Origin of the sequence: Reyranella sp. (assembly GCF_052439685.1) — a bacterium.
Lineage (GTDB): Bacteria > Pseudomonadota > Alphaproteobacteria > Reyranellales > Reyranellaceae > Reyranella.
Map to the genome: position 1 here is coordinate 5,001 of NZ_JBQVQG010000004.1, position 55,561 is coordinate 60,561.

A 55,561-nucleotide genomic window follows, 5' to 3' on the forward strand; every position below is an offset into this window, starting at 1 on the left:
CGACTTGCATGTGTTAAGCCTGCCGCCAGCGTTCGTTCTGAGCCAGGATCAAACTCTCAAGTTTAACGTGCTCTTCATCGTTCCGAAGAACTAGAAGAGCATAGATCCCGTCACTAATTACTCTATCCAACTTACGTCGAATTTCCGAACTAGCGACGACGAAAACAATCCATGCCGAAGCACGTCATGTTCGCCGCCGCCGGCGTATCCCTTTCCTAACAAACAATGCATAGAACACACGACCCAGAGGTCGGGACCTTCTTCAAGCGGCGCTTCCGGTGGGTCTCTCGACCCCGCCACCTCAGCGTCTGAGGCGGTTCCGGCGGCCCCGCTCGTCGTCGGGAGCCGGGCTTATATGGGTACCCCCGATGACCGTCAACGGGAAATTTACGAATCCGTAACGTTGACTCGGAATCGCCGAAACGCCCGTCGAACCTATTGTATTGTTGTGCCCAAGAAGCGTTTCCGGCATCAATATGTAGCGACCCGCCGGCGAGCATAGATTTTCCGGACCGGCACCATCCCTAACCCGAGGCCTGGACCTACCGGGCCCGCAATAGGTCAGCGGTCATGACGGATTTCCCCTCTCCGTCGGACCGGCCGAAGAGCCCCCGAACACGGGCTTTTGGGCTGTTCCGGCCTGTCCTCTTCGCAATCGGCGTCATGGGCCTCGCGATGGGAGGGCTCATCCTCAGCCAGCGATCCACCCCCCAGATCGCTTCCTTGCCGCCCACGGCCGAGCCTCCCGCACCCGCCGCCTTGCAACAGGCACAGGCTCCCTCCGTTCCCATGATCCTCGCGGATTCCCAACCCGCGCCCCCCGTGACTGCGGCCGATTTCGGCAGATCGGCCCCGCTCGATCTCCGCGGCTTCCAGATGAAGCCGCCGGAATCGCCCACTGCCGATGCCGAGCCCCCGGCCAGCGACATCTACGAACTCACCTTGCGGCTGGAGAAGGGCGACACGGTCGAGAAGATGCTGGCCGACATCGACGTGGCGGAGGCCGAGCGCAAGCAGGTCGCGGAGAAGCTCCGCTCTCTTCTGAAGAAGCGGCGGCTCGCGGTCGGGGAGACGATCGAGCTCACGATGCAGACGATTCCCGAGCAGCCCGATACACCCCGGGTGCTGGCATTGTCCGTCCGGCCTCAACCCGAGCGGGAGTATATCGTCAGCCGCAAGGACGACGGCACCTACGAGGCCGAGGAGAAAATCTACAAGGTCAGCCCGCGCATCGTGAGGGTCGAGGGCGAGCGCGAGGGCTCACTGCAGCAAAGCGGCATCAAGGCCGGTGCCCCCTCCGCCGCCATGGTCGAGTTCGTACGCGCGCTCTCCTACGACGTCGATTTCCAGCGTGAGTTGAAGCAGGGGCAGAAGTTCACGGTGCTGCTGGAACAGCTGGTGACGAGCGACGGCAAGGTCACCCATCCCGGACGCCTGCTGGCGGGCGAGCTTCGTCTGATGAAGCGCACGGTCGTCGTCATGCGCTATCGCCCGCAGGGTGGCGCCGATGGCTTCTTCAACCCGAAAGGCGAGAGCGTCGTGCGGTCGTTCCTGCGCACGCCGATGGATGCCTCGCGCATCACCTCGCGCTTCGGCATGCGTGAGCATCCGATCCTGGGCTTCAGCGCATTGCATGCCGGCGTGGATTTTGCCGCTCCCCCGGGCACGCCGATCCTTGCCGCCGGCAACGGCAAGGTCGTTTCGGCCGGACCCAACGGCGGCTACGGTCTCTACGTGAAGTTGCAGCACACCCAGGATGTGGCGACCGCCTATGCCCATATGTCGCGCGTCGGACCGGGCATCAAGCCGGGCGTCCAGGTGCGCCAGGGCCAGGTGATCGGCTTCGTCGGATCGACCGGCATGTCGACCGGCCCGCACCTCCACTACGAGTTCCTGAAGGCCGGCAAGCACGTCAATCCGCTCACCCAGAAGTTCGCCATGCGCGGCACGGTGGGCGGCAAGGACGCGGCGCGCTTCCACGCGCTGGCAAAGCAGTATCTTGCCCAACTGAAGAGCGCGCCGGTGGCTGGCGAGCCGGCGAAACCCGCTGATACCAAGCCCGCACCAAAGAAAACGGCGCAGGCTCCGAAGGAACCCGCGCCGTCACTGGTCGCCAGGAACAACTAGCGTTCGTCAGTCTGCAGCGTCGCTCATCACGCGCTCGCCGCCGACCGTCAGCTCTCCGTTCTCGACGCCGACCTCGACGGTGTCGCCGTCGTGGATCCTGCCTTCGAGAAGCTGCGTCGCCAGCGGATTCTGCAGGCTGCGCTGGATCACCCGCTTCAGCGGCCGCGCCCCGTAGACCGGGTCGTAACCGCGATTGGCCAGCCACTGCAGCGCCTTGCCGTCGATCTTCAGCTCGATCTTGCGATCGGCCAGCAGCTTCAGCAGCTTCTGCATCTGCACTTCGACGATGTCCGTCATGTGCGCCCGGCTCAGCCGGTTGAACAGCAGGATCTCGTCGAGACGGTTCAGGAACTCCGGACGGAACGCCCGGCGCACCTCTTCCATGACCTGCTCGCGCACCGACTCGGTGGACTCACCGTCCTTCAGGGCGGCCAGATGCGAACTGCCAAGGTTGGACGTCAGGATGATCAACGTGTTCTTGAAGTCGACCGTGCGGCCCTGCCCATCGGTCAGGCGACCGTCGTCCAGCACCTGCAGCAGCACGTTGAACACATCCGGATGCGCCTTCTCGACCTCGTCGAACAGGATCACCTGGTAGGGCCGCCGACGCACCGCCTCGGTGAGCACACCGCCCTCGTCGTATCCGACATAGCCCGGGGGCGCGCCGATCAGCCGGCTCACGGAGTGCTTCTCCATGAACTCGCTCATGTCGATGCGCACCATGGCGTTGTCGTCGTCGAACAGGAATGCCGCGATCGCCTTGGTGAGCTCGGTCTTGCCGACACCCGTCGGACCCAGGAACAGGAACGAACCGATCGGACGGTTCGGGTCCTGCAGGCCCGCGCGGGCGCGACGCACCGCATTCGCCACCGCGACGACGGCCTCGTCCTGGCCGATCACCCGCTTGTGGATCTCCTCCTCCATGCGCAGGAGCTTGGAGCGCTCGCCTTCCAGCATCTTGTCGACGGGCACGCCGGTCCACCGCGACACGACGGCCGCGATGTCCTCGGGCATGACCTCTTCCTTGACGCCCTTGCCGCCGGCGACCTCATGGGTCTCGGCTTCCTTGAGCTTCTTCTCAAGGTCGGGGATGACGCCGTAGGCCAGCTCGCCCGCCTTGGCGAGTTCGCCGCGGCGCTGCGCGATGTCGAGCTCGGAGCGCGCCTTGTCGAGCTGCTCCTTCACCTTCTGGGAATCGGCCAGCTTATCCTTCGCCGAAGTCCACTGCGCCGTCAGCGCCGCCGACTTCTGCTCGAGCTCGGACAATTCCTTCTCGAGGCGCTCGAGACGGTCACGCGACGCCTGGTCGCTTTCCTTCTTGAGCGCTTCCTTCTCGATCTTGAGCTGCATGATGCGCCGGTCGAGTTCGTCCAGCGCCTCGGGCTTGCTGTCGACCTGCATGCGGATGCGGCTGGCCGCCTCGTCCATCAGGTCGATCGCCTTGTCCGGCAGGAACCGGTCGGCGATGTAGCGGTTGGACAGGGTCGCCGCGGCCACGATCGAGGAGTCCGCGATCCGGACGCCGTGATGCAGCTCGTACTTCTCCTTCAGGCCACGCAGGATCGAGATCGTGTCCTCGACCGTCGGCTCGGCCACGAAGACGGGCTGGAAGCGCCGCGCGAGAGCGGCATCCTTCTCGATGTGCTTGCGGTACTCGTCGAGCGTCGTGGCGCCCACGCAATGCAGCTCGCCGCGCGCCAGGGCGGGCTTCAGCATGTTGGAGGCATCCATCGCACCGTCGGCCTTGCCGGCGCCGATCAGCGTGTGCAGCTCGTCGATGAAGACGATGATCTCGCCTTCCGCCGACGAGATCTCCGACAGCACGGCCTTCAGGCGCTCCTCGAACTCGCCGCGGAACTTGGCGCCCGCGACCATCGAGCCGAGGTCGAGCGACATCAGCTTCTTGTTCTTGAGCGATTCCGGCACGTCGTCGTTGACGATGCGCAGCGCGAGGCCCTCGGCGATGGCCGTCTTGCCGACGCCCGGCTCGCCGATCAGCACCGGATTGTTCTTGGTGCGGCGGCTCAGAACCTGGATGGTGCGGCGGATTTCCTCGTCGCGACCGATCACCGGGTCGAGCTTGCCGTCGCGCGCCGCCTGCGTGAGGTCGCGCGCATATTTCTTCAGCGCGTCGTAGCTGTCCTCGGCAGAAGCCGAGTCGGCCGTCCGGCCCTTACGCAGCTCCTGCACGGCCTTTTCGAGGGCCTGCGCCTTCACGCCGCCCGCGGCCAGCGCCTCGGCGGCCGGCGTGCCCTTGGCGAGCACCAGCGCGATCAGCATGCGCTCGACCGTGACGAAGGAGTCGCCCGCCTTCTCGGCGATCGCCTCGGCCTGCTCGAACAGGCGCGCGGTTTCCGGTGCGAGATAAATCTGCCCGGCACCCTGGCCTTCGACCTTGGGCTGCTTGGCGAGGTTGGCCTCCACGGCGCGATAGACCGCGCGCGAATCGCCACCCGCCGAGCCGATCAGATTGGCCGCGAGGCCTTCCGGATCGTCGAGCAGGACCTTGAGAATATGGTCGGGAATAAGCCGCTGGTGGCCTTCACGCAGCGCCATCATCTGGGCGCTCTGGAGGAAGCCCCGCATGCGCTCGGTGTATTTTTCCTGGTTCATCACTAACCCTTTCCTTTACGCCCCCGTCGAGCGGCGGGCGGAAGAGCGGACCCTCGAAAGATGAAGCATCCTGCAGGCGATATGGGATCGGATTGGCCGGCTGCAAGACCTCATCACCCGTACGGCTTTCGCCGAAATCAGGCCTGAGCTAGAACGCCGGTCCTTACTACCGCGGAGCTAAGAATGTCAGGCGGACACGGCCACGTCGAAGGTTCGAACAAGAAGATCGCACTCTTGGTTGCCATCCTGGCGGCGTTGCTCGCGGTCTCGGAAATGGGCGGCAAGAGTTCACAGACCAACTCCCTGGCCAGCCACATCGACGCGTCGAACCTGTGGTCCTTCTTCCAGTCCAAGACCATCCGGCAGACGACCCTGCGCACCGCCGCCGAGGAGGTCGAGGCCGCCTACAAGGACGGGCCGGCGCCGATGCCGTCGGCGCTGCAGGCCCAAGCCGAGCGCTGGCGCCAGACGGCGCAGCGCTACGATACCGAGCCGGAGACCGGGGAAGGCCGCAAGGAGCTGGCGGCCCGTGCCAAGGTCAAGGAGACACAGCGCGACCGCTCGCTCTCCGCCTATCACATGTTCGAATATGGCTCGGCCTGCTTCCAGCTCGCGATCGTGCTGGCAGGCGCCGCCGCCCTCACCTCGGTGATCTGGCTCACCTTCCTGTCGATCGGCCTCGGCGCGCTGGGTTTCGCCTTCACGGTCCTGGCTTTCGTCGCCCCGACGCTGATCCACCTGTAGGGGCCAACGAAAACGCCCGCAGGCGACGACCTGCGGGCGATTTAGGACGCTGGAGCGGGATCAGCCGATCAGGCGCGCCGACCGGTCGCAGGCACGAATTCCGGAACCTCGGGCTGCTCCTCGGCCGACGGGTCGCTGCTCACCGGCGCAGAGCGCCCCGCCTGCAGAAAAGCCACCCCGTTGAGGCCCGGCTCGTCCTCGCTACGATCCTGCTCGCGGTCGCGGTCGCGATCCCGGTCGCGATCGTTCTGGCGGCGATCGCTCTGCCGATTACCGCCGCCCTGCCGATGCTCGCCCTGGCGTGCCTCGGACGGACGATGCTCAGAGGAACGCTGCTCGGCGGGGCCTTGCTCGCCACGCTCGCCGGACGAGGCATCGCCTCCTTCGGCCGCCTGCGCACCGCCCTGTCCCTGATGGGACATGCCGGGCTGCTGGCCCTGCTGACCGGGCTGGCCCGGCTGCGGACCGTCCTCACCGCCTTCCCAGCCCTGATTGCGCGGCACGAAGCCGCCCATGGACTGGATCACGCGGTAATAATGGTCGGCGTACTGGTAATAGGCTTCGGCGAGAATGCGATCGCCGGAAGAGGCCGCCTCACGGGCCAGCGACTGATACTTGTCGAAAACCTGGTGGGCATTGCCGCGGACCCGAACGTCGGGGCCGCTGCTGTCGAAAATCTGGTTTCGATTGGGCGGGCGGTTAGGGTTGTGGTGCTGGGGCTTGTGATGGTGGTTGTTGCCACCGCCGCCGCCACCGCCGCCACTGCGACCGCCGCGCGACCGCTGACGATTGTTTGGTCTCATTAACCTAGGGCCAGTTACACGCCGGACGGATGTTGTTGTTAGTTCCCCTCTGCCCTTCCCGGGCGCCGTCACGGCTGAATTCAGGGGCTTTGGTGTCCGCCGCCACAGACCGGTCGGACCAATGTCCCCCAAGGGGTAGTGAGAACCTAGTCTCATTCCCTTGGGTTGCCAACCTCTTAATGCTGGGCCGGCACGACCCGGTCGACGCCCCCCAGATCCTGCCGGGGAGACCGCGGGGAGAAGCCTGCCGCCGCAAAAAGCGCGGCGATATCAGCCGCTTGTCCCTCGCCACCCTCGACGACCGCCCAGCCGCCGGCAGTGACCAGCCGGGGTGCGGCCGCCGCGATGATGCGATACGCCGCAAGCCCATCGGCGCCGCCGTCGAGCGCCAGCCTCGGCTCGTGGGCGGACACTTCCGGCATCAGCCCCTCGACGGCGGCACTCTCGATATAGGGCGGGTTCGACACCAGCAGATCGAAAGGCCCCTCCAGCGACGACGTCCAGCCTTCCTGCCGCCAGTCCGCCGCCCGCAGGCGCGCCCGGGACGCCACGCCGAGCGTCTCTGCATTGGCCCGCGCGACGGCCAGCGCCGCCTCGGAGGCGTCGATCCCGACGCCGGTCGCCTGCGGATACTCCCGCAGCAAGGTGAGGAGCAGGCAGCCCGATCCGAGGCCGAGGTCGAGGATTCGCAGCTTGCGACTGCGGTCGGGCAGCAGGTCGAGGACCGTCTCGATCACCGTCTCACTGTCGGGGCGGGGAATCAGGACCGCCGGCGAGACCGTGAACGGCAGCCCCCAGAATTCGCGTTCGCCCAGGATGTAGGCCATCGGCTCGCGCCGCACGCGCCGCGCCGTGAGCTCGCGCAAGAGGGTCGCCACCGCTGCCGGCGCCGCGTCCGGGCCGCGGGCGATCAGTTGCTCGATCGTCAGCCCGGCCGCGCGGCTGAGCAGAAGCCGCGCCTCGAAGCGGACATTGTCGATTCCGGCCGCCGTCAGGGCGACGGCGGTATCGCGCAGCAGGGCATCGTAGGAGGCGTTCTCCGCCACCGGTCAGGCCGCGAGCTCCGCCAGGCGCGAGGCTTCGTCTTCGGCGGTCAGGGCATCGATGATCGCGTCCAGCCCGCGCCCGTCCAGGACCTCGGCGAGATTGTAGAGGGTGAGGTTGATCCGGTGATCGGTCACCCGGCTCTGCGGAAAATTGTAGGTGCGGATGCGCTCGCTGCGGTCGCCGCTGCCGACCTGCCCCTTGCGGTCGGCAGACCGCAGATCGTCGAGCCGCTGGCGCTCGGCATCGTAAAGACGGGCGCGCAGGATCTTCATCGCCTTGGCCCGGTTCTTGTGCTGGCTCTTCTCGTCCTGCTGGCTGACCACCACCCCGGTCGGAAGATGGGTGATCCGGACGGCCGAATCGGTCGTGTTGACCGACTGGCCACCCGGCCCCGAGGCACGGAACACGTCGATGCGCAGGTCCTTCTCGTCGATCTTGATGTCGACCTCCTCTGCTTCCGGCAGCACCGCGACCGTCGCGGCGGAGGTGTGAATGCGGCCCTGGGCCTCGGTCGCCGGGACACGCTGCACGCGATGCACGCCGGACTCGAACTTGAGGCGTGCGAACACGCTGCGGCCGGTCACTGTGGCGACTGCCTCGCGGTAACCGCCGATGCCGGTGTCCGACAGCTCCATGACTTCGAACTTCCAGCCCTTTTCGGCGGCATAGCGCTGGTACATGCGGAACAGGTCGGCGGCGAAAAGCGCCGCCTCGTCGCCGCCGGTGCCGGCGCGGATTTCCAGGATGGCGTTCTTCTCGTCCGCCGCATCCTTGGGCAGCAGCATCCGCTTCACGGTGCGCTCGAGCTCGGGCAGGCGCTTGCGGATCTCCGCCGCCTCCTCCTCCGCCATCGCCTTCATGTCGGGATCGGAGGCCATCGCCTCGGCATCCTTCAAATCGCGCTCGGCCTTGTGCCATTCGTTGACCGCGTCGACGAGCGGGCCGAGGTCGGCATATTCCTTCGAGGCCGCGACGAACTTCTGCGAATCGAGCGTACCGGCGGACAGTGCCGCCTGCAGCTCGGCATGCCGCGTCACGACCTGGTTGAGTTTCAATAACAGCGACATCTCAGACCTTCAGGGCTTCAGCAAGGCTCTCGAATGACACTTCGCGCTGCGCGCCGCTGTCGAGATCCTTGAGCTGGGCCACGCCCTTGGCCAGCTCGTCGTCGCCGATGATCAGTGCGGCGCGGGCATTGAGCTTGTTGGCCCTCTGCATGCGTCGCTTCATGTTGCCGCGATAGTCCTGCTCGACGGCGATACCCTGCTTGCGCAGGCTGCGCGCGATGCCCAGGGCCTTTGCCTCGGCCGCCGCGCCCAGAGGCGCAATGACGACGGGTCGCGGCAGGGGCTTCGGTTCGTCGGCCAGCATCATCAGCCGCTCGATGCCACCCGCCCAGCCGATGCCGGCCGTCGGCGGCCCACCCAGCTCGGCGATCAGCCCGTCGTAGCGACCGCCGCCCAGCACGGTGCCCTGGGCGCCGAGATGCGTGGTCACGAACTCGAAGGCGGTGTGGGTATAGTAGTCGAGGCCGCGCACCAGCGCCGGATCGACCTCGAAGGCGATGCCGGCGGCCGTGAGCCCGTCCTGCACCGACTTGAAGAAGTCGCGGCTGGCCCCGTTCAGGTGATCGCTGAAGCTCGGGGCACCGGCGTTGATCGCCTTGTCGCCCTCGTCCTTGCTGTCGAGGATGCGCAGCGGATTGCGCGCCAGCCGATTGCGCGAATCCTCGGAGAGCTTGTCCACGTGACCTGAATAGTAGTCGGTCAGGACCTTGCGATAGCCCGCCCGGCTCTCCGGGTCGCCGAGCGAATTGATCTTGAGCACGCAGCGGTCGAGGATCGTCAGCCTGTCGAGGATGTCAGCCGCGACGGAAATCACTTCGATGTCGGCCCCCGGCTCGGGCGCGCCCAGCACTTCGAGATCGATCTGGTGAAACTGGCGCTGCCGTCCCTTCTGAGGACGCTCGTAGCGGAACATCGGGCCCGCGGCGAAGACCTTGAGCGGCAGATGCTGCGCCAGCTCGCCGTTCGACACGAAGGCGCGGCAGATGCCGGCCGTGTACTCCGGCCGCAGGGTCAGCGATTCGTCGCCGCGATCCTTGAAGGTGTACATCTCCTTCGACACCACGTCGGTCGTCTCGCCGATGCCGCGGGCGAACAGCTCGGTGAATTCGAAGATCGGCGTCGCCATCTCGCGATAGCCGTAGAGGCGCGCCACGTCGCGCGCGGTGTCGACGACATGCGCGAAGCGCCGGTAGTCGTCAGGGAGGATATCGTGCGTGCCACGCACGGGTTGCATCTTGCTCACGGAGAATCGCCTCGAAAGATCGTCGGGAAAGGAAGGGCCTGGGACTGCTACTCGGCAGCGGCGCGATGTCGCTCGGCTTCTTCCGCCTTGGCAGCCTCGATCTCGGCCGCCTTCTTCTCGATCAGCCCGACCAGATGGTCGACGACGTTGCCGTCCTTCAGCCGATGATGCGGAACGCCGGCGATATAGACTTGGTGGGTATTGGAGCCGCCACCGGTGAAGCCGATGTCGGTTTCCCGCGCCTCGCCGGGTCCGTTCACGACGCAGCCGATCACCGACACCGTCATCGGCGTGGTGATGTGGGCGACACGCTTCTCCAGCGCCTCGACGGTGCGGATGACGTCGTACTGCTGACGCGCGCAGGACGGGCAGGAAATGACGTTCACGCCGCGATGCCGCAGGTTCAACGCCTTCAGCATCTCGAAGCCGACGCGGACTTCTTCCTCGGGCTCGGCCGAGAGCGAGACCCGGATCGTGTCGCCGATGCCGGCCCACAGGAGCGAACCCATGCCGATCGACGACTTCACCGTGCCGGTGCGCGTGCCGCCCGCCTCGGTGACGCCGACATGCAGCGGGTAGTCGCAGGCGTCGGCGAGCTGCTGGTAGGCGGCGACCGCCAGGAAGACGTCGGACGCCTTCACGCTGATCTTGAATTCGTGGAAGTCGTGGTCCTGCAGGATGCGCGCATGGTCGAGCGCGCTCTCGACCATCGCCTCCGGGCAGGGCTCGCCGTACTTCTCCAGCAGGTCCTTCTCCAGCGAACCGGCATTGACGCCGATGCGCATGGAACAGCCGTGGTCCTTGGCAGCCCTGACGACCTCGCGCACCCGCTCGGCGCTGCCGATGTTTCCCGGGTTGATGCGCAGGCAGGCGGCGCCCGCCTCGGCCGCCTCGATGGCGCGCTTATAGTGAAAGTGGATGTCGGCCACGATCGGGACCTTCGCGGCCCGCACGATCCTGGGCAGCGCCGCCGTCGACTCCTCGTCGGGGCAGGACACACGGATGATGTCCACACCCACCTCTTCGCAGCGGCGGATCTGGGCGATGGTCGCCTCGGCGTCCGCGGTCAGCGTGTTGGTCATGGTCTGCACGGTGATCGGCGAATCGCCGCCCACCGGCACGGACCCGACCATCACGCGCCGCGACTTGCGGCGCTGTATGTCGCGGTACGGTCTGATGCTCATGGGGACAATGTAGCGGCGGCGCCCCGCCTCCGCCAGCCGGAGGCCGCTACAAAGGCGCGACGCGGATTATCGGGCCTCGGTGATGCGGTAGGCGATGCCCGCGGGAACGACATAGCTTTCGCCGGCGCGGACGTAGGTCTGCGTCAGCACGTCTCCATTGGGAGCACGAAGCTCGACCCAGCTGTTGCTCTTCACGCTGATCGGCGTGTTGACGCGGACCGGAATCGGCGGCGGCAGGGCAGGCGTCGCCTCGGCCGGACGGGCGGTGGCTTCCTCGACGGGAGCGCGCGGCTGGTCGATCCGCGGCGGGTCGATGGGGGCGGGCGGCTGCGCGGCCTGCGCTTGGCCGATCGACGGCACGGCCATCACGACCGGCGGCGGCGCAGGAACGGCGACCACGACCGGCGGCGGCGCCAGCGTCGCAGCGGGAGCGCTGCTGTCCTGCCGCTGGGCGGGCCAGACCTGCGCGGGCAGCGAACCACCGAGGGTGCGCGTGTCCGGTGCAGGGCGAGACGGCAATTGAGCAACGAACGGGTTGGGCGCGGCGGCCGGCGGGCTCGGCCGCTCGGAGAGCAGACGATCCGGCACGGGCGGAACCTTCTGCGCAACGACGGCCTGATCGCGGGGCATGTAGTTCCACACGCCATACCCCGCCCCGACGACGAGCAGAACGGTGAGAACCGCGAGACCGATCGGCGCGCGCCGCTCCATCACCGGGAAATTCGCCGGCAGCGTTACGGGACGCTTGATCGGCACGGCACCGGACAGCTGGTAGGCGGTCATGACCTTCTCGGCGTCGAGACCGAGATGGGTTGCGTAAGCCCGCAGGAAGGCGGGAATGTAAGCGGCGCCGGGGAGCTGGTCGTAGCGACCATCCTCGATCGCTTCGAGATGAGAACGCCGGATCCGAATGCTCTTCTCGATTTGAGTCAGGTCCAGACCGCGTGCCTCGCGTTGATCGCGTAGGAGTCGACCGACCGCTTGGCCCGGTCCGGCCTCGCGCTCAATCGCCCGCCAGTCAACCTGATCCGGCATTGAAATTCCCTGCTTGTCCCCTCGTCGCGACTCTTAGCAGAGGCCCCATGACAGGGCAAAAGCGATTCGACTTTCCGCTGTTAAATTTCGATGGAGTGATCGGCGGCGAAGAGACGCAACGTCTCACGCAACGGGCGATCGGGTTGCGTAAGCGCAGTTGTCATGAAACCTGCCGCGTCGTTGAGATCGAGCGAACGGATCATCGCCTTCACCGGGCCGATCGCGCCCGGCGACATCGAGAGAGAGCGTATGCCGATCGAGAGTAAGGCCAGTGCCTCGACCGGCCGGCCGGCCATCTCTCCGCACACGGCAACGTCCACACCGGCAGGACGCACTTTGTTCACTACAAAATGTAGCAGTCGAAGGAGCGCCGGCGACAAGCTGTCGTAACGACCGGCGAGACGTGTGTTGCCACGATCGGCGGCGTAGAGAAACTGCAGGAGATCGTTTGTGCCGATCGAAATGAAATCGACATGTGGCATCAGACTGTCGAGCTGCCACGCCAGCGCAGGCACCTCGAACATGACGCCGACACGCAAGCTCTCGGGCACCGGCTGACCACGCCTGCGCGAACGATCGAGTTCGAGATCGAGAAGATGACGTGCCCGTAGCAATTCGGTGACCTCGGCGATCATGGGGAACATGACCGACAGGGGACGTCCGTTGGCAGCGAGAATCATCGCGCGCAGCTGACGGCGCAGCATCGCCGGACGATCGAGCCCGATGCGGATGGCGCGCCAGCCCATTGCGGGATTCTCGTCACCGAAGGCACCGATATAAGGGAGGACCTTGTCGCCGCCGACATCGAGTGTACGAAAAACCACGGGCCGCCCATCCGCCAGGTCGAGCACGCGTCCGTAGAGCCAGGCCTGTGCGTCGACGTCGGGAAACTCCGAACGCACCATGAACGGAATCTCTGTCCGATAGAGGCCGACGCCATCGGCGCCCGTATCGTCGAGATGCTGCATGTCGATCAGCAGGCCGGCATTCATGTTGAGCGAGATGCGCGCCTGGTCGCGCGTTGCTGGCGGGAAGTCGCGCAGGGCCGCGTATTTGCGACGGCGCTCGGCGCGCGCGTCGAGTGCGAGATGGACCGTCTGGAGAATGTCCTCGGCCGGTCGCACGAGGACCTGGGCATTGTCGCCGTCGACCACGATCGGATCGCCCGCCTCGACCCTCGCCAGCACATTCGGCGCGCGACCGACCACCGGAATGTCGAGGGCGCGCGCCACGATCGCCACGTGGCTGAGCGCCGAGCCTTCCTCCAGCACGACACCGCGCAGACGGTTGCGGTCGTAATCGAGCAGCTCGGCCGGCCCCATGTCGCGGGCGACCACGATCATGTCGTCCGGCAAGGTGCTGGGATCGGTCGCGACGCGACCGGTCAGCCGCAGCAGCAACCGGTTGCTGAGATCCTGCAGATCGCTCAGCCGCTCACGGATATAGGGATCGGTCGACTGGCCGAGGCGGGTGCGGACATCGTCGAAGGCGCGCTGGACGCCGGCCTCGGCAGTGAGGCCGGAGCCGATGGCCTCACGCACCCTCTCTGCCCAGCCGCGATCGTCGACGAACATGCGGAAGGTCTCGAGAATTTCGCGCTGCTCGCCCGACTGCATGTCGTGCGCTTCGAGCATGCGATCGACGTCCTCGCGGACGCCGCGTAGTGCCTCGAGGAAGCGGATCTGCTCCTGTTCGACATCTTCCGCGACGACACGCTGAATGACGATTCGGGGTTCATGCAGCACGGCGCGGCCGATCGCGACGCCGGGCGTGAGTTGCACGCCGTCGACGCGCAACGGCAGCAGACCGATGCCATCGACCTGCTGGACCTCGTTGGGACTGACGACGTGGCTGGCCGAGACCAGTTCCGCCAGCACCATGGCGATGGTCTGCAGAGTCTCGACCTCTTCCTCGTCGTACTGTCGACGGGTGCGATTCTGCACGACCAGGACGCCCAGCACCCGGCCGGCGCGCACGATCGGCACACCCGCCAGCGAGTGATAGATTTCCTCACCAGTCTCGGGGCGGTAGGCGAATTGTGGATGATGCTGGGCGTCGTCGAGCGCCAGCGGCCTTCCGTGGGCGGCGATGTCGCCGACCAGGCCCTCGCCGACCCGCAGGCGCGTCGTGTGGACGGCCGAAGGATTGAGGCCCTGGGTTGCGAACAGTTCCAGCACTTCGCCCGCGCGCAGCAGGTAGATCGAGCAGACCTCGGCCACCATTTCGTTGGCGACCAGGCGCACGACCTCGCCCAGCGTCACTTCGACGGACTCGGCACGCGCCATCGTGTCCCGGAGCCGCTTGAGGAGCATTCGCGGTCCGGCCAGGGGAGTCGATCTCTCCATGGTCAGACCGCTAGATGCTTGAGTCGAATGACGACAAAGCTGCGGTCGATGACGCAGGCGCAAACTCGCCAGGCCGCGGCCGCCGAATTGCTCGGTCGGGCGTTGCAGCAAGACATCTGAGCGAGCGCGGCGTCCATGCGCCGCTTATAGCAAGACCCGCGCCGGACTGCCTACCGGCTAATTCGCAGAGTCCAGCCGCGAATTAGGGGCGTTCCAATACCCTGCCGGGACGCTCAGGCGGCATCCAACTCATAGGCCGTGTGAAGCGCCCGCACCGCCAGTTCTGTGTATTCGGCAGCCACCAGCACGCTGATCTTGATCTCCGACGTGGAGATGACCTGGATGTTTATGCCCTTGGCGGCAAGGGTTTCGAACATCTTGAGCGCGACGCCGGCATGGCTGCGCATGCCGACGCCGATCACCGAGACCTTGGAGACGTTGAGGTCGGACTTGACCTCGGCGAACTTCAGCTCCTCCTTCGCGCGCTCGAGCTGCTGCACCGCACGCGCCAGGTCGGGCTTGGGCACCGTGAAGGTCATGTCGGTCGAGCTGCCGTCGACCGAGACGTTCTGCACGATCATGTCGACGTTGATGTTCGCCGCGGCCAGCGGGCCGAAGATGGCGGCCGCGACGCCGGGCCGGTCGGGCACCTGGGTCACGGTGATCTTCGCCTCGTCCTTGGCGAAGGCGATGCCGCTCACGACGGACTTCTCGAGGCCCTGGGCCATGATCTCTTCCTCGTCCACAACCAGAGTTCCGGGCAGGTCGCTGCCGAGCGCCTCGTCGAACGACGACAGCACCTGCACGCGCACATGATGGTTCATCGCCAGCTCGACCGAGCGCGTCTGCAGCACCTTCGAGCCGAGCGACGCCATTTCGAGCATTTCCTCGTAGGTCACGCGGTCGATCTTCTGGGCCTTCTCGACGATGCGCGGATCGGTCGTATAGACGCCGTCGACGTCGGTGTAGATGTCGCAGCGATCGGCCTTGAGCGCCGCCGCCAGCGCCACCGCGGACGTATCGGACCCGCCACGCCCCAGCGTCGTGATGCGGCCTTCCGGCGAAATGCCCTGGAATCCCGGCACCACAGGAACCTCGCCCGCCGCCATGGTCCTCGCCATCTCGACCGTGTCGATCTCGACGATCCGTGCCTTTGCGTAGGCGTCGTCCGTCTTGATCGGCAGCTGCCAACCGACCCAGGAACGCGACTTGACCCCTTCCTGCTGCAGCGCCATCGCCAGCAGGCCGATCGTGACCTGCTCGCCCGTCGCCACCACGACGTCGTATTCGCGCGGATCGTGCAGAGGGGAGATCTCGTTCACCCACTTGACGAGCTGGTTGGTGGCGCCGGACATGGCCGAGACAACGACCGCGACCTCATTGCCGCGCGCGACTTCGGCCTTCACCTTGCGCGCGACGTTCTTGATTCGATCCGTGTCGCCGACCGATGTGCCGCCAAATTTCAGTACGATGCGCGCCATGAACCCACTCGAAGGGCAAGCCCCTGCCCGGAAAGCGGGCTATAGACACCGATGCTGCCATATGGGTCAAGAGAACCATGGTTGAAACCGCGCATATCCCCCTCGTCGGAACGGTCGATCCCGCCGACGTCGAACGCTTTTCCCGCATCGCAGACGAGTGGTGGGACCCCACCGGCAAGTTCGCCCCCCTGCACCGGCTGAACCCGGTACGGATCGGCTATGTCCGCGACCGGGTCGCCGCCCACTGGCAGCGCGATCCCCTGGGCGGCGATCCGATGCAGGGCCTCTCGCTGCTCGACATCGGCTGCGGCGGCGGGCTGCTCAGCGAGCCGATGACCCGCCTCGGCGCCTCGGTAACGGGCGTGGACGCCTCCGAGCGCAATATCGCCGTGGCGGGGCTTCATGCCGAAAGTGTGGGACTGGACATCGACTACCGCCAGGGTACCGCTGAAGCGCTGGCCGAAAGCGGCGCGCAATTCGACGTCGTGCTGGCCCTCGAGATCGTCGAGCACGTGGCCGATGTCGATCTGTTCCTGCGGTCCTGCGGTCGCATGGTGAAGCCCGGCGGACTGCTCTTCCTGTCGACGCTCAACCGCACCGCAAAAGCCTGGGCGCTCGCCATCGCCGGCGCGGAATATGTGCTGGGCTGGCTGCCCCGCGGCACCCACGACTGGAAGAAGTTCCTCAAACCGTCCGAGGTGGCGCGCGGCCTGCGCGCCGGTGGCATCGAAACCCAGGAGATCGTCGGCGTCGTCTACGCCCCGCTCAGCCGCAAATGGTCGCTCAATCGGAACGACCTCGACGTGAACTACATGCTGTACGGGGTGGCGGGGCCGAAATAGCGATCCGGCGACCGGATCAGTTGCCGCGCGGGATCCAGGGAAGGCGGCCGAACTCGATACCTTCCTCGGCCAGGGCCTCGGCTTCCTCGTCGCTGGTCTCGCCGTAAATGCCGCGCTTGTCGCTCTCGCCATAGTGAATCTTGCGGGCCTCGTCGGCGAACTTGTCGCCGACATGCTCGCAGTTCTTCTCGACCTCGGCGCGGACCGCGAGAAGGGCCTCGCGCAGTTCCTTGGGCATGTGTCGGGCGAGCGCCGCCATCTGCTGCTGTTGCTCAGGGGACGGCGCGGCGGGCGTCTCCGCGCCAGAAGCTTCGACGGCCACCGGGAGCGTGGCGTCCTTGCCCTTCTTGCCGATGCGGGGCGCCATCAGGGCACGCTCGACCTTGTCCGTGCCGCACACGGCACAGCCGATCAGGGATTTCTTCTCCTGACGTTCATAGGTCTTGCTGTCCTTGAACCAGCTGTCGAACTCGTGGCCATTGGCGCAGCGCAAGCGATACAAAATCATGACAAGTCGAAAAATGGTGGCTTGTCGCGACGGACGCAAGGCCCGATTGTCGCGCCCCCGCCCCTGAGGCCAGCAACAGCAGCCGTCGATGTCCCCGCAACCCTCGAATTTCAAAGCCGCCTTCTGGATGGCCGGCTGGCTCACGGCCATGCTCGTCATGGCGATCGCCGGCCGCGAGACGACGCGCGAACTCGACGTCTTCCAGATCATGGAGATGCGCTCGGTCATCGGCCTCGCCATGCTCTATCCGCTGATCCACCTGGCGGGCGGGTTCGGCAAGCTGAAGACGGCGCGGCCGTGGCAGCAGGTCGGCCGCAACATCGCCCACTACGGCGCGCAATTCGCCTGGTTCAAGGCGCTGACCCTGATCCCGCTGGCCCAGGTCATCTCCATCGAGTTCACCATGCCGATCTGGACCGCGATCCTGGCGGTCGCCTTCCTCGGCGAGCGGATGGGGCTGTGGAAGAACCTCGCGGTGGCGCTCGGGATTGTCGGCGTCATCATCATCGTGCGGCCAGGGACCAATGAGATCGTGCCCGGCCAGATCATCGCGCTGGCGGCCGCCGTCGGCTTCGCCATCTCCGTGACCATGGTGAAGTCGCTCACGCGCAGCGACAGCGTCGTCACCATCCTGTTCTGGATGCTGTTCATCCAGTCGATCATCGGCCTGGTGCCGGCGCTCGACGTGTGGCGCTGGCCCTCGGCCTATGCCTGGGCGTGGATCATCGTCATCGCCTTCTGCGGTACCTTCTCCCACTACTGCCTGACGCGCGCCATGCTGCACGCCGATGCCACCGTCGTCGTACCGATGGATTTCCTGCGCGTTCCGTTGGCCGCCCTCGCCGGCTGGCTGCTCTACGGCGAGCGGCTCGACACGCTGACGATCCTGGGCGCTGCCCTGATCCTGTCGGGCAATCTGCTGAACCTCAAGGGAACGGGAGCGCGCAGGAGATGATCCCTTCCTCCTGGATCGCGACCTGGGCCGGCCTGATACCGCCCGGCGCCCCGATCCTCGATCTCGCAGCCGGCAACGGCCGCCACACCGCCTACTTCGCCAGCCGCGGCCACCGCGTGACCGCGGTCGATCGCGACGTGAGCGCCCTGGTCGCGTCCGACACGGTCGAGGTGGTCGCCGCCGATCTCGAGGATGGCTCCCCCTGGCCGCTGGCCGGCCGCCGCTTCGGCGCGATCGTCGTCACCAACTACCTGCACCGACCACTGTTCCCGGCACTCTTCGCCGCGCTGCAGCCCGGCGGCATCCTGCTCTACGAGACCTTCATGGAAGGCAACGAACGCTTCGGAAAACCGAGCCGGCCGGACTTCCTGCTGAAGGATGGCGAGCTGCTCGACCTCGTGCGCGGGCGCTTCTCGGTGACCGCCTACGAGGCGCGCATGATCAGCCAGCCGAAGATGGCCATGGTGCAGAGGATTGCCGCCCGCCGTCTCTAGAGGCGGGACTCACGCACCGCGCGCGCCGCGCACCAGGCGGCCCGGCAGCGCACCGGTCGCTTCGCCCTGCCGATAGACGATCGCGCCCGACACGATGGTCGCGTCGAAGCCCTCGGTCCGCTGGATCAGGCGCTTTCCGCCGGCCGGCAGGTCGTAGACGATCTCGGGCCGGCGCAGCCGCATATTGTCGTAATCGAGCACGTTGATGTCGGCCTTGCGGCCGACCTTGAGCAGGCCACGGTCGCGCAAGCCGATCTCGGCCGCATTGTCGGCGGTCAGCCGCTTGATGGCCCATGATACCGGCAACAGCGAGCCGCGTCGGCGATCGCGCGTCCAGTGGGTCAGCGTATAGCTGGTGGCCGTCGCGTCGCACATGATGCCGACATGAGCGCCGCCGTCGCCCAGCCCGAGCAGCGTGTTGGGCCGGTCGATCATCTCGCGCACGACGTCGAGATTGCCGGCGACGAAGTTGGTGACCGGCAGATAGAAGATCTGCTTCCCGTCATGCTCGAGCATCAGGTCGTAGGCGACCTCGGCTGCGGGACGGCGCTGCCGTTCGGCCATCGCGGCGATGCTGCGGTCAGCCGTCGGCTCGTAATCCGGCGGATCTCCCAAGGGGAACATGCGATCCCAGCGATCGACCAGCCGGTTGCGCCGGTCGCCTTCGAAGGATTCGCCGAGGACGCGGGCGCGAAACGACGGATCGCGCCACTGCGCCAGACGCTCGGCGAACGGCAAACGCGCAATCCGGTCGACGCTCGGCCGACCCGAGAAAGCGTTCTGCGACAGTTCGAGGCCGAGCAGCACGCTGGTCGGCCGCGACCGGACCTGGGCCGTGATGCGCAGGCCTTCGGCATTGGCCTCGTCGATCTCCGCCATGGTCTCGCGCCAGCCTTCGGGTCGGGCGTTGGACTGCAGCAGCGTGATGGTGACGGGCCGCCCGGATTCCTGCGCCAGGCGGCGGAACAGGCCGATCTCGCCCTCCTGGAAATCCGACACGATCTGCAGCCAGCCGGCATCGGCCCGGCGCATCGCACGGGCAATGGCCGTGAGCTCCGCTTCCTCGGCGCGCAGGGTCGGGATGTGCTTGCCGTCGGCCGAACGGTGATTGAGCGTGCGCGACGTCGAGAAGCCCAGCGCGCCGGCGCGCAGCCCTTCGACGGTGAGTTCGGCCATCCGCTGGCGATCCTGTTCGGTCGCGGGCTCCCGGTCGGCGCCGCGTTGACCCATCACGTAGACGCGCAACGCCGCGTGCGGCACCTGCGTCGCCACATCGGCATCGTAGGACCGCGCGGCGATGGCATCCATGAAATCCGGAAAGCTGTGCCAGTTCCACGGCAGGCCTTCCGACAGCACGACCTCGGGAATGTCCTCGACGCCTTCCATCAGGTTGATCAGCATCGCGTGCTGATCCTCGTGGCAGGGCGCGAAGCCGACGCCGCAATTGCCGAGCACGACCGTGGTCGCGCCGTTCCACGATGACGGCGACAGCCGCTCGCTCCACGTGACCTGCGCATCGTAGTGGGTGTGGACGTCGACGAAGCCCGGCGTCACCAGCCTGCCGCGCGCGTCGATCTCCTCCTCGCCTTTCGCGATGCCGCTGCCGATCGCCGCGATCTTGCCATCTACGATGGACAGGTCGGCCTCATAGGGATCGCCGCCCGAGCCATCGACGATCGTTCCGTTTCGTATCACCAGGCTGGGAGAGGACATCGGGCGCTCCACGGTGGATGAGCGAGAGTGGCGCGATTCGGCCTGGCGGTCGAGCCGCCCGTGCCGCAATTCCCCCATGATGCGACGCAAGAGTTTCGCATGCAGAACGACCAGATCCTGCGGCGATGGCGCCGTGTCGATGAGCCTGGCCTCGAACTCATGGCGCTCTCCCGCAGTCGGTCAGGCATCGACGTGTGCTCGACGGTGATCCATGCCGGCGCCGAAAGCTTCGGCCTCCGTTACCGCTGGGAGCTGGATGCCTCGTGGCAAACCCGAAGACTGCGCATCGACCGAACCGACGCACTCGGAAAGTCGCTTCTGATCGAACGGGCAGGCGACAGGGGTTGGCGCGTCGATGGCGAGGAGCGCCCCGACCTCGCGGCCTGTCACGAGGTCGACGTTTCCGCGACACCCTTCTGCAACAGCCTGGCGATCCGGCGGCTCGGCAATGCGGGCGGCGAACTGCTGGCGCTCTTCTTCGACGCCTCCTCGCTCACCTGCCAGCCGTCACGTCAACGCTACGAGCCGCTCGGTCCGCGCGCGTGGCGTTATGTCGACAAAGGCGTGTCCGACGGCTTCACGGCGCGAATCGATCTCGACGAAGAGGGGTTCGTCGCGAAGTACGAGCATCTGTTCGAGGCTTTTTAGGATTCTGTCGTCCTTCGCTGTGCTCAGGACGACAGGGAGTTACTCCGCCGCCTTCGCGACTTCAGCCTTGTGCAGCACCGGCGCCGCATACTTGCGGTCGTGGGTCAGCGACGGGACCATCTTCCGGGCTTCCTCGATCTTCGCCATGTCGATGTCGGCGACCACGAAGCCCGCCTTCTCTCCCCCGGCATCGGCCAGCACTTCGCCCCACGGAGCGATGGCGACCGAGTGGCCGTAGGTCTTGCGGTTGGAGCCCTTGTGCGTGCCGACCTGTGCCGGCGCGAAGACGAAGCAGCCGGTCTCGATGGCGCGGGCGCGCATCAGCGTGTGCCAGTGCGCCTGCCCGGTCGGCACCGTGAACGAGGACGGGATCGCCAGCATCGTGGCGCCGGCATGTGCCAGCTCGCGATAGAGATAGGGGAAGCGCAGGTCGTAGCAGATCGTCATGCCGAGCACGCCCCACGGCGTCTCGGCCAGCACCGCTCTCTCGCCCGGCTTGAACGTCGACGATTCGCGATAGCTCTCGCCGCCGGCGAGCTGGACGTCGAACATGTGGATCTTGTCGTAGCTCGCCACGATGCCGCCCGACGAATCGATCAGGTAGGAGCGATTGCGGATCTGCTCTTCGCCCGGCACACGCACATGGATCGAGCCCAGCAGGAACCACGCCCCGGTGTCGCGCGCCGCCGCGCGGCAGGCCGCGAGCATCGCGTGCTCTTCCTCGGTCTGCGCCTTGGCCAGCGTCTCGGTGCGGTTGGCGCCGATCAGGCCGGTATTCTCCGGCGTCATGATGAAGTCCGCGCCGGCGTCGCGCGCGCGCTTCGCCTGCTCGCGCAGCCAGGCCACGTTCTCGGCCATGTCGTTGCTGACGTTGGTCTGGATCAGGCCGGCCTTGAACGCGGTCATGATGGAAGCCCTCAGCTCGTCTGTGCGAGCAGGGGATCGAGCTTGCCTGCCCGTTCGAGGGCGGCGAGATCGTCGGAGCCGCCGATATGCTGCCCGTTGATGAAGATCTGCGGCACGGTCGTGCGATTGGCGCGGCTGCGCATCTCGGTGCGCTTCTTGTCGTCCATCATCACGTCGGTCTCTTCGTACTCGACGCCCTTGCTGTCGAGCAGGCTCTTGGCCCGCGCGCAGTAGCCGCAGAACGGCGTCGTGTAGATCTCGATCTTGGCCATTGGTGAACCTCTTTGCCGAAACTATAGCGCCGGCCGGACGACCCGCGCCAGTGTCAGGACATCAACCCCTTTGGCCCCGGCGCGTTGCAGCGCCCGGGCGCAGGCCTCGACCGTCGCGCCGGTCGTCAGCACGTCGTCGACCAGAAGGATGGTCTTGCCGGCCACCATCGGCCGCCATTTCGGATGCACGTCGAAGGCCTCGCGCACGTTGCGCCGCCGTTCCTTCGCCCTGAGACCCGCCTGCGAACCGGTCCAGCGCTGCCGTCGCAGGAGGTCCGGCGCCAGCTGCAGAGTCCGGCCGGGTCCCGCCACCCGCACCACCATGCGGGCCAGCAGCATCGCCTGGTTGTAGCGGCGCATGAACAGACGCCGCCAATGAAGCGGCACCGGCGCCACCAGGTCGGCCGAGGCGACGAGATCGCCACCCGCCCGCGCCATCCAGCCGCCACAGGCACGCGCGATATCCGTGCGGTCCCCGTGCTTGAAGGGCAGGACGAGCCGGCGGCTCTGATCGTCATAGACCAGCGCCGCCCGGGCCCGCTGATAGCGCGGGCGATGCACGAGGCAGCCGGCACAGAGCGCTTCGGGCCCCAGATCCTCCGCGAACGGCGTACCGCAACAGGCGCAGTGCGGCGCGGAGATGAAGGAAAAGCCCTGCCAGCAGCTCGCGCACAGGGATCCTGGCGCGCTGACGATCTCGTTGCAGCCGAGACACAGCGGCGGCAACACCGCGTCCAGCACGGCCCGGCCCGCCCCGGCAACGGCGCCTCGCACTCCCCTCGAGAACATGTGGCGGATTGGGGCGGGCAAATGCGCCCACAGGATGGCGCTCCCCTACCCGCCGCCGCCCTTTTTCCCTACATACCCACTGTGACTGGTCCCGACCCCCTGCTGGTGTTCGACCGCGCCCTGTTGCGCCAGCGTCGAGAGCGCGCCGCCCGCGACTGGGACAGTCACGCCTTCCTGAAACGCGAGATCGCCGACAGGCTGGTCGATCGGCTGGCCGATGTGCGCCGCACCTTCCCTCTCGCCCTCGACCTCGGCAGTCACGGCGACGAAGTGGCGGCCGCCCTGGGGGGGCGCCCGATCGTCGGGCAGCTGGTGCGCGCCGATCTCAGCCGCGGCTTCGCGCTGAGGGCACGCGGACCGGCCATCGTGGCGGACGAGGAATTCCTGCCGTTCGCCGCCGGCTGCTTCGACCTGGTGCTGAGCGCGATGGACCTGCATTGGGTGAACGACCTCCCAGGCACCCTGATCCAGATCGCCCGGATCCTGAAGCCGGACGGCCTGTTCCTCGGTGCCCTCCTGGGAGGCGCCACCCTGTGGCAGCTGCGCCAGGCGCTGGCGGCGGCCGAGAGCGAGATCGACGGCGGCCTGAGCCCGCGCGTCTCGCCCTTCGCCGACCTGCGCGACGCGGCGGGCCTGCTGCAGCGGGCGGGGTTCGCCCTGCCGGTGGCCGACGGCGAGACGATCGAGGTCGAATATGAGAGCGCGCTCGCGCTGATGCGCGACCTGAGCCGCATGGGCGAGGGCAATCTCGTGGTCGGTCGACGCCGTACCGTCACGAGACGCGCCGTCCTGCTGCGCGCCGCCGAACTCTACGGCGAGCGCTTTACAGGGCCCGGCGGCCGCGTGTCCGCGAGCTTCGAGGTGCTGTTCCTGCACGGCTGGTCGCCGCACGCGTCCCAGCCCAAGGCCCTCAAGCCCGGCAGCGCCGCCCGGCGGCTGGCCGACGCGCTGGGAACTTCGGAAATCAGTGCCGGCGAAAAAGTGGATCGGAGCTAGACGGTGCCCGTGGTGAAACTCTCGTTCGGTGGCCTGGTCGCCCAAAGCTTCGGCTTCGTCTTCGCCAATCTCGGACTGTTCTTCCATCTCGTGACCATTCCGTGGATCGCCTCGCTCGCGATCCGGCTGCTGGGCTCGACGATGCCCCGCGACTCGCTGATGCCGATGCTGATCGAGAAGGCCGTCGATATCGTGCCGACGGTGATGTTCATGGTGGCCTGGCAGCGCGTCGTGCTGCTGGGGCCAAATCGCGTCGGCCGCTTGCCGGGGCTCGGCTGGTCGCCGCGGGAGACGGCCTTCCTGCTCCACCTCATCAAGATCGGCGGCTTCACCTTCGTCCTGCTGGCAGCCTTCGTGCTGATGCTGGGCAACATCGATCCCGAGGCGCTGGCCGCCGGCGCCGCGATCGATCCCGAGGTTGCGCGCAAGCAGGCGCTGGCCGCCCCGATCGGGGCGGGCTTCACCGTCTCGATCATCCTGGCGCTGCGTGTCAGCTACGGGCTTGCTGCGACCTCGGTCGACGAGCCCTTCTCGCCCCGGCTTTCATGGGCCCACAGCCGCGGCAATGCCTGGACGATCATCGGCGTGCTGTTCCTGATCTTCCTCACGGGCGCGCTCGCCACGACGATGGCGACCTTGGTCGTGCTCGGCCTGACGCGCGGTGTAATGGGCGCCGCCGACTCGGCCGCCGTGATCACTTGGACCGCGGCCATCCTGGTCTCCTATGGCGGCACGGCCGTCGCGGCGACGGCCCAGGCGCTGATCTTCCGCGACCTGCTCGGCTGGCGCGAAGGCGCGCCGTTGCGGACGCTCTCGGCTTAGAGCAGGTCGCGCAGCAGGCCGACCAGCGGCAGGTCGGCCGGTGGCATCGGATATCTGGTGAGTTCCATGGGCGCGACCCATTTCAGGACCTGGCCCTCGCGCGGCTGCGGCGTGCCGTTCCATTTGCGGCAGGCGAAGACCGGCATCAGGAGATGGAACTTCTCGTAGCCGTGGCTGGCGAAGGCGATCGGCGCCAGGCAGCTCGTCGCCGTCTCGATGCCGAGTTCCTCATTGAGTTCACGCACCAGCGCCTGTTCCGGGGTCTCGCCGGGATCGACCTTGCCGCCGGGAAATTCCCAGAGGCCGGCCATCGACTTGCCCGGGGGGCGCTGTGCGATGAGGACGCGGCTGTCGATGTCGACCAGCGCGACGGCCGCCACCAGCACGAGCGGTCGCTCGCCGAGCGGCGGCGGGCCGCCCGGACACGCGTCTTCGAAGCCGTCCATCAGGAGCGGTAGCTGCCGTTGATGTCGATGTAGCCGTGGGTGAGATCGCAGGTCCAGACCGTGGCGCGGCCGCGGCCGATGCCCAGGTCGATGTCGATCACCACGTCGGATCCCTTGATGTGCTGGGCGACCGGCGCCTCGTCGTAGTTCGGCACGACCTGGCCCTGATCGGTGATGCGCACGCCGCCGATCGAGATGCGCAGCTTGTCGCGGTCCGCGCGCTCGCCCGACTTGCCGACCGCCATGACGATCCGGCCCCAGTTGGCGTCCTCGCCCGCGATCGCGGTCTTGACCAGCGGCGAGTTGGCGACCGCGAGGCCGATCTTGCGCGCGGCGCCATTCGACGAGGCTCCGCCCACGTTGATGGTCACGAACTTGGTGGCGCCCTCGCCGTCGCGCGCGAGCAGCTGCGCCAGTTCGATCATCACCTCGTCCAGCGCGCGCTTGAAATCGACCAGCACGGGGTCGTCGGCCTCCTCGATCGGCGCGTGGCGCGCCGCACCGGTGGCGACCATCAGGAAGGTGTCGCTGGTCGAGGTGTCGCCGTCGACGGTGACGCAATTCAGGGACTTGTCGGCGGCGTCGGAGAGCAGCTTCTGCAGCACGGCGCCGGGAACCTTGGCGTCGGTGAAGGCGAAGCCCAGCATCGTCGCCATGTCCGGCGCGATCATGCCCGAGCCCTTGAGGAAGGCGTTCACCGTCACCGTGCGCTCGCCGATCTTGGCCTGGCGCGTGGCCAGCTTCGGAAAGGTGTCGGTGGTCATGATGGCGCCCGCGGCGGCCGACCAGGCATCTTCCTTGCCCGACTTGATGAGGGCCGGCACGACGGCGGCGATCTTCTCCCACTCGAGCGGCTGGCCGATCACGCCGGTCGAGGCCATGAAGACCTCGTTGCGCGGGCAGCCCAGCGCCTGGGCGATGGCCCGGGTCGTCTCCTCGACCGCCTTGTCGCCCAGCTTGCCGGTGAAGGCATTGGCGTTGCCGGCATTGACCACGATGGCGCGGACCTTGCCGCGGGCCAGGTTCTTGCGGCACCAGTCGACCGGCGCCGAGCAGGTCTTGGACTTGGTCAGGACACCCGCGATGGTCGCCCCGGCCGGCACGACCGCCAGCAGGACGTCGTCACGGTCGATGTATCGCACGCCCGAATGCGCAACGCCGAGCTTTACGCCCGCGATGCGGGGCAGCGTCGGAATCGACTTGGGTGCGAGCGGCGATACGGCGTGCTTGGCGGACATGGTTCTCCCCTCAGGCACGGCCACAGATACGTGGCCGGCCAGCGGCGGAGACTACACCAGAAACGCCGCAAAAGGTGAGTTCTACTTGAGGCGAGGCCGTTACTTCGGCGGCTGGGCCGGCGCAGCGGGCTTGGCCGGGGTGGCGGCGGGAGCGGCCGGCGCAGCCGGAGCCGCCTCGACCTTGGTCCCGTCGATGTTGAACTTCTCGATCTTCGAGCCGGCCCGGATCTTGTCGAGCTGGGCGGTCACCGCCTCGCGCGCCAGTTCCTCGCGGATCTGGTCGGAAAGCTCCTCCAGCGCCGGCGGCGGTGCGGTGCGACGATCGTCGATCTTGATCACGTGGTAGCCGAACTGGGTCTTGATCGGCGCCTCCGAGAGTTCACCCTTCTTCAGGGCGAAGGCGGCATCGGCGAATTCCTTCACCATGTCGGACTTCTTGAACCAGCCGAGATCGCCGCCTTCGGCGCCCGAGGCCTTGTCGGTCGACTTCTCCTTGGCGATCTTGTCGAACGGCGTGCCCTTCTTCAGGTCGGCGATGATCGCCTTGGCCTCGTCCTCGGTGGCCACCAGGATGTGGCGCGCATGCACCTCTTCTTCCGGCGGCATCGACTTCAGGCGCTCCTGGTAGCGCGCCTGGATCTTCTCCAGGGTGACGAGGCGGGAAATCTCGCGCTGGATCCAGAAATCCTGCAGGACCTGCTCCTCGACGAAGGCCATGCGCTTCTTGAAGGCCGGGTCGTCGTTGGTCTTGGTCTTCTTGCCTTCCTGAACGACCAGCTTGCTGTCGATGATGCGCTCGAGGAGCGCCGGGAACACCGCCTGCAGCGGCATCGAGCGGTACTGCTGCGGCAGCGACTGCTGGGCGATCTCGAGTTCGGACAGGCGGATCTGCTGGCCGTTCACGATGGCGACGACCGGGTCCTTGATCGTGGCCGGGGCGGCGGCGGCGGGCGGCTTTGCGGCCGGGGCCGGGGGCTTCGCGGGCTGGCCGGCCGGCGGGGTCTGGGCCAGGACAGGACCCGCGATGAGCGCAACCGCGCCACTCAGGAGGGCGAGGCGCAAGGAACGCAGGTCATGACTCATGGCGGACTCCAGCAGATTCATTCGTTTTCGAAAGGCGCAGACCGTTTACACAGGGCCCATCGGGCCAAGCAAGCGCCGCCTCCCCGGTAAGATGCGTGATGGCGTTGAATTGCGGCACTTTTTCGTGAGTACGGCGTCCATGTCGGGGCGATGACACTTTATGGGGTGCTGTTCGGCATGGGGTGCTGTTCGGCGCGCCTGCGGTGGTCCGCTGCGTTGACACTCTACCGGGCGCTCTCTATCTCTCACAGGAAGGGCGGGCCACTGTGCCCGCCTAAGTCATTAGAATATCGAGGTTTTCATGCTTGGCGCGCTTGCCCGGACGCTCTTCGGGACGGCCAACGACCGGATCGTCAAAGGCTTCGACAAGACGGTGGCGAAGATCAACGCCCTCGAGCCGGAGTTCGTCGCTCTTTCCGACGAGCAGCTGCAAGGCAAGACCGTCGAATTCCGCGAACGCCTGGCCAAGGGCGAAACGCTCGACAATCTGCTGCCCGAAGCCTTCGCCACGGTGCGCGAGGCGGCCAAGCGGACGCTCGGCCAACGCCACTTCGACGTCCAGCTCAAGGGCGGCATGGTCCTGCACCAGGGCAAGATCGCCGAAATGAAGACCGGCGAAGGCAAGACGCTGGTCGCAACGCTCGCCGTCTATCTCAATGCCCTCCCCGGCAAGGGCGTGCACGTCGTCACGGTGAACGACTACCTCGCCCGCCGCGACGCCGAATGGATGGGCCGGGTCTACAAGTTCCTCGGCCTCACCGTCGGCATCATCGTGCACGAGCTCGACGACGAGCAGCGCAAGGCTGCCTATGCCTGCGACATCACCTACGGCACGAACAACGAGATCGGCTTCGACTACCTGCGCGACAACATGAAGTACCGGCTGGACGCAATGGCTCAGCGGCCCTTCAACCATGCCATCGTCGACGAGGTCGATTCGATCCTGATCGACGAGGCGCGCACCCCGCTCATCATCTCCGGTCCGGCCGAGGATTCGTCCGAGCTCTACCGCCGCGCCGACACGGTGATTCCGAAGCTCAAGGCCGAGCATTTCGAGAAGGACGAGAAGAACCGCACGGTCGTCCTCACGGATGCCGGCATCGAGGCGATCGAGGACATCCTGCGCGCCGACGGGCTGCTGGCCGAGGGCATCAGCCTCTACGCGCCGACCATGGTGTCGGTGCTGCATCACATCACCCAGGCGCTGCGCGCGCACAAGCTGTTCAGCCGCGACGTCGACTACATCGTGAAGGACGGCCAGGTCGTCATCATCGACGAGTTCACCGGCCGCATGATGCAGGGCCGCCGCTATTCCGAGGGCCTGCACCAGGCGCTCGAGGCCAAGGAACAGGTCGAGATCCAGCGCGAGAATCAGACGCTGGCCTCGATCACCTTCCAGAACCTGTTCCGCATGTATCCGAAGCTCTCGGGCATGACCGGTACGGCACTGACCGAAGCCGCCGAATTTTCCGAGATCTACAAGCTCGAGGTCGTCGAGATCCCGACCAACGTGCCGGTGGCCCGCAAGGACGCCGACGACGAGATCTACAGGACCCTCGCCGACAAGACGCGCGCCATCGTGAAGCTGATCGGCGAATGCCGCGCGCGCCAGCAGCCGATGCTGGTCGGCACCGTGTCGATCGAGAAGTCCGAGGAACTCTCGGAGGCGCTCAAGAAAGCCGGTATCCCGCACAACGTGCTGAATGCCCGCTTCCACGACCAGGAAGCCCAGATCGTGGCCCAGGCCGGACGGCCGGGCTCCGTCACCATCGCCACCAACATGGCCGGCCGCGGCACCGACATCCAGCTCGGCGGCAACGTCGAGATGCTGGTGCAGCAGAGCGTGCCGGAGATCATTGCGAAATTTCCCGACGAGGCGGCCCGCAACGCCGAGATCGCCCGGGTCGAGGCGGAGATCCGCGCCGGCGTCGAACGCGACCGCGCGATCGTGCGCGAGGCGGGCGGCCTGTTCGTGGTCGGCACGGAACGCCACGAATCGCGCCGCATCGACAACCAGCTGCGCGGCCGCTCGGGCCGCCAGGGCGATCCCGGCGCATCACGCTTCTTCCTGTCGCTGGAAGACGACCTGATGCGCATCTTCGGCAACAACAAGGTGCTCGACTGGGTCCAGAAGAAGGGCATGGCCGACGACGAGGCGCTGACCCATCGCTGGCTCAACAAGGCGCTGGAGACGGCGCAGGGCAAGGTCGAGGCGCGCAACTTCGAGATCCGCAAGAACCTGCTGCGCTTCGACGACGTGATGAACGCCCAGCGTCAGGAGATCTACAAGGAGCGCATCGAGCTGATGGGCACCGAGGACGTGTCCGACACGGTCGCCGGCATGTGGCGCGACGTGGTCGACACGCTCATCCGCCGGACCATTCCCGAGGGCGTCTACGCCGAGCAGTGGAAGATCGGCGAGCTCAAGGACGACGTGCAGCGCATCTTCGGCCTCGACCTGCCGGTCGAGGAGTGGGCCAAGGAAGAGGGCATCGCCGACGAGGAGATCAAGGTCCGCCTCAACGACGCGGTCGAACGGGTGTTCGCGCAGAAGGCCGCACAGTACGGGCCCGACGTCTGGCGCCAGGTCGAGAAGAGCGTGCTGATGCAGATCTTCGACCAGAGCTGGAAGGATCACCTCCTCCACCTCGACCATCTGCGCCAGGGCATCGGCCTGCGCGCCTATGGCCAGAAGGACCCGCTGAACGAATACAAGCGCGAGGCCTTCAACCTGTTCAGCGACCTGCTGACCAACCTGCGCGAGCAGGTGGTGACCTTGCTGGCGACCCTGCAGATCCGCATGGAGCCGCCGCCGATGCCCGAGATGCCGTCCAACATGCACGAGGTGCACGAGGACCCGGCGCTCGCCGCATCGATGAGCGACGACCCGGCCTACGATCCGGCCGATCCGGACGGCGGCGGCGTGGCGACGCTGCACCGCCCGCGTCCCGTGGCCAAGGGGCCGGTCGACCCCAACGATCCCGAGACTTGGGGCAAGGTCTCACGCAACGCCCTCTGCCCCTGCGGTTCGGGCAAGAAGTTCAAGCACTGCCACGGGCGCGTTTAGGTCGTCGCTCCTCGGAGGGTGGCACCAGCGCCTCGGCAAAATAGGGCTGCAGGAGACGCAGGGCCTCGGCTTCGATCTCGCCCGTTTCAAGCCATTCTGGCGCCTCGACGACGGCGCGATGGGTCAGCGCCTCGATACACGTCTCCAGCACCAGAGCGATCATGCGCGCGCGTACTGGCGGAAGCCCCGGCGCGCGGCGCTGGAGGTCTGCCTCGATCTTCCGTTGCAGCACCGAGCTTATGTCGAGCGATGCCGCCAGCGCGCCGATGCGCGGCACCTGCTCGACCAGGACCTTGTGAAGCGCGGGATTGACCCGGTGCGCGTCGAGACCAGCGCGCAGCAGCGCCGCGACCACACTGCCTGAATCAACGTCGACGGAAGCGCCAATCACACGGCCCACGCGCTCCATCAACTCCTCCACGTGGGCCGTCGCCAAGGCCGCAACCAGCGACTCCTTGTTCGGGAAGTACTCGTACAGGGAACCGATACTGACGCCCGCCTTCTCCGCCACGCGATTCGTCGTGGTGCGATCATATCCGTACCGCACCAGAACCTGAGCCGTTGCCTCAAGGATGGCGGCGACGGTCTGCCTCGAGCGCTTCTGCACGGGCCTTTTACGAGGCGTAGCGGACTTTCCGCGCACCATTCCGGCTCCTTCGCGAACCCGAGTTGTTAACCCGAGCATTTGCTCGGATTATTGCTCGGCCAGGCCTTCCCGCCAAGAAGAGTTTCGAAGGAGCAAAAAGTGATCAGGCTCGATGAGCGCTTCCCATCCGGACAGCAGCATTGCGAAGCATGGCTATATCTCCCCGACGGACCAGGCCCGCATCCGTGCATCGTATTCGCCCACGGGATCGGCGCGATCCGCCAGGTCCGGGTGGGCGCCTATGCCGAGCGCTTAACGCGCGCCGGCTATGCCGTGTTCGCCTTCGACTACCGGAGTTGGGGCGCAAGTGAAGGCGAACCGCGCTTCGTCGGCAACATCGAGAACCAGCAGGCCGACATCCATGCCGCGATCGATCACGTGCGCGGCCTCGACGTCATAGATGCGGATCGGGTCGCTCTCCTCGGGACCTCCTTCGGTGGCGGTCATGCGCTGATGGTGGCGGCGGCACGTCCGGACCTCGCTGCCGTCATTGCCCAATGCGCGGTCGTCGACGGGTTGGCGGCCGCGGTGCAGGCGCCTCCCGTCTTGGCGCTCCGGTGGGTGCTCGCCGGCCTGATCGACCAGGCCGGCGCCTTGTTCGGCCGCAAGCCCCGCTACATCAAACTGGCAGGGGAGCCCGGCGAGCTCGCCCTGATGACCGCACCGGGTGCCGAAGCCGCCTATCTGGCGATGATCGATGGGCCATCGCCCTGGCGAAATCTCATTGCGGCCCGCTTCATTCTGGGCATTCCCCTGTTCCGTCCCCTACGTCACGCAAGGCGCATAGAGCCGCGACTGCTGATGATCGTGACCGACCGAGACGAGATATGTCCGCCATCGGCGATAGCCAGGGTTGCACGGCTCGCGCCGCGCGGCGAAGCCGTTCACTTCGACGCCGGCCATTTCGATATTTATTTCGGCGACTTCTTCGACAAGGCAACCGAAGCCATGCTCCGCTTCCTTTCGACGACGGCCGCGACGGCGGTTCGCAAGCACGACGCCCCCGTCGAGGGAATTCGGTCGTGATCGCAGCGCAGATGTATCTCCCGCAGGTGCTGGCGCTCGTCGCCCTGTCGTTCGTGACGGCCCTGGCGATTCTCGTCAGCCGGGTCGTCGACCTCGTCCGGAATGACCGGGCTCTTTCCTACTACGAAGACTTCACCGGCAGGGCCGCTCCGCTGCTGGTACTTCGGACGACCCGCCAACTCGCCAACCAGTTCGAGTTCCCCGTGCTGTTTTACGCGCTGGTCGCGATCGCAATCGCGATACCGGTGCGAGACCCACTGATTGCAACGTTGGCCTGGTGCTACGTCGCGCTCCGATGGGCTCACGCCTTGAGCCACATCGCCTTCAACCGGCTCTATGTTCGTACGCCAATCTTCATGCTTGGCAATGTCGTGCTACTGGGGATGTGGCTCGCCTTGGCCCTCGTCGTCCTGACCTGATCAGACACTCGGGAAACTTCGATCGGCGGCATCTCGGGGAAAATTTTCCCGCGGCTCACTGCAGAGGCCGCCCACGCAACACCCTCCGACTGAGGGCAAAGAGAATTTGCCCTTTACTGGTCGACGAAGACAACCGCAGGAGGCAAACGTTAGAAGTAATTTCCTCTACTTTGGCTATTCGCGAGCATTAGACGGTTCGAGATAGCAAGGAGCAAGACATGCTCATTCCATTCGTGACGATTTCCAATGCGGGCAACGCGGCAGACCCGGCTACCGGTGGCAACTACGGCGCCGTAAGCTACGATTACGCCATCAGCAAGTACGACATCACGATCCAGCAGTATGTCGATTTCTTGAACGATGTCGCGACCCAGCCTGGATCCGAGGCGGTGGCAGCCCTTTATGACACCGACATGGGCAAGCCGACGCGGGTGATCGAGCAGACCATCATCCGCACCGGCAGCGGCACGGCAGCAGACCCCTACGCGTACAGCGTGTCGCCGGATGCCTCCCCCAACGACCCCGTGGTCTTCGTCAACTGGAACCAGGCCGCGCGGTTCGTCAATTACCTGCACAACGGCGCCACCAGCGGCGCCAGCACCGAAACGGGTGCCTACGACTTCACCACGGGGCAGGCCACTCCCACGCGGAGTCCGGACGCCAAGTTCTGGATCCCGACCGAGAACGAATGGTACAAGGCGGCCTATTACGATCCGGCGAAGGCCGGGTACGACCAGTGGGCGACGCAATCCGCGACCCTGCCGATGAAAGACAATCCGGCGGGCGGGACGAACTCGGTCAACTACCAGGGGGTGCAGCCCGAAGGCGACAAGCTGACGCCGGTGGGTGCCTATACCTTTACCGACAGCGCCTACGGAACCGCCGATCAGGCGGGGCTGGTCTGGCAATGGACCGACACCTCGATCGGCAATCCCGAAGTCGGCATCAACAAGGTCGTGCGCGGCGGGTCCTGGAGCTATGGCATCGCCGCCATCGATTCCGGAACCCGTCGGGACTACCCGACCGGCGACACCCAGGAGATGGGCGCCTACCGGGACGACGACACCGGGTTCCGGATCGCGACCGTGGCGTCTTCCACCGCGACGATCGGCACCATGGCCTCCTTCCAGCTTTACGAGCTTGTCCCCCAGGAAGAGATCGGTGCCCTTTACGCCGGCATACTGGGACGGCAGGCGGACAATTCCGGCTTCAGCTATTGGCTGAACGAGTTGGTCGGCACCCCGCTCACGCCCGTGGCTGAACTCGCGACCCTGCGCAAGATCGCCGACGATTTCTCCCTCTCGACCGAGGCCCAGGCGAAGTACAGCCCCTATGCCGATCCCAGCCATGCGACCGATGCGGAGATCGGGTCGATGATCCGGCACCAGTATCAGGACCTGTTCACCCTCGACCCGAGCACCCCTTCGCTTCCGACCGACGCCGAAGTCGCTGCCTGGACGGCAGCCTTCAAGGCCCTCGCCGCGGCGGGTAAGCCGACCGGCTCCATCCTGATCGACATGATCGCGTCGACCATGGCGCCGGACAAAGCCTTGCAGCACATGGGCCTGGAGTACAACGCGGCGATCCAGGTCCCGATCGCCCATCCGCTCGGCGAGGTCGTCTCTGCCTCTACGACGGACGCCAGTTTCGTCACGACGATGTACTGGGACGTGCTGGATCGGACACCCGACACGGATGGGCTCGCGTATTGGGTCGGTGAACTGCGGAACGGGCACGTCACCCGTGACGGATTCGAGTTCGCCTTCCTCAACGGCGCCTATGCCAACCCCAACGCGACGCTCGATGTTGCCTATCTCAGCAGCAGGCTGACGGCGGGCGACGCTGCGGCACCCGGACTGTCGCAGCCGGCAGTCGGCCTGCTCGGCATCGTCACAGCGAATACCCACGCCGTCTTTGAAACCGCCTGACATAGGCTGCCGGCCGCATCGTAGGCATCGCCGGCAGCACATCAGGTCGAAGGGGGCCGGAGAGCGCGGAGCGGAGCCCTCCTCGGACTTCGCCAAAGCTCGGCAGTTCACGTCTCCCGTCAGAGGGGCGGCAGCGCCCTCACCAACGGGCGATCCGACAGGCGCACCAGGCCGCTGAACGGCTCGGACAGCTCCAGGAGCAGGAACAGTGCGGCGGCGATCGAGAATGCCACCAGGACCAGGGCCACGATCGAGGTGTGCTTCAGCGGCGAGAACAGGCTGAAGCTGATGAACAGACACACCATCCACACCGACAGAACGAAGATCAGCGAGCTCGGCAGGTCAGGCTGCGAGCGTTCGTAGAGTCGCAGGCGCGATTGCGACATCTCCGCCGCGATCTGCAGCGCCTGCGCCTTCATCGTCACCTGGATCTCGTTGGCCGGCGCCAGTCTCAGGACCGTCAGGTATGCCTTTTCGCCTGTAGAGTTCGGCTGGATGAACAAGTTCTCGGTCGGTCGAGACCACAGATGGCCGATCGTCTCCACCACGGCCGCGCGCAGCAGCGCGCGCGCCGGCTGTGCCGGCTCGCCGTAGAGGCGCAGGGTGTTGTCGAGGTTGATCACGTCGGCGGCGAGGGTGCGCAGGTCGTTGCGCTGCGCTTCGTAGACCCCGTACGACGAGCTGATCAGCAGGCTGAGCACGAGGGCAGCGATGCTGGCCAACAGGGCCATGCCGAGCCGGACGACTTCCTTGGCCTCGCCATCCAGCATGTGGCCGGGGACCCGCCGGCGCAGCAGCGAGCCAAACCAGGCACCCGCGAGGAGCGCCAGGAACACGGCGGCGCCCAGCGCCAGGTCGGCAAGCGGGCCCGTCATCGGCAACGGATGGACGCCCTCACCCCACGCCTCCGGACGCGGCCTGTTTCGCCAGCCAGGCGCGGGCCTTCTTCTCGGTCGAGAACAGAGCTGCCGGCCGCTTCGACGGCGAGATGTTCACGAAGCGCTTGAAGGTCAGGACCACGGACTCGTCCCGGCCCACGACGGCCAGCGGCCCGCTGGGAAAGTGTTCCGTGTAGGCGCTCAATCGAGCCCCCATCGCCATGACGTCGGCATCGTCGTAGATCGGCTTGACGCGGGTCGCGTCGAACAGCTTCGAGTAGGCAAGCGCGTTGGCCACGACCAACGCGTCGAAATGGGCCTCCATCTCCTTCAGCGTCACCTCGCCCTCGGCGATGACGTGAATGAGTTTCTCCGGGTGAAGAATCTCCCAGCGCAGCGGCATCGTCGTGTCTCCAGCAACCCGTCGGTTCGATGAGGCGGCGACCCTATAGCGGCCCGCAAGTCTTCGCCAAAGCCTGTTTGGCAGCTTCACGACGCGGTCGCGTTCAAATTACGGCGATTGACGCGCGCAAATGTTATATTGTAACTCATTATAGTATAACATTTTCAGATGGAGACAGGCATGCAACGGATCGGCGTATCGACACTGGCCCTCGCAGCAGGTCTCTCGGCCGCGCATCCCGCGATGGCGCAGACGCCGCCTGCCGCGCCAGCCCAGCCGCAGGTCCCGTCGGACGGGCTTTCGATCGAAGTGGTCGGCAAGCGGCTCGACCGCGAGCGCAGCGAGATCCAGCCGAGTCTGGGCGCCACGCGCTACGATTTCAGCAAGACGGCGATCAGCAACACGCCGTTGGGCGAGAACGCCACGCTCAACCAGGTGCTGCTGCGCGCGCCCGGCGTCGTGCAGGACGGGTTCGGCCAGATCCATGTCCGCGGCGACCACGGCAGCCTCCAGTATCGTCTCGACGGCGTGCAGTTGCCCGAGGGCCTCGCGCTGTTCAGCAGCATTCTCTCGCCGCGCTTCGCCGACCAGCTGTCGCTGATCACCGGCGCCCTGCCCGCCCAGTACGGCCTGCGCACCGCCGGCGTGGTCGACATCGCGGTCAAGTCCGGCACCACCAATCCCGGCGGTGAGGCTTCGGCGATGGTCGGATCCAACAACTGGGTGCAGCCGGCGCTGGAATATGGCGGACGCTCCGGCAACTTCGACTATTTCGCGGTCGGCCAGTATGTCAGCAACAACATCGGCATCGAGAACCCGACGCCCACCACGTCACCGCTCCACGACTCGACCGCGCAATGGTACGCGCTGACCAAGCTCAGCGCCGTGGCCGACGAGAATACCCGTCTCAGCTTCATCGCCGGAGGTGCCAGCGCGCGTTACCAGATTCCCAACGTGCCGGGGCAGACGCCGGAATTCGCGGTCAACGGAATTACCGACTGGAACAGCGCGGTGCTCAACCAGCAGCAATGGGAGGACACCTACTTCGGCATCGCCTCGGTCCAGAAGAGCTACCAGAACTTCAACATGCAGCTCTCGGGCTTCGGCCGTTATTCCAAGCTCTCCTATCAGCCCGACGCGCTGGGCGACCTGCTCTACAACGGCATCGCGCCCTGGTCGCAGCGCTCGAGCCTCGCGTTCGGCGTACAGGGCGATGCAAGCTGGAAAGTCGCGTCCGCCCATACGTTGCGCGGCGGCTTCCTCGTCCAGCGCGAACAGGTGTCGAGCTACAGCCAGAACAATGCGCTGGGCCTGGTCCCCGACCCCGCCGATCCGTCGGCTCTCATTCCCGGCGACAGTCCGGTGGGCTTCAGCGACGGCTCGACCCTCGTCGGCTGGACTTACAGCGTCTATCTGCAGGACGAGTGGAAGGTCACCCCGACCGTCACGGTGAACTTCGGCGCACGTTTCGACGCCATCTCCGGACAGGTCTCGGAAAACCAGGTCAGCCCGCGCATCAACGTCGTCTGGGAGCCGACGCCGCAGATCAGCCTGCGGGCTGGCTATTCGCGCTACTTCGTGCCCGCGCCGCTCAACCAGGTCGGCTACGGGTCGCTCGCCGCCCGCATGGGGACGACGGCCGAACCCGAGAACTTCACGAACGACCCGGTGCGGGCGGAGCGCTCCGACTATTTCGACGTCGGCCTCACGGTCAAGCCCGTCGAGGGCCTCACCATCGGCTTCGCCGGCTATTACAAGATCGCCGAGAACTATCTCGACAAGGGCCAGTTCGGCGCCCCGATCCAGCTCGCATCCTTCAACTACGCCAATGCGCAGGTGAAGGGCTTCGAACTCTACGCCAACTACGACCAGGGTCCGTGGTCCGTCTACGGCAACCTCGCCTGGTCCAAGGTCAGCGCCACGCGGATCAACTCCGCCCAGTACAATTTCTCGCCCGAGGACCTCGCCTATATCGGCAATTACTGGATTGCCGCCGACCACGACCAGGGTTGGACGGGCTCTGCCGGCGCGGCCTACATCTTCAACCAGGGCAGCGACCGGGCCACCCGCGTCTCGGCGGACGTGCTGTTCGGCAGCGGCCTGCGCACCAGCGTCGTGACGCCCAACGACACGTCGCTGCCGGCCTACGCCACGCTCAACCTTTCGGTGACGCAGAAGATTCCGATCAACGGCAGCAAGGGCACGCAGATCCGCCTCGACGCGATCAACGTCACGGATGGCGTCTACGAACTGCGCACCGGCGAGGGCGTCGGTGTCGGCGCACCGCAATACGGAATGCGCCGGGCCTTCTTCGTGACGCTCGCGCAAAAATTCTGACGCGCAAACGACATGATGCGGGAAGGCTGGGCATGGTAGAAAGCGCCATGCCTGACACCAGCCTTCCCTTCGTCCTGACCCTTCAGGGCGGCTCCAACTTCCGCGACCTCGGCGGCTACCGCACCGAGGACGGCCGCACCGTGCGACGCAACGCGGTGTTCCGCTCGGCCCATCTCGGCGGCCTGACCGCCGAGGATCGCAGCGCCCTGGGACGCCTCGGCGTTCGCACCATCGTCGACCTGCGCGGCGTCAGCGAAGCGGCCGAGACGCCGCACCTGATCGAGGGCCTCGCGTGCCGCATCGTCGGCGCGCACATCGAGCCGGGCGTCGGCGACAAGATCCGCGGCGCCGTGGCCGACGGTTCAGCCAACCCGCACATCATGATGCAGTTCCTCTCGGATCATTATCGCGACTATCCGCGGCGCTGCGCACCGGGCTTCCGGACCCTGTTCTCCACCCTGAGCGACGGCGAACATCGCCCGCTGGTGTTCCACTGCACCGCCGGCAAGGACCGCACCGGCTTCGCCTCGGCCCTGCTGCTCTCGCTGCTCGGCGTGCCGTGGGAGACGGTGCTGGAGGATTATCTCCGCACCAACGAACTGTGGACCGGCCATATCGGCCGCTATCCCGAACTCGACATCGACACCCGCGCCGCCATCATCGAGGCGCGCACGCCCTACCTGGAAGCCGCCTTCGAGGTGCTGCGTGGCGACTTCGGCACGCCGGAAGACTTCGCCGAGAAGGCGCTCGGCCTCGACGCCGCGGCACGCGAACGGCTGAAGGCGGATTTGCTGGAAGGGTGAGTTCCGCGCTACGCCTGTCGGCATGGCCGACACGCGCTACGACACTCCCGAACCTTTCAAGGTCGACATTCCCGAGCGGGCGCTGATCGATCTCGACGAGCGTCTGCGCCGCTGGCGCCCGCCGGTGGCGATTGCCGACGGCGGCTCCTGGGCCTCCGGAACCGATCCCGCCTTCCTTGCCGAACTGGTCGATTACTGGCGCCACGGCTACGACTGGCAGCGCTGCCAGGAGGCCATCAACCAGTGGCCCAACTATCTGGTCGATATCGGGCCGCAGCGACTCCACTTCATCCGCGAACCGGGCACCCAGGTCGAGGATGCGCCGCGGCCGCTGCCGCTGGTCGTCACGCATGGCTGGCCGGGATCGATCGTCGAGTTCCTGCACCTGATCGACGTCCTCGCCCATCCCGAGGACCATGGCGGCGATCCGCTCGACGCCTTCGACGTGATCGTGCCGTCGCTGCCGGGCTATGGCTTCTCCGGGCCCCCGATCCGCGAGGACGGCACGGCGGGCCCGATCGGGCCGCGCGCCATCGCCGGCCTGTGGCACAAGCTCGTCACCGAAAAGCTCAACTACGAGCGACCCTACGGCATCCAGGGCGGCGACTGGGGCGCCGTCGTCTCGTCGTGGCTGGCTTTCGACCATCCTCCGAAGGACGACTCGGGCGTCCTCGGCGTCCATCTCAACATGATGGGACTGCGGCCGGGCCTCGATCTCGACACGGCCGCCTTGAGCGCCGACGAGCAGGCCTGGCTTGCCAAAATGGGCAGCGCCCTCGACGACAAGACCGCCTACCAGCGCATCCACGCGACGCGGCCGCAGACGCTGGGCGTGGCGCTGGCCGATTCGCCGGTCGGCCTCGCTGCCTGGATCGTCGAGAAGTTCCAGGCGTGGAGCGACTGCGGCGGCGATCCGCTCAGGCGCTTCTCGATGGACATGCTGCTCGACAACGTCATGGTCTATTGGCTGACCGGCACGGCCGGCACCGCGACCTGGCTCTATCGCGGAGCGGCCGAGCAGAAGCCGCGCGCACTGCCCGCCGGTGCGAAGGTCGAAACGCCGACCGGCTTCGCCGCCTTCCCCGCCGACATCGCGCCGGCGCCGCCCAGGGAATGGATCGAGCGTGCGTTCAATCTCCGCCGTCACACGATCATGCCGAGCGGCGGCCACTTCGCGGCGCTCGAGGAACCGGACCTGCTGGTCGAAGACATCCGCGCCTTCTTCCGCCCCTTGCGCTACGGCGCGGCGAACGACTAGATCGCGAGGAGACGCGGCCGCCGTGCCGCGAGCGCGGCGATCGCGCCCAACGAGGCCAGCGTGCCGAACAGCAGCAGCGAGTCGGTGTAGGTGCCGCTCCAGTCGCGCAGCATGCCCGAGGCGAGCGGTCCGACGGCCTGCGCCGTGACCTGCAGCGACAGCGCCACACCACGGATGGCGCCATAGCTCTCGCGCCCGAAATAGTCCGCCCACGCGACCGGCAACAGCAGAAGGATTCCGCCGATGCCGATACCGAACAGGCCGGCCGCCGCCATCGCGGTTTCCACCCCGGAGACGAAGATCAGCCCGTAGCTGCCGAGCGCCATGGACGCCGCACAGAGCGCCATCTGGTAGCGCACCGGCCAGCGGCGCGGCAGGAAGCCGATGCCGAAGCTTGCCGCTCCCGAGAGCATGGCGACGAAGGCGATCACGGATGCTGCCGCAACGGGCGACAGTCCGCGCTCGATCAGGTGCGGCGCATTGTGCAGGCTGACGCCCGCCTGCACCGGAAACAGCAGGACCGTGTAGAGCGAGAGCAGCCAGAAGGCCGGCGTGCGCATCGCCTGCGCGCGGCTCCAGCGCGGCTCGACCAACGGTGCTGTCTTGCCATCGGCCAGCCGGTCGGGCTGCAGGCCGACATCCTCGGGCCGCCGCACCAGCAGCAGCCAGCACGGCACGAAGCCGACCAGCAGCACCGTGGCGCCGACCGCGATCCAGCCGGCGCGCCAGTCGGCACCGCTTATGGCGAACTGCGCGATCAGCGGCAGCCCGACCAGCCCCGACATCTGCGCCAGGGTGGCGAACGAGGCGGCGATGCCGCGGCGCGCCACGAACCAGTTGTTGAGCGCACCGTAGAGCCCGAGGTCGAACGGCCCGGCCCAGATCATGCGGGCGAAGCAGAACAGCACATAGAAGAGCAGCAGCGACTGGATGAGCGACAGGGCCATGCAGGCGACGCCCGTGCCGGCCACCGCGAGGCAGAGCACGAGGCGCGCGCCGCGGCGATCGACGAACGGCCCGATCATCGGTGACAGGATCGCCGCCAGCACGCCGCCCAGGGACACCGCGCCTGACATCTCGGTGCGCGACCAGCCGAACGCCTCGGTCATCGGCACGACGAAGATCGAGAGCACGGCGACCGCCGGGCCCTGCCGCGCGAAGCCCGCGAGACAGATGCAGCCCAGGACCACCCATCCGTAGAAGAACGGTAGCCGCGGGATCAGGAACCGCGGCAGGGGCGGGGCTTGCACCCGCAACCCGGAGTCTTTCTGACTCAAAGTCCGCCCCCACATACCTCATCCCGAGGAGCGCGCGCAGCGCGCGTCTCGAAGGATGGGCAACCAGCGTGGCGTCTGTAGCCCATGCTTCGAGGCGGCTGCCCCGCAGCCTCCTCGGCATGAGGTGATCGTTGGATCACAATTCCATTCGGACAGAGTCTAGGCGAAGGTCGCCGTGGCCTGGGCCGCGATCGTGCCCGCGGGCGTCACCGTCCAGAGTTCGGCGCCTTTCCCGTCGGCGGTGGGGCGGCCGATCGCGTCGAACGGCGCGATGTCGAACAGCGGCGCGCGGGCGCGGATGGCGAAGGTCTTGATCCTGCGCTCCGGCCCGGAGTCCCGCAGCAGGTCGAACAGGCACTGCTGGGCGAAGGGTCCATGCACGACGAGGCCAGGATAGCCCTCGGTCTCGATGCAATAGGTCCGGTCGTAATGGATGCGATGCGGGTTGAAGGTGATGGCCGAATAACGGAACAGCATCACCGGATCGACCTTGATGGTGCGCCGCCACGGCACGTCCGTGGGCGCCGCCTCGCGCACCGGCACGCCGCTCTTCTCGCCGGCCTTCACCTCCTCACGGAACACGGTGTTGGCGACTTCGGTGACGGCGAGGCCGCGCGGCGTGTAGATGCGACGCGTCTGGCTGGTGACGATCAGGCTGCCGGTGCCGCCGCCCCTGAGCTGCACGTCCGAGAACTCGGTCTCGCGGCGCAGCCTGTCGCCGACGCGGATGTCGCCCTCGAAGGTGAAGGTCGAGCCGGCATACATGCGGCGCGGCAGCGGGATCTTCGGCAGCACGCCGCCTTCGGTCGGCAGCCCGTCCTCGGCCAGCACGTTGCGGCGCGCATAGGAATGCAGAAAGCAGAGATGCCAGCCCGGCGCGATCGCCTCGCCCTCTTCCGGCACCTTGTCGTCGCGGTCGAAGGTCGCGATCATCGCCTTCAGCGGCGCCTGGGTGACGACGTCCTCGTCTTCGATCTTGCGGCCAAGTTCCTTTTTCAGCGGTTCGATGTCGATGGTCATGGGTGCTTCCTCCGGACTTTCAGCCAGCCTAACCAATCCCCTGCCATGATTCGCCGCCCGCACCCGCATGAAATCAAGCTGCTGCCGCAGATCGAAAACGAAGCCGACCTTCGCTATCGCCGCGTCGGCCTCGGCCGCGTCGTCGACATGCCGTCCGCCAGCCTCGGTTCGCTCGAGGCCGGCCGGCGCGAGGGCCGGCTGTGGGTCGCGGTTTCGCCGCTCAACCGGCCGGTCGGCTTCGCCCTGATGAAGTTCCCCGGCGGCACGGCCTGGCTCGACCAGCTCTCGGTACTAAACCGCTGGCAGGGCAAAGGACATGGCAGCGCATTGATCGAGCGGACCGAGGCGGGAGCCCGTTGCCTTGGACATCGCACGCTCCATCTGTCGACCTATCGCGACGTCCCGTGGAACGCGCTCTACTACGCACGCCTCGGCTTCGAGGAGGTGCCGCGCGGAGAATGGCCGCACGTCTTCCGGATGCAGGCGATGGAAGAGAACAGCCACGGCCATCCGTCCTGGCGCCGCACAATCATGCTGCGTCTACTCGATTGAAGGGCAGTGCGTCACCCGGCAGTTTATTACTCAGGACTGGCGGATCGTTGCTTGAGTTTGGCGTTCATCGCGGCCACCCGCTCGAGCATGTCGGGTAGGTCCTTCACACTCCAGGCGATCAACGCCAGGTACGCGACGAAGACTATCCAGAACCCCTTGGGGTCGGTTCGTCGATCAAGAAGCGTCCACGGCCCGATCGATGCGACCCGTCCACGCAAGGACTCCGAAGAAGATGGTGAGGAGCACCAACGCCATGCCGATAAGAAGAGAATGTGGATGCATCTGCGTGAATTTCTCTCAGAGACGAACTCCTACTAGGGGGAAGTACGACTGACGAATGCAATCGATTTTGCAAACAGGTAGTGTTCCTCCCGGCAGAGAGTGAGGACCGAACGTGAACGCCAGGATGCAGAAATGGGGGACCTGGATCTTCACGGCGGGTTTCTTTGCCAGCATCGTCGTTTCAGGAATCGCGACCATGCCGGTGCTCATGATCGTGATGCTCAGCAGCACGGCTTCACCGCCAACGACCCTGGCTGTGCGCCTTCTCGTGACGTACGGCATTCTTTGGGTTCCGCTCCCAGTTATCGCCTACAGCGCACTGCATCTGTGGCAGAAGACGCGCGTTCCGTGGCTTGCGGTGGCCCCCGCGCTGGTCACCCTCGCATCGATGTTGCTGGCTGGTGCGTTCACCTTCGGGTGGTTCTGGAGAGGTTCGTGAACGCGAGCGTGCGGAGTTGGGGGACCTGGATCCTCGCGGCAATTTTCCTGGTCTGGATCATCGGAGCCTGGATCGCATCCCTGCCGCACCTGGCGATTGGGATCGTGGCGATCGTCGGCTCGCCGCTACCGGGCCTCCAGTTTCTGGCGGTGCTTGCCCTCTTCTGGGTCCTGCCGGTGTGCATTGCCGCCGGCGGGATGCACCTCTGGCAGAACACCCGCTTTCCCTGGCTCGCAATCGTGCCGGCACTCGTCGCTCTGGTGACGTTCTCATGGAGAGCATATGGCGGCTGAAGACCAGGACAAGATCGTCCGACGCGAGGCACCGGGCACCGGCACCCTGATGGCGCTGTTGAGCATCGGTCTCACCGTGACAGCTCTCGTCACGCCCTGGCCGACCGTTTGCCTGACTGTCGCTCTTCTGTTGGCAGCGTGGTCGTTTCTTCGGGCAGCCTTCGCTTTGAGTTATGTCGGCGTCGCGGCATCGATCCTTGCCGCCGTCGTCTACGTGGTGAGAGCCGCGCTCTCGCCGCTCTTCCATTCGTAAGGGTCGACGGCCGAAACCTGGCCGCGGCCCCCCTCCCCGGTCTACTCCGCGGCGACGGACAGGCCCATCTGCTCGCAGGTCGGGGCGACGTCGGAGACGGTGGCGCGGCGCATGTCGCGCTTGTAGCGCTGGTCGTCGAACTCCATGCCGCGATGCATGGTGCAGCGATTGTCCCAGATCACCAAATCCTTCTCACGCCAGCGGTGGGCATGGACGAACTGGCGTTGCGTCGCGTGCGCGGTCAGCTCGTCGATGAGCTGGCGCGCCTCGTCGTCGGCCATGCCGCGGATCGCGCCGGCGTGGCTGGCGATGTAGAGGCTCATGCGGCCGGAGTCCGGCAGGCGGCGTGCCAGCACCTGGGGCACCGGGGCGAAAGCCGCGCGCTCGCTCTCGTCGAAATCCTTGAAGCCGAGCTTGGCGCGCGACGTCATGATCGAATGCTCCGCGACCAATCCGGCGATGCGCTCCTTCGTCGAGTCGGGCAGCGCGTCGTAGGCCGCACGCATGTCGGCGAACTCGGTGTGCCCGCCGATCGGCGGGATCGATCGCGCATGCAGCATCGAGCAGTAGGCCGGCAGGCGCTTGAAAGACGAGTCGGTGTGCCACAGGCGATTGCCGAGATTGTAGAGGCGCTGGCGGTTGTTCGCCTCGAGGATGCGGTTCTCGGCGTCGAGATTGCCGACATCGGCCATGTTCTGGTGCAGGCGCAGGTTATGGCCCTTGCGCGCCATGAAGACGGTCGTCTCGAGCGGACCGAAATGGCGCGCGAAGGCGAGCTGGCCATCGTCGTCGAATTCCTGGTCGGGGAAGACCAGAACCGCATACTTTGTGAAAGCCTCGCGGATCGCGGCGAGGTCCTCGCGCGAGACCTTGTTCAGGGCGACATCGCCGACTTCGGCCACGAAGTCGGGGGTCACGGCATGGATCGACAGCGTCACCGGCTCCTCCTTGCTCTTGCTTATGCGACGGATTGGATCACCTAACGGACAATCGGGCAATCGCGGGATATACTTTCAGCCATGATCGAGAAGCAGGAAGTGCAGGAGATATTCCCGACCCCGTTGTGGATCGTGGACCTCCAGCCGGCCGCCGCGGCCAGCCTCAATGCGAAACTCAAGGCCGAGATCGAACGGTTGATCGCGCCGCGATCGAAGGTCCCGGCCGGCAGCAACTGGCAGACGCCGCAGGATCTGCACACACGCCCGGCCTTTGCGGAGTTCGCCAAGCTGGTCGAGACGGCGGGCCGCGGCGTCGCCCGCTTCCTGCAGGTCGATCAGTATCCGATGGCGATCACCGGCTGCTGGGCGAACGTCAATCCGCCCGGCGCCTACCATCCGATGCACCATCATCCGAACAACTATCTGAGCGGCGTCTACTACGTGTCGATCCCGGCGGGCGGTTCGCAGATCCTGTTCCAGGATCCGCGCGGCCAGGCCTCGATGATCATGCCCAAGCCGCGCCAGTACACGCGGCTCACCGCCAACGGTGCCAACGCGCCGAGCAAGGAGGGCCGCATGGTGATCTTCCCGTCCTGGCTGAAGCACACGGTGCCGGCCAACGATGGCGAGAGCGACCGCATCAGCATCTCGTTCAACCTGATGTTCAAGAATTTCAGTGAGACCATGGCGTCCCCGATGTGGGATCCCACGGCGGGCAAGGAGAAGTGATGGGCCTGCAGGATCGCTACGGCAACGAACTCGGCACATCGTCGACCGCGGCGCGCGACGCCTACCTGGCGGGCGTGGAGAACCTGATGGCCGCGACGCCCGGCATGGACGCAGCCTTCCAGAGGGCCGTCGATGCCGACGAGAATTTCGCGCTGGGCCATATCTCGCTCGCGCGCGCCAAGCAGTTGCTCGGCCGCGGACATGAGGTCAAGGCGCCGCTCGCGCGCGCAAAAGAGCTGGCCGGCAACGCCAGCCCGCGCGAGCAGAGCCAGATCGCGATCTTCGAGAAGATCCTGACGGGCCAGGGCGCCGCCGCGCTCGAGGCGATCCGCGAGCACATGAAGGACTGGCCGCGCGACGCCATGGCGCTCGCACCGGCGACCAGCGTGTTCGGCCTGATCGGTTTCTCCGGCAAGCCCGGACGCGAGGCCGACCAGCTCGCCCTTCTCGAACCGTTCGAGACGCATTACGGCGACGACTGGTGGTATCGCACGCAGCTCGCCTTCGCGCAGATCGAATTGCAGAAGCTCGACGAGGGCCAGCGCAACATCGACGCCGCGCTGGCCGCCTTTCCGCGCAGCGCCCATGCGGCGCACATCCGCGGCCATCTCTTCTATGAGCTGGGCGAACGCGAAGCCGGGCTCGCCTTCCTGCAGGAATGGATGAAGGACTATTCCCGCGACGGCCTGATGCACGTCCACAACAACTGGCACCTCGCACTATGGTCGATGGAGACCGGCCGCATGGAGGATGCCTGGCGCATCTACGACGAGGCGCTGAGCCCCGCCGTCGCCTGGGGCCCGCAGATCAACGTCGCGACCGACTGCGCGGCGTTCCTGGCGCGCGCCGAGATGGCGGGCGAGCCGCGGATGGCCGAACGGTGGCGCGAGCTTGCAGACTACGCCACCAAGTGGTTCGGCCGGCCAGGCCTCGGTTTCGTCGACATGCACACGGTGCTGGCCTACGCGATGGCCGGCGACGGCGCGGCGCTCGCGAAGTTCACGGAAAGCCCGGCCGGCGCCACCGCCGATCTGTTGCTACCGATGGCGCGCGGCTTCGAGGCCTATGCACAGGGCGACTGGGCGCGCGCGATCGTGGAGATCGAGCCCTTGCTCGCCACGCACGAGCGCCTGGGCGGCAGCCGCGCGCAACGCGACCTGCTCGAATATCTGGTGACGTCTGCGATGGTGAAAGCCGGCCGCGCCGCCGAAGCCCGCGCCATGATCGAGAAGCGCCGGCCGCAGAACGGCAAGGGCAAGGGCTTCCCGCTGGCGGGGCTTTAGGAAAAGCCCGTCGTCTCTCCACTCCGCCTCGCTGCGCTCGGCTCCGGTCGAGACGACGGGTTTGCTTTTCAGCTTAACCCGAATTCCTTAGCCAGCAACTCGTACGACCGCTTCCGCTTTTCGAAGTCGTAGCAGATCGTCACGGCCATGATCTCGTCGACCTCGTAAGCGGCGGCGTGGCGTTCGAGGCCTGCCCTCACCGTCTTGGGCGAGCCGACCACCGAGCGGCGGCGCAATGCCGGCAGCCAGCGCTCCGCGCCGGGTGCTTTCGCGGCCTCCAGCGCTTCCTCGACCGACGGTACGGGCCCCGGATTCCCGAGCGTCCGCAGACGCATCGCCCAGACCTCGCGGCTGCGCGACAGCCGGTCGGCCTCCTCGTCGGTCTCGGCGCAGAGCACCGAGATCGCCATCATCGGCATCGGCTTGGGATGCAGCGACGACGGCTTGAAGTGAGCCCGGTAGGCGCGCGTGACGCCGTCGCCGCCATCGGGATTGATGAAGTGCGCGAAGCAGAAGGGCAGCCCGAAATGGGCGGCCAGCGCCGCGCTGTCGTCGCTCGATCCCAGCAGCCAGACGTCGGGCGCCGTCTCGCCGCTGGGCTGCGCCACGACGCCGGTGCCTTCATGGTTGAGCGGCAGCGCATCGTGCAGCCAGGCGACGAGGTCGCGCACCTGGTAGGGATACTTTTCGGCATCGCTCCAGTTGGGCTTGCCGTCGGCCAGGATGCGCATCGTGTGCTGGTCGCTACCGGGGGCACGGCCGATGCCGACGTCGATGCGGCCGGGGAACAGCGTCTCCAGCATGCGGAAATTCTCCGCCACCTTGTAGGCGCTGTAGTGTGGCAGCATCACGCCGCCCGATCCGACCCGGATGCGCTCGGTGAGACCCGCCACCCGCGTGATCAGCACCTCGGGCGTCGAGCCGGCCAGTGCCTCGCTGCTATGATGCTCCGCCAGCCAGTAGCGCGTGTAGCCCAGCCGGTCGCAGAGCTGCGCCAGCTCCAGCGTATCGCGCACGGCTTCGGCCGGGGTGCCACCCTTGCGGATCGGCGACTGGTCGAGAACGCTGAGACGCAGCGACAAGGAAGTCAGAGACCCTTCTTGCCCATCGCCAGGAACTTGTCCTGGCGGCGCTCGCGCAACGTGTCGGCGTCGAGCTTGGAGAGGTCGGCGATCGCTTCGGCCACGACCTTGCCCACGACGTCGATCGTCTCGCCGGGCGCGCGATGGGCGCCGCCCATCGGCTCGGGGATCACGTCGTCGATCACTTCCAGTTTCTTGAGATCGGCGGCCGTGACTTTCATCGCCTCGGCGGCGTCCTGCGCGTTGGCGTTGTTGCGCCACAGGATCGAGGCGCAGCCCTCCGGCGTGATCACCGAGTAGACCGAGTTCTCCAGCATGTAGACGCGGTCCGACGAGGCGATGGCGAGCGCACCGCCCGAACCGCCCTCGCCGATCACCACGCTGACCAGCGGCACGCCGAGCCCGAGGCAGGTCTCGATCGAGCTGGCGATCGCCTCCGCCTGGCCACGCGCCTCGGCCTCGATACCGGGATAGGCGCCAGGCGTGTCGACCAGGGTCAGCACCGGCAGCTTGAACCGGTCGGCCAGCCGCATCAGGCGCTGCGCCTTGCGATAGCCCTCGGGCCGCGCCATGCCGAAATTGTGTTTGATGCGCGAATCGGTGTCGTCGCCCTTCTGCTGGCCCAGCACCATGATGCTGCGACCCTGCAGGCGGCCCATGCCACCGACGATGGCGGCGTCCTCGCCGAAGGCGCGGTCACCGGCCAGCGGCGTATAGTCGGTGATCAAGCGGTCGATATACGCCTGGGCGTGTGGCCGTTCGGCATGCCGGGCAACCTGCACCCGCTGCCACGGCGTCAGCTTGGCGTACGTCGCGCGAATCTGCTTATGCGCCTTCTCCTGAAGACGCATGACTTCCTCGGCGATGTCGACATCGCCGGAATTGGGAAGATGCCGAAGCTCGGCGATCTTGCCCTCGAGGTCCGCGATCGGCTTCTCGAAGTCGAGGTAAATCGTCATTGCGGGCAGGTGTCGCCCGGTCGTGGAATCCTGTCAACCGGCCGGCCGGCGCTTTCGCCGCGCCAGCGGGTGATGCTCCTGGACCAGCGAGCGCAGCTTTTCGTCGAGCACGTGCGTGTAGATCTGGGTGGTCGCGATATCTGCATGGCCCAACATCAATTGAACCGAGCGCAGATCGGCGCCGCCGGCCAGCAGATGGCTGGCGAAGGCGTGCCGCAGGACATGAGGCGACACGCGCGCCGGATCGATGTCCGCCCCCAGCGCCGCTTCCTTCAGGAGCTGTGCGAAACGCTGTCGTGTCAGATGCCCGGTGCGGCCGCGCGAAGGGAAGAGGAATCGCGAGGTTTCGCCCTCGGCGAGCTGACCGCGGCGCATGTGCAGCCACGCAACGATTGCCATCCGGGCCGGGTCCGACAGCGGGACCAGCCGCTCCTTGTCGCCCTTTCCGCGGACCAGCAGCATCGAGGGGTCGCGTTCGACGGCGGACAGAGGAAGGCTCACCAGCTCGGAGACGCGCAGGCCGGCGGCATAGAGAATTTCGAGCAGCGTCGCCATGCGGCCACCGTCGACGGCATCCTTGCCGCGCGCGGCCTCGATCAGGCGGTCGACCTCCTCGCGCGACAACACCTTGGGCAGCGGCCGGCCGAGCCGCGGCGAATCCAGCGTGCTGGCCGGATCGTCGTCGCGCAGCCGCTCGGCGAGCAGAAAGCGGAAGAACTGGCGCATCACGGAAAGTCGCCGCGCGACCGTGCGCGGCGTCATGCCGACGAAATCGAGCGACTTCAGGTAGGCGCGCAAAGCCGCTGCATCCGCCGTCGCCGGGCTTTGCTTGCGCCGTGTCAGGAAACTCTGGAGATCGGCCAGGTCGGCGGCATAGGCGAGTAGCGTGTTCTTCGAAGCGCCGCGCTCCGCCTGCAGCATATCGAGGAAGGCCTCGGCCTCGCGGACATGCTTGAAAGGCGGCTTGCGCTTCATCTGCCGTGCGCGATCAAGATCGTCGAGGAAGCCGGCCGAACCGTCAGCGCGCCGCGGTCAGCGCGCAAAACGTTCATTCGGCACCGTGATCTCGAAATGCTTGAGCGGCGGCCGCGGTTCGAGGAAGGCAAGGGCCACCAACCCGGCGATCACCAGGGTCAGGAGGGCGCCGATGATCACAGGCCCGAGACGCAGGGAGGGCATGCTAAATCGGTTTCGGGAGCGGAACAGGGCCACGACCGCGGCAACCTACCCGCCTGCCGTCCGGGCGGCAATTGCGGAGAGCACTCTCGGCCAAGATCGGGGAGCGGTCGCTTGAAACCCGCGTCATTATGGGCGACATCCATGGCCTGCAGCTCGACATGGACGCCACTTCCCCCCTGTCCTTGCCGCGAACCGTTGCCCTCGTCGGGCTGATGGGCGCGGGCAAGAGCGCCATCGGCAAGCGACTGGCGGTAAGACTCGGCCTCCCGTTCGTCGATGCAGACGACGAGATCGAGCGTGCGGCCGGCTGCAGCATCTCGGAGTTTTTCGAAAAATACGGCGAGCAGGAGTTCCGCGCCGGCGAGCGCCGCGTGATCGGCCGCCTGCTGGAGGAGACGCCGCGCATCCTGTCGACAGGCGGTGGCGCCTATATGGATCCCGAGACCCGGGGGCTGATGAAGACCCGCGCGATCACGGTCTGGCTGCGTGCCGAACTCGACGTGCTGTTCGATCGGGTGAAGAAGCGGACGCACCGTCCCCTGCTCCGCCAGGGCGATCCCAAGGAAATTCTCGCGCGCCTCATGCATCAGCGCTACCCGATCTATGCCGAGGCCGACATCGTGGTCGATTCGACCGCGCAGCCGGCCGAACGCACGACGGAGCAGGTCATCGAGGCGATCCGCACTTATCTGCAGGCAAAGACACCAGGACAGACGACATGAGTTCGCCCCGCACCATCCGCGTCGATCTGGCCGGCCGCGCCTACGACATCGCCATCGGTCCCGGCCTGATCGACCGCGCCGGTGAACTCGCGCGCCCGCTGCTGGCCGCGCCGCGGGTCACGATCGTGAGCGACGACACGGTCGCGCCGCTCTATGGCGCGCGCCTCGCCGCTTCCTTCGCCAAGGCAGGCGTCGAGAGCCGGACGGTGACCGTTCCCGCCGGCGAAAGCAGCAAGGACTTCGCGAGCTTCGCCCGGCTGATGAACGAGCTGCTCGACCTGCGCCCCGACCGCAAGACCACGCTGGTGGCGCTGGGCGGTGGTGTCGTGGGCGACCTCACGGGCTTCGCCGCGGCCGTCCTGTTGCGCGGCGTCGATTTCATCCAGGTGCCGACGACCCTGCTGGCGCAGGTGGATTCCTCGGTCGGCGGCAAGACGGGCATCAACACCCGCCATGGCAAGAACCTGGTCGGCGCCTTCTACCAGCCGCGCCTGGTGCTGGCCGACACCACGGTGCTCGACTCGCTGCCGCGCCGCGAACTGCTGGCGGGCTATGCCGAGGTCGCGAAATACGGGTTGATCGACGATCCGGAATTCTTCGCCTGGTGCGAGAAGAACGGTGAGGCCGTGCTGGCCGGCGATGCCGCGGCGCGCACCTACGCGATCGAGCAGAGCTGCCTGTCCAAGGCGCGCATCGTGGCGGCCGACGAGCGCGAGACCACGGACCTGCGCGCGCTGCTCAACCTCGGCCATACGTTCGGCCATGCGCTGGAGGCCGAGACCGGTTTCGGTGGGACGCTGTTGCACGGCGAGGCCGTCGGCGCCGGCATGGCGATGGCCTTCGACCTGTCGGCCCGGCTGGGTCTCTGTCCGCCCGAGGATGCAGAGCGCGTGCGACGGCACCTCGGCGCCGTCGGCCTGCCGGTCCGGCTACGCACGATCGGCGGCGACAACAGCCGCACCTGGGATGCGGCGAAGCTGATCGAGCACATGCGCGGCGACAAGAAGGCCGAGGGCGGCAAGCTCACCTTCGTCCTCGCGCGCGGCATCGGCCGCTCCTACGTCACCCGCGACGTCGACGAGGCGGGGCTACGTGACCTGCTCGACGACGCCATCGCGGCCTAGCCCGGGTATGGACGCCGAGCTCCATTTCGACATCCCGCTTTCCTTCGCGATCCCCCTCGTGGTGGTCTGCCTGTTCCTGGCGGCCTACCTCTCGGCCGCGGAGACGGCGATCACGGGCGCCTCGCGGCCACGCATGCATCGCCTCGCCCTGCAGGGCAATCCGAAGGCGGTCATCGTGAATGCTTTGCTCGACCGCAAGGACGAGACGGTGAGCGCCGTCCTTCTCGGCAACAACGTGGTCAACATCTTCTCCGCCTCGCTGTCGACGGCGGTGCTGACGGCGCTGTTCGGCGCGGCGGGCGTGGTCTACGCGACGCTGGCCATCGGCGTGCTGATCGTGATCTTCGCCGAGGTCATGCCCAAGACCTGGGCGCTGCTGCGGGCCGACCGCGTGGCCCTCGCGCTGGCGCCTTCGATCATGGTGACGCTGACCATCCTGGGCCCGATGGCGCGCGGCGTGGCGGCCGTCTCGCGCTTCTTCCTCAGACTGATGAACGTCCGCACCGACCGCACGCCGGATGCCGAGGAGCAGAGCGACGCCCTGCGCGGCGCCATCGAACTGCACGGCGAGGGGCAGACCGGCGACAGCGCGCCGGCCGAGAAGGCGATGCTGCGCTCCGTGCTCGATCTGGGTGATCGCACGGTGGGCGACGTCATGACCCATCGCGGCAATGTCGTGCTGATCGACGCCGACCAGCCGACCGAGGCGATCGTCACGCAGATGCTGGCGGCGCCTTATACCCGCATCCCCCTCTATCGCGGTGAGGCAGACAATGTGGTGGGCATCATGCACGCCAAGGACCTGTTCCGCGCCGTCGATGCGGCGGGCGGTCCAAAATCGGTGCAGATCGATTCGATCCTGACCCCGCCCTGGTTCATCCCGGAGTCCACGGTGCTGTTCGACCAGCTCGAGGCCTTCCGGGCACGCCACGAGCATTTTGCCCTCGTGGTCGACGAATACGGGGCGCTGCGCGGCATCGTCACGCTCGAGGACATCATCGAGGAGATCGTCGGCGACATCGAGGACGAGCACGATGCGATCCGTCGCGGCGTGGCCCGGCGCGACGACGGCAGCGTGGTCTGCCGCGGCGACGTGCCGATCCACGACCTCAACCGAGAATTCGGCTGGGGCCTGCCCGAGAGTGTCGCCACGACCATCGCGGGCCTCGTGCTCCACGAAGCACGGCGCATCCCCGAAGTGGGCCAGGTCTATGCATTTTACGGGTTCCGCTTTGAAATTCTGAAGCGCGAGGGCACCCGCGTCGCCGAGTTGCGGATCGTGCCGCCCGCCGCCATACAGGCAGGCAACTGACTTCCACCTGACACAACGAGGAACGACCATGCCGCTTTCGCCGCCGGTCGGGCGACAGCACCTTCATACGCGCCGCGTCGTCTGCCAGGGTTTTTTCCGCGACGACGGGCTGTGGGACATCGAGGGCCGCATCACCGACGAGAAGACCTACGAACACGCCAACGAATGGCGCGGCCCGCTGCAGCCGGGCGACTTCGTGCACGACATGTCGATCCGCCTGACGATCGACCACAAGTTCACGATCGTCGATGCCGAGGCGGTGACCGACAAGTCGCCCTACCGCATGTGCGGCGACATCGCGCCGGCCTTCAAGAAGCTGATCGGCCTGCGCATCGGCGGCGGCTTCCACCGGGCGGTGCGCGAGCGGCTGGGCGGCATCCACGGCTGCACGCACATCGTCGAGCTGCTGGGGCCGGTGGCCACGACGGCCTTCCAGACCGTTTCATCCAAGAAGGCGCAGGACCTCAACCGGGCCCATCGCGAAAAGACCGGCGCCCTGCCGCCGAAGGATCCCGACGCGCCGCCCAGGCCGCGGCGCAAGCCCTACATGCTCGACACCTGCCACACCTGGGCGTCAGACAGCGAGATCACCAAGCGCTGGGTGCCGCACTTCTATACCGGGCCCGACGCCGAAGCGGTCCGTGCGGCCGTCGAAGGCAAGGACGTGGAGATGGAAGGTTAGCGCTTTCCGTCTTCGGCGGGCGTCAGGGTTTCCATCGCCAGCGCGTGCAGGCCGGCATCGAGTTCTTCCTTGAGCGCGGCATAGACGAGGCGCTGGCGGGCGACGCGGGTCTTTCCGTCAAAGGCCTGCGACACGATCTCGACCCGGAAATGCGTCTCGCCCCCTTCGCGCCAGCCGGCATGGCCGTGATGCTTGGAGGACTCGTCTTCGATGGCCAGGCGCACCGGCGCGAAGGCCGCTCGAAGCTTGCTGTCAATCGCCGTCGCCACTTTGCCCATGACCATCTTGCCTCATCTTGCCGGTTCAATTGGTTGAACACATATTAGCCCGATGGCCCGACGACGAGCGAACCCATTGGCGGCACTGGACGGTGCGAAGCCGCACCAGCGCGTGTGCGAGGCACCGGGCTGCAGGCTCGCCGGTGAATATCGTGCGCCGCGCGCGCGCGACAAGCTCGACGAGTATCGCTGGTTCTGCCTCGACCATGTCCGCGAGTACAACAAGAAGTGGGATTATTTCGCCGGTCTGGATTCCGATCAGATCGAGGCCCACATCCGCGCCGACACGACCTGGCGCCGGCCGGTCTGGCCGCTCGGCGCCCGGCGCAACGGCAATCCCTACGCCCACATAAAGGACCCGTTCGGCCTGGCCGACGATGCTGGCCTCGGCGAGAAGCCGCCGCCGAAGTACGATGGCAGCGAACAACTGACCCCGGCGGAGCGCAATGCGCTCGATGTCCTCGAACTTTCATGGCCGCTTACCCGGAAAGTCGTGAAATCCCGGTACAAGGAGCTGGTGAAGCTCCATCACCCCGACGCCAACGGCGGCGCCCGGGAGGCCGAGGAGAAGCTCAAGGAGATCAACGCCGCCTATTCCACTCTGCGAGCCTGCGAATCCCTCCCCGTGGAATGATTTAGCCCTGCTTGGGGCCGCTCCTGCATTTGGCCGCTTGCAGTGCACAATCCTGCCTGCGACTATCAATTGGCCCGCAATTGGCGGGCATTGTTTTGTAGGAATTCGTGTGATGGCCTCTACGACGACCGCGGCGCGTCAGAATGTTTCGGGCATGCCGGATATCAAGGTTTCTGCGCGTCAGGTTTTCGGCATCGATACCGACATGGAAGTGCCGGCTTTCAGCACGCCGACCGAGCATGTTCCCCAAGTCGACGATGCCTACCTGTTCGACCACGACACGACGATGGCGATCCTCGCGGGCTTCGCTCACAACCGTCGTGTGATGGTCCAGGGCTATCACGGCACCGGCAAGTC

The 55,561-nt window shown here is 66.6% G+C and carries 55 protein-coding genes and 1 rRNA gene (2 of these 56 only partly in view); 27 read left to right on the forward strand and 29 right to left on the reverse strand.

The genetic code is table 11. The annotated features are described in order from the left end of the window. Positions 1–64: ribosomal RNA gene (locus ACT6UX_RS07000) — 16S ribosomal RNA — on the reverse strand (it extends 1,425 nt beyond the left edge of the window). Between the two features lie 758 nt (positions 65–822). On the opposite strand from ACT6UX_RS07000, the gene ACT6UX_RS07005 reads away from it, so the two are divergent. Further along, positions 823–2,127 carry a peptidoglycan DD-metalloendopeptidase family protein gene (locus tag ACT6UX_RS07005; RefSeq protein WP_444774427.1) on the forward strand — a complete coding sequence of 435 codons (1,305 nt, stop codon included), beginning with the start codon at positions 823–825 and terminating at the stop codon, positions 2,125–2,127. A 6-nt stretch (positions 2,128–2,133) separates the two neighbouring features. Here the strand turns inward: ACT6UX_RS07005 and clpB are convergent, their stop codons facing one another. Next, the gene (gene clpB / locus ACT6UX_RS07010; protein WP_444774428.1) at positions 2,134–4,740 is read right to left on the reverse strand and encodes an ATP-dependent chaperone ClpB; all 2,607 of its coding nucleotides are present in this window, start codon (positions 4,738–4,740) and stop codon (positions 2,134–2,136) included. Positions 4,741–4,923: 183 nt separating this feature from the next. Here clpB and ACT6UX_RS07015 point away from each other — a divergent pair, with 183 nt between their 5' ends. Continuing rightward, positions 4,924–5,484: a DUF4337 domain-containing protein gene (locus ACT6UX_RS07015; RefSeq protein WP_444774429.1), complete on the forward strand. Its 561-nt coding sequence runs from the start codon at positions 4,924–4,926 to the stop codon at positions 5,482–5,484. Between the two features lie 68 nt (positions 5,485–5,552). Here the strand turns inward: ACT6UX_RS07015 and ACT6UX_RS07020 are convergent, their stop codons facing one another. The 8 genes from ACT6UX_RS07020 to ACT6UX_RS07055 form a co-directional block, all read right to left on the reverse strand. Beyond that, positions 5,553–6,287, reverse strand: coding sequence for a DUF4167 domain-containing protein (locus ACT6UX_RS07020; protein ID WP_444774430.1), 735 nt, complete (start codon positions 6,285–6,287; stop codon positions 5,553–5,555). Positions 6,288–6,463: 176 nt separating this feature from the next. After that, positions 6,464–7,333, reverse strand: a complete 870-nt coding sequence (prmC, locus tag ACT6UX_RS07025) for a peptide chain release factor N(5)-glutamine methyltransferase (RefSeq protein ID WP_444774431.1) — start codon at positions 7,331–7,333, stop codon at positions 6,464–6,466. Positions 7,334–7,336: 3 nt separating this feature from the next. Further along, positions 7,337–8,401, reverse strand: coding sequence for a peptide chain release factor 1 (gene prfA, locus ACT6UX_RS07030; RefSeq protein WP_444774432.1), 1,065 nt, complete (start codon positions 8,399–8,401; stop codon positions 7,337–7,339). Position 8,402: 1 nt separating this feature from the next. Beyond that, complete coding sequence (gene hisS, locus ACT6UX_RS07035) at positions 8,403–9,635, reverse strand: histidine--tRNA ligase (RefSeq protein ID WP_444774708.1); 1,233 nt, start codon at positions 9,633–9,635, stop codon at positions 8,403–8,405. A gap of 56 nt (positions 9,636–9,691) precedes the next feature. Next, complete coding sequence (ispG, locus tag ACT6UX_RS07040; RefSeq protein WP_444774433.1) at positions 9,692–10,828, reverse strand: flavodoxin-dependent (E)-4-hydroxy-3-methylbut-2-enyl-diphosphate synthase; 1,137 nt, start codon at positions 10,826–10,828, stop codon at positions 9,692–9,694. A gap of 66 nt (positions 10,829–10,894) precedes the next feature. Beyond that, positions 10,895–11,863 carry a helix-turn-helix domain-containing protein gene (locus ACT6UX_RS07045; RefSeq protein WP_444774434.1) on the reverse strand — a complete coding sequence of 323 codons (969 nt, stop codon included), beginning with the start codon at positions 11,861–11,863 and terminating at the stop codon, positions 10,895–10,897. A gap of 80 nt (positions 11,864–11,943) precedes the next feature. After that, positions 11,944–14,175 carry a phosphoenolpyruvate--protein phosphotransferase gene (gene ptsP, locus ACT6UX_RS07050; RefSeq protein WP_444774435.1) on the reverse strand — a complete coding sequence of 744 codons (2,232 nt, stop codon included), beginning with the start codon at positions 14,173–14,175 and terminating at the stop codon, positions 11,944–11,946. Positions 14,176–14,441: 266 nt separating this feature from the next. Continuing rightward, positions 14,442–15,689, reverse strand: a complete 1,248-nt coding sequence (locus ACT6UX_RS07055; RefSeq protein ID WP_444774436.1) for an aspartate kinase — start codon at positions 15,687–15,689, stop codon at positions 14,442–14,444. 77 nt (positions 15,690–15,766) lie between these two features. Here ACT6UX_RS07055 and ubiG point away from each other — a divergent pair, with 77 nt between their 5' ends. Next, the gene (gene ubiG / locus ACT6UX_RS07060) at positions 15,767–16,531 is read left to right on the forward strand and encodes a bifunctional 2-polyprenyl-6-hydroxyphenol methylase/3-demethylubiquinol 3-O-methyltransferase UbiG (RefSeq protein ID WP_444774437.1); all 765 of its coding nucleotides are present in this window, start codon (positions 15,767–15,769) and stop codon (positions 16,529–16,531) included. A gap of 16 nt (positions 16,532–16,547) precedes the next feature. Here ubiG and ACT6UX_RS07065 read toward each other — a convergent pair whose 3' ends face one another. Beyond that, the gene (locus ACT6UX_RS07065; protein ID WP_444774438.1) at positions 16,548–17,039 is read right to left on the reverse strand and encodes a DUF1178 family protein; all 492 of its coding nucleotides are present in this window, start codon (positions 17,037–17,039) and stop codon (positions 16,548–16,550) included. An 88-nt stretch (positions 17,040–17,127) separates the two neighbouring features. Here ACT6UX_RS07065 and ACT6UX_RS07070 point away from each other — a divergent pair, with 88 nt between their 5' ends. Next, complete coding sequence (locus ACT6UX_RS07070; RefSeq protein WP_444774439.1) at positions 17,128–17,994, forward strand: DMT family transporter; 867 nt, start codon at positions 17,128–17,130, stop codon at positions 17,992–17,994. Next, entirely contained in the window at positions 17,991–18,488 is a 498-nt protein-coding gene (locus ACT6UX_RS07075) for a class I SAM-dependent methyltransferase (RefSeq protein WP_444774440.1), read from the forward strand. Before ACT6UX_RS07070 ends, ACT6UX_RS07075 begins: the two co-directional genes overlap by 4 nt. Positions 18,489–18,497: 9 nt before the next feature. Here ACT6UX_RS07075 and ACT6UX_RS07080 read toward each other — a convergent pair whose 3' ends face one another. Further along, on the reverse strand, positions 18,498–20,201 hold the full coding sequence (locus tag ACT6UX_RS07080; protein ID WP_444774441.1) for an N-acyl-D-amino-acid deacylase family protein: 1,704 nt from the start codon (positions 20,199–20,201) through the stop codon (positions 18,498–18,500). A gap of 99 nt (positions 20,202–20,300) precedes the next feature. On the opposite strand from ACT6UX_RS07080, the gene ACT6UX_RS07085 reads away from it, so the two are divergent. Continuing rightward, the gene (locus ACT6UX_RS07085) at positions 20,301–20,849 is read left to right on the forward strand and encodes a putative glycolipid-binding domain-containing protein (RefSeq protein ID WP_444774442.1); all 549 of its coding nucleotides are present in this window, start codon (positions 20,301–20,303) and stop codon (positions 20,847–20,849) included. A 39-nt stretch (positions 20,850–20,888) separates the two neighbouring features. Here ACT6UX_RS07085 and ACT6UX_RS07090 read toward each other — a convergent pair whose 3' ends face one another. The 3 genes from ACT6UX_RS07090 to ACT6UX_RS07100 are packed head-to-tail and all read right to left on the reverse strand — an operon-like array spanning position 20,889 to position 22,768. Continuing rightward, entirely contained in the window at positions 20,889–21,755 is an 867-nt protein-coding gene (locus ACT6UX_RS07090) for a carbon-nitrogen hydrolase family protein (protein WP_444774443.1), read from the reverse strand. 11 nt (positions 21,756–21,766) lie between these two features. After that, positions 21,767–22,027, reverse strand: a complete 261-nt coding sequence (grxC, locus tag ACT6UX_RS07095; RefSeq protein ID WP_444774444.1) for a glutaredoxin 3 — start codon at positions 22,025–22,027, stop codon at positions 21,767–21,769. Positions 22,028–22,048: 21 nt separating this feature from the next. Further along, on the reverse strand, positions 22,049–22,768 hold the full coding sequence (locus ACT6UX_RS07100) for a ComF family protein (protein WP_444774445.1): 720 nt from the start codon (positions 22,766–22,768) through the stop codon (positions 22,049–22,051). A gap of 69 nt (positions 22,769–22,837) precedes the next feature. On the opposite strand from ACT6UX_RS07100, the gene ACT6UX_RS07105 reads away from it, so the two are divergent. Beyond that, entirely contained in the window at positions 22,838–23,812 is a 975-nt protein-coding gene (locus ACT6UX_RS07105; RefSeq protein WP_444774446.1) for a methyltransferase domain-containing protein, read from the forward strand. A gap of 3 nt (positions 23,813–23,815) precedes the next feature. After that, positions 23,816–24,634, forward strand: a complete 819-nt coding sequence (locus ACT6UX_RS07110; RefSeq protein WP_444774447.1) for a hypothetical protein — start codon at positions 23,816–23,818, stop codon at positions 24,632–24,634. Here ACT6UX_RS07110 and mutT read toward each other — a convergent pair. From mutT to ACT6UX_RS07125, 3 genes are all read right to left on the reverse strand, one after another. Then, positions 24,631–25,080, reverse strand: a complete 450-nt coding sequence (gene mutT / locus ACT6UX_RS07115; RefSeq protein WP_444774448.1) for an 8-oxo-dGTP diphosphatase MutT — start codon at positions 25,078–25,080, stop codon at positions 24,631–24,633. The genes ACT6UX_RS07110 and mutT overlap by 4 nt on opposite strands. Continuing rightward, on the reverse strand, positions 25,080–26,318 hold the full coding sequence (gene argJ / locus ACT6UX_RS07120) for a bifunctional glutamate N-acetyltransferase/amino-acid acetyltransferase ArgJ (RefSeq protein ID WP_444774449.1): 1,239 nt from the start codon (positions 26,316–26,318) through the stop codon (positions 25,080–25,082). Before argJ ends, mutT begins: the two co-directional genes overlap by 1 nt. A gap of 99 nt (positions 26,319–26,417) precedes the next feature. Beyond that, positions 26,418–27,401 carry a peptidylprolyl isomerase gene (locus ACT6UX_RS07125; RefSeq protein ID WP_444774450.1) on the reverse strand — a complete coding sequence of 328 codons (984 nt, stop codon included), beginning with the start codon at positions 27,399–27,401 and terminating at the stop codon, positions 26,418–26,420. Between the two features lie 301 nt (positions 27,402–27,702). Between ACT6UX_RS07125 and secA the strand changes: the two genes are divergently transcribed. Beyond that, on the forward strand, positions 27,703–30,468 hold the full coding sequence (gene secA / locus ACT6UX_RS07130) for a preprotein translocase subunit SecA (protein WP_444774451.1): 2,766 nt from the start codon (positions 27,703–27,705) through the stop codon (positions 30,466–30,468). Here secA and ACT6UX_RS07135 read toward each other — a convergent pair. Next, on the reverse strand, positions 30,443–31,075 hold the full coding sequence (locus ACT6UX_RS07135) for a TetR/AcrR family transcriptional regulator (RefSeq protein WP_444774452.1): 633 nt from the start codon (positions 31,073–31,075) through the stop codon (positions 30,443–30,445). The two genes, secA and ACT6UX_RS07135, sit on opposite strands and share 26 nt — an antisense overlap. A 90-nt stretch (positions 31,076–31,165) precedes the next feature. Between ACT6UX_RS07135 and ACT6UX_RS07140 the strand changes: the two genes are divergently transcribed. From ACT6UX_RS07140 to ACT6UX_RS07150, 3 genes are all read left to right on the forward strand, one after another. Beyond that, complete coding sequence (locus ACT6UX_RS07140) at positions 31,166–32,140, forward strand: alpha/beta hydrolase (protein ID WP_444774453.1); 975 nt, start codon at positions 31,166–31,168, stop codon at positions 32,138–32,140. Continuing rightward, a complete protein-coding gene (locus tag ACT6UX_RS07145; protein WP_444774454.1) occupies positions 32,137–32,559 on the forward strand; it encodes an MAPEG family protein in 423 nt (140 codons plus the stop codon). The genes ACT6UX_RS07140 and ACT6UX_RS07145 overlap by 4 nt, the downstream gene beginning before the upstream one ends. A 218-nt stretch (positions 32,560–32,777) precedes the next feature. Further along, positions 32,778–34,487 carry an SUMF1/EgtB/PvdO family nonheme iron enzyme gene (locus ACT6UX_RS07150; protein WP_444774455.1) on the forward strand — a complete coding sequence of 570 codons (1,710 nt, stop codon included), beginning with the start codon at positions 32,778–32,780 and terminating at the stop codon, positions 34,485–34,487. 119 nt (positions 34,488–34,606) lie between these two features. Here the strand turns inward: ACT6UX_RS07150 and ACT6UX_RS07155 are convergent, their stop codons facing one another. After that, a complete protein-coding gene (locus tag ACT6UX_RS07155) occupies positions 34,607–35,362 on the reverse strand; it encodes a bestrophin-like domain (protein ID WP_444774456.1) in 756 nt (251 codons plus the stop codon). Between the two features lie 19 nt (positions 35,363–35,381). Further along, entirely contained in the window at positions 35,382–35,768 is a 387-nt protein-coding gene (locus ACT6UX_RS07160) for a hypothetical protein (protein ID WP_444774457.1), read from the reverse strand. A 180-nt stretch (positions 35,769–35,948) separates the two neighbouring features. Between ACT6UX_RS07160 and ACT6UX_RS07165 the strand changes: the two genes are divergently transcribed. The 3 genes from ACT6UX_RS07165 to ACT6UX_RS07175 are packed head-to-tail and all read left to right on the forward strand — an operon-like array spanning position 35,949 to position 40,166. Then, positions 35,949–38,105 carry a TonB-dependent receptor gene (locus ACT6UX_RS07165; protein WP_444774458.1) on the forward strand — a complete coding sequence of 719 codons (2,157 nt, stop codon included), beginning with the start codon at positions 35,949–35,951 and terminating at the stop codon, positions 38,103–38,105. A gap of 47 nt (positions 38,106–38,152) precedes the next feature. Further along, positions 38,153–38,908, forward strand: coding sequence for a tyrosine-protein phosphatase (locus ACT6UX_RS07170; protein ID WP_444774459.1), 756 nt, complete (start codon positions 38,153–38,155; stop codon positions 38,906–38,908). Between the two features lie 22 nt (positions 38,909–38,930). Beyond that, positions 38,931–40,166, forward strand: a complete 1,236-nt coding sequence (locus ACT6UX_RS07175; protein WP_444774460.1) for an epoxide hydrolase family protein — start codon at positions 38,931–38,933, stop codon at positions 40,164–40,166. Here the strand turns inward: ACT6UX_RS07175 and ACT6UX_RS07180 are convergent. Both ACT6UX_RS07180 and ACT6UX_RS07185 read right to left on the reverse strand, forming a co-directional pair. Beyond that, the gene (locus tag ACT6UX_RS07180; RefSeq protein WP_444774461.1) at positions 40,163–41,416 is read right to left on the reverse strand and encodes an MFS transporter; all 1,254 of its coding nucleotides are present in this window, start codon (positions 41,414–41,416) and stop codon (positions 40,163–40,165) included. The two genes, ACT6UX_RS07175 and ACT6UX_RS07180, sit on opposite strands and share 4 nt — an antisense overlap. 186 nt (positions 41,417–41,602) lie before the next feature. After that, entirely contained in the window at positions 41,603–42,463 is an 861-nt protein-coding gene (locus ACT6UX_RS07185) for an FAS1-like dehydratase domain-containing protein (RefSeq protein WP_444774462.1), read from the reverse strand. 45 nt (positions 42,464–42,508) lie between these two features. Here ACT6UX_RS07185 and ACT6UX_RS07190 point away from each other — a divergent pair, with 45 nt between their 5' ends. From ACT6UX_RS07190 to ACT6UX_RS07205, 4 genes are all read left to right on the forward strand, one after another. After that, positions 42,509–43,015 (forward strand): GNAT family N-acetyltransferase, encoded by a 507-nt coding sequence (locus ACT6UX_RS07190; protein WP_444774463.1) that lies wholly within the window; start codon positions 42,509–42,511, stop codon positions 43,013–43,015. A 394-nt stretch (positions 43,016–43,409) separates the two neighbouring features. Next, positions 43,410–43,736: a hypothetical protein gene (locus ACT6UX_RS07195; RefSeq protein WP_444774464.1), complete on the forward strand. Its 327-nt coding sequence runs from the start codon at positions 43,410–43,412 to the stop codon at positions 43,734–43,736. After that, complete coding sequence (locus ACT6UX_RS07200) at positions 43,733–44,029, forward strand: hypothetical protein (RefSeq protein WP_444774465.1); 297 nt, start codon at positions 43,733–43,735, stop codon at positions 44,027–44,029. Before ACT6UX_RS07195 ends, ACT6UX_RS07200 begins: the two co-directional genes overlap by 4 nt. Beyond that, positions 44,019–44,282, forward strand: a complete 264-nt coding sequence (locus ACT6UX_RS07205) for a hypothetical protein (RefSeq protein WP_444774466.1) — start codon at positions 44,019–44,021, stop codon at positions 44,280–44,282. Before ACT6UX_RS07200 ends, ACT6UX_RS07205 begins: the two co-directional genes overlap by 11 nt. A gap of 41 nt (positions 44,283–44,323) precedes the next feature. On the opposite strand, the gene ACT6UX_RS07210 is transcribed toward ACT6UX_RS07205, so the two are convergent. Beyond that, a complete protein-coding gene (locus ACT6UX_RS07210) occupies positions 44,324–45,220 on the reverse strand; it encodes a TauD/TfdA dioxygenase family protein (RefSeq protein WP_444774467.1) in 897 nt (298 codons plus the stop codon). A gap of 81 nt (positions 45,221–45,301) precedes the next feature. Between ACT6UX_RS07210 and ACT6UX_RS07215 the strand changes: the two genes are divergently transcribed. Further along, complete coding sequence (locus ACT6UX_RS07215) at positions 45,302–45,949, forward strand: TIGR02466 family protein (RefSeq protein WP_428678818.1); 648 nt, start codon at positions 45,302–45,304, stop codon at positions 45,947–45,949. Continuing rightward, positions 45,949–47,232, forward strand: a complete 1,284-nt coding sequence (locus ACT6UX_RS07220; RefSeq protein ID WP_444774468.1) for a tetratricopeptide repeat protein — start codon at positions 45,949–45,951, stop codon at positions 47,230–47,232. The genes ACT6UX_RS07215 and ACT6UX_RS07220 overlap by 1 nt, the downstream gene beginning before the upstream one ends. Positions 47,233–47,300: 68 nt before the next feature. Here the strand turns inward: ACT6UX_RS07220 and ACT6UX_RS07225 are convergent, their stop codons facing one another. The 4 genes from ACT6UX_RS07225 to ACT6UX_RS07240 are packed head-to-tail and all read right to left on the reverse strand — an operon-like array spanning position 47,301 to position 50,452. Beyond that, positions 47,301–48,314, reverse strand: coding sequence for an LLM class flavin-dependent oxidoreductase (locus tag ACT6UX_RS07225; RefSeq protein ID WP_444774469.1), 1,014 nt, complete (start codon positions 48,312–48,314; stop codon positions 47,301–47,303). A 5-nt stretch (positions 48,315–48,319) separates the two neighbouring features. Then, positions 48,320–49,273 (reverse strand): acetyl-CoA carboxylase carboxyltransferase subunit alpha, encoded by a 954-nt coding sequence (locus tag ACT6UX_RS07230; protein ID WP_444774470.1) that lies wholly within the window; start codon positions 49,271–49,273, stop codon positions 48,320–48,322. A gap of 33 nt (positions 49,274–49,306) precedes the next feature. Then, a complete protein-coding gene (gene xerD / locus ACT6UX_RS07235) occupies positions 49,307–50,248 on the reverse strand; it encodes a site-specific tyrosine recombinase XerD (RefSeq protein WP_444774471.1) in 942 nt (313 codons plus the stop codon). Between the two features lie 57 nt (positions 50,249–50,305). Then, entirely contained in the window at positions 50,306–50,452 is a 147-nt protein-coding gene (locus tag ACT6UX_RS07240; protein WP_444774472.1) for a hypothetical protein, read from the reverse strand. Positions 50,453–50,580: 128 nt separating this feature from the next. Between ACT6UX_RS07240 and ACT6UX_RS07245 the strand changes: the two genes are divergently transcribed. From ACT6UX_RS07245 to ACT6UX_RS07260, 4 genes are read left to right on the forward strand one after another with little or no spacing between them, the layout of a single operon-like run. Further along, positions 50,581–51,174 (forward strand): shikimate kinase, encoded by a 594-nt coding sequence (locus ACT6UX_RS07245; RefSeq protein WP_444774473.1) that lies wholly within the window; start codon positions 50,581–50,583, stop codon positions 51,172–51,174. After that, positions 51,171–52,298 carry a 3-dehydroquinate synthase gene (gene aroB, locus ACT6UX_RS07250; RefSeq protein ID WP_444774474.1) on the forward strand — a complete coding sequence of 376 codons (1,128 nt, stop codon included), beginning with the start codon at positions 51,171–51,173 and terminating at the stop codon, positions 52,296–52,298. The genes ACT6UX_RS07245 and aroB overlap by 4 nt, the downstream gene beginning before the upstream one ends. A gap of 7 nt (positions 52,299–52,305) precedes the next feature. Then, positions 52,306–53,610, forward strand: coding sequence for an HlyC/CorC family transporter (locus ACT6UX_RS07255; protein ID WP_444774475.1), 1,305 nt, complete (start codon positions 52,306–52,308; stop codon positions 53,608–53,610). A gap of 28 nt (positions 53,611–53,638) precedes the next feature. Further along, positions 53,639–54,292: a DUF2889 domain-containing protein gene (locus tag ACT6UX_RS07260; protein WP_444774476.1), complete on the forward strand. Its 654-nt coding sequence runs from the start codon at positions 53,639–53,641 to the stop codon at positions 54,290–54,292. Here the strand turns inward: ACT6UX_RS07260 and ACT6UX_RS07265 are convergent. Further along, on the reverse strand, positions 54,289–54,576 hold the full coding sequence (locus tag ACT6UX_RS07265; protein ID WP_444774477.1) for a BolA family protein: 288 nt from the start codon (positions 54,574–54,576) through the stop codon (positions 54,289–54,291). The two genes, ACT6UX_RS07260 and ACT6UX_RS07265, sit on opposite strands and share 4 nt — an antisense overlap. A gap of 70 nt (positions 54,577–54,646) precedes the next feature. On the opposite strand from ACT6UX_RS07265, the gene ACT6UX_RS07270 reads away from it, so the two are divergent. After that, positions 54,647–55,204: a J domain-containing protein gene (locus ACT6UX_RS07270; RefSeq protein ID WP_444774478.1), complete on the forward strand. Its 558-nt coding sequence runs from the start codon at positions 54,647–54,649 to the stop codon at positions 55,202–55,204. Between the two features lie 112 nt (positions 55,205–55,316). Continuing rightward, positions 55,317–55,561: the beginning of a cobaltochelatase subunit CobS gene (cobS, locus tag ACT6UX_RS07275; protein WP_444774479.1), read on the forward strand. 760 nt of this gene lie beyond the right edge of the window; only the first 245 of its 1,005 coding nucleotides appear in the window; its start codon is at positions 55,317–55,319; its stop codon lies off the right edge, out of view.

Excerpts from the sequence above, each read along its gene's own strand:
- ACT6UX_RS07155 (WP_444774456.1), bottom strand. The coding sequence starts at position 35,362 with ATGACGGGCCCGCTTGCCGACCTGGCGCTGGGCGCCGCCGTGTTCCTG.
- ACT6UX_RS07015 (WP_444774429.1), top strand. The coding sequence starts at position 4,924 with ATGTCAGGCGGACACGGCCACGTCGAAGGTTCGAACAAGAAGATCGCA.
- grxC (WP_444774444.1), bottom strand. The coding sequence starts at position 22,027 with ATGGCCAAGATCGAGATCTACACGACGCCGTTCTGCGGCTACTGCGCG.
- ACT6UX_RS07205 (WP_444774466.1), top strand. The coding sequence starts at position 44,019 with ATGGCGGCTGAAGACCAGGACAAGATCGTCCGACGCGAGGCACCGGGC.
- ACT6UX_RS07125 (WP_444774450.1), bottom strand. The coding sequence starts at position 27,401 with ATGAGTCATGACCTGCGTTCCTTGCGCCTCGCCCTCCTGAGTGGCGCG.
- clpB (WP_444774428.1), bottom strand. The coding sequence starts at position 4,740 with ATGAACCAGGAAAAATACACCGAGCGCATGCGGGGCTTCCTCCAGAGC.
- ACT6UX_RS07090 (WP_444774443.1), bottom strand. The coding sequence starts at position 21,755 with ATGACCGCGTTCAAGGCCGGCCTGATCCAGACCAACGTCAGCAACGAC.
- ACT6UX_RS07045 (WP_444774434.1), bottom strand. The coding sequence starts at position 11,863 with ATGCCGGATCAGGTTGACTGGCGGGCGATTGAGCGCGAGGCCGGACCG.
- secA (WP_444774451.1), top strand. The coding sequence starts at position 27,703 with ATGCTTGGCGCGCTTGCCCGGACGCTCTTCGGGACGGCCAACGACCGG.
- ACT6UX_RS07070 (WP_444774439.1), top strand. The coding sequence starts at position 17,128 with ATGTCCCCGCAACCCTCGAATTTCAAAGCCGCCTTCTGGATGGCCGGC.
- ACT6UX_RS07055 (WP_444774436.1), bottom strand. The coding sequence starts at position 15,689 with ATGGCGCGCATCGTACTGAAATTTGGCGGCACATCGGTCGGCGACACG.
- ispG (WP_444774433.1), bottom strand. The coding sequence starts at position 10,828 with ATGAGCATCAGACCGTACCGCGACATACAGCGCCGCAAGTCGCGGCGC.
- ACT6UX_RS07230 (WP_444774470.1), bottom strand. The coding sequence starts at position 49,273 with ATGACGATTTACCTCGACTTCGAGAAGCCGATCGCGGACCTCGAGGGC.
- prfA (WP_444774432.1), bottom strand. The coding sequence starts at position 8,401 with ATGTCGCTGTTATTGAAACTCAACCAGGTCGTGACGCGGCATGCCGAG.
- ACT6UX_RS07265 (WP_444774477.1), bottom strand. The coding sequence starts at position 54,576 with ATGGTCATGGGCAAAGTGGCGACGGCGATTGACAGCAAGCTTCGAGCG.
- ACT6UX_RS07165 (WP_444774458.1), top strand. The coding sequence starts at position 35,949 with ATGCAACGGATCGGCGTATCGACACTGGCCCTCGCAGCAGGTCTCTCG.
- argJ (WP_444774449.1), bottom strand. The coding sequence starts at position 26,318 with ATGTCCGCCAAGCACGCCGTATCGCCGCTCGCACCCAAGTCGATTCCG.
- ACT6UX_RS07065 (WP_444774438.1), bottom strand. The coding sequence starts at position 17,039 with ATGATTTTGTATCGCTTGCGCTGCGCCAATGGCCACGAGTTCGACAGC.
- ACT6UX_RS07150 (WP_444774455.1), top strand. The coding sequence starts at position 32,778 with ATGCTCATTCCATTCGTGACGATTTCCAATGCGGGCAACGCGGCAGAC.
- mutT (WP_444774448.1), bottom strand. The coding sequence starts at position 25,080 with ATGGACGGCTTCGAAGACGCGTGTCCGGGCGGCCCGCCGCCGCTCGGC.
- ACT6UX_RS07075 (WP_444774440.1), top strand. The coding sequence starts at position 17,991 with ATGATCCCTTCCTCCTGGATCGCGACCTGGGCCGGCCTGATACCGCCC.
- ACT6UX_RS07190 (WP_444774463.1), top strand. The coding sequence starts at position 42,509 with ATGATTCGCCGCCCGCACCCGCATGAAATCAAGCTGCTGCCGCAGATC.
- ACT6UX_RS07240 (WP_444774472.1), bottom strand. The coding sequence starts at position 50,452 with ATGCCCTCCCTGCGTCTCGGGCCTGTGATCATCGGCGCCCTCCTGACC.
- ACT6UX_RS07185 (WP_444774462.1), bottom strand. The coding sequence starts at position 42,463 with ATGACCATCGACATCGAACCGCTGAAAAAGGAACTTGGCCGCAAGATC.
- ACT6UX_RS07020 (WP_444774430.1), bottom strand. The coding sequence starts at position 6,287 with ATGAGACCAAACAATCGTCAGCGGTCGCGCGGCGGTCGCAGTGGCGGC.
- ACT6UX_RS07245 (WP_444774473.1), top strand. The coding sequence starts at position 50,581 with ATGGGCGACATCCATGGCCTGCAGCTCGACATGGACGCCACTTCCCCC.
- ACT6UX_RS07105 (WP_444774446.1), top strand. The coding sequence starts at position 22,838 with ATGCGCCCACAGGATGGCGCTCCCCTACCCGCCGCCGCCCTTTTTCCC.
- ACT6UX_RS07170 (WP_444774459.1), top strand. The coding sequence starts at position 38,153 with ATGCCTGACACCAGCCTTCCCTTCGTCCTGACCCTTCAGGGCGGCTCC.
- ubiG (WP_444774437.1), top strand. The coding sequence starts at position 15,767 with ATGGTTGAAACCGCGCATATCCCCCTCGTCGGAACGGTCGATCCCGCC.
- ACT6UX_RS07160 (WP_444774457.1), bottom strand. The coding sequence starts at position 35,768 with ATGCCGCTGCGCTGGGAGATTCTTCACCCGGAGAAACTCATTCACGTC.
- ptsP (WP_444774435.1), bottom strand. The coding sequence starts at position 14,175 with ATGCTCCTCAAGCGGCTCCGGGACACGATGGCGCGTGCCGAGTCCGTC.
- hisS (WP_444774708.1), bottom strand. The coding sequence starts at position 9,635 with ATGCAACCCGTGCGTGGCACGCACGATATCCTCCCTGACGACTACCGG.
- ACT6UX_RS07260 (WP_444774476.1), top strand. The coding sequence starts at position 53,639 with ATGCCGCTTTCGCCGCCGGTCGGGCGACAGCACCTTCATACGCGCCGC.
- xerD (WP_444774471.1), bottom strand. The coding sequence starts at position 50,248 with ATGAAGCGCAAGCCGCCTTTCAAGCATGTCCGCGAGGCCGAGGCCTTC.
- ACT6UX_RS07080 (WP_444774441.1), bottom strand. The coding sequence starts at position 20,201 with ATGTCCTCTCCCAGCCTGGTGATACGAAACGGAACGATCGTCGATGGC.
- ACT6UX_RS07215 (WP_428678818.1), top strand. The coding sequence starts at position 45,302 with ATGATCGAGAAGCAGGAAGTGCAGGAGATATTCCCGACCCCGTTGTGG.
- ACT6UX_RS07175 (WP_444774460.1), top strand. The coding sequence starts at position 38,931 with ATGGCCGACACGCGCTACGACACTCCCGAACCTTTCAAGGTCGACATT.
- aroB (WP_444774474.1), top strand. The coding sequence starts at position 51,171 with ATGAGTTCGCCCCGCACCATCCGCGTCGATCTGGCCGGCCGCGCCTAC.
- ACT6UX_RS07220 (WP_444774468.1), top strand. The coding sequence starts at position 45,949 with ATGGGCCTGCAGGATCGCTACGGCAACGAACTCGGCACATCGTCGACC.
- ACT6UX_RS07085 (WP_444774442.1), top strand. The coding sequence starts at position 20,301 with ATGCAGAACGACCAGATCCTGCGGCGATGGCGCCGTGTCGATGAGCCT.
- ACT6UX_RS07255 (WP_444774475.1), top strand. The coding sequence starts at position 52,306 with ATGGACGCCGAGCTCCATTTCGACATCCCGCTTTCCTTCGCGATCCCC.